The 45604-nt window shown below is 70.5% G+C and carries 43 protein-coding genes (1 of these 43 cut by a window edge); 22 read left to right on the forward strand and 21 right to left on the reverse strand.

Annotated elements, in window-relative coordinates; all coding sequences use genetic code 11:
• A protein-coding gene (locus ABZ027_RS10445; protein ID WP_356766426.1) for a hypothetical protein crosses the window boundary here: on the forward strand, positions 1 to 142 show its 3' end. Its footprint begins 863 nt before the window's first position; the window shows 142 of its 1005 coding nt (coding positions 864-1005); the start codon falls outside the window, past its left edge; the stop codon is at positions 140 to 142.
• A gap of 40 nt (positions 143 to 182) precedes the next feature.
• Here ABZ027_RS10445 and ABZ027_RS10450 read toward each other — a convergent pair whose 3' ends face one another.
• Positions 183 to 626, reverse strand: a complete 444-nt coding sequence (locus ABZ027_RS10450; protein WP_356766428.1) for a MarR family transcriptional regulator — start codon at positions 624 to 626, stop codon at positions 183 to 185.
• A 95-nt stretch (positions 627 to 721) separates the two neighbouring features.
• Between ABZ027_RS10450 and ABZ027_RS10455 the strand changes: the two genes are divergently transcribed.
• Positions 722 to 1744 carry an NADP-dependent oxidoreductase gene (locus tag ABZ027_RS10455; RefSeq protein ID WP_356766430.1) on the forward strand — a complete coding sequence of 341 codons (1023 nt, stop codon included), beginning with the start codon at positions 722 to 724 and terminating at the stop codon, positions 1742 to 1744.
• A gap of 112 nt (positions 1745 to 1856) precedes the next feature.
• Here the strand turns inward: ABZ027_RS10455 and ABZ027_RS10460 are convergent, their stop codons facing one another.
• Positions 1857 to 3008 (reverse strand): serine hydrolase domain-containing protein, encoded by a 1152-nt coding sequence (locus ABZ027_RS10460; RefSeq protein ID WP_356766432.1) that lies wholly within the window; start codon positions 3006 to 3008, stop codon positions 1857 to 1859.
• A 279-nt stretch (positions 3009 to 3287) separates the two neighbouring features.
• Here ABZ027_RS10460 and ABZ027_RS10465 point away from each other — a divergent pair, with 279 nt between their 5' ends.
• The gene (locus tag ABZ027_RS10465) at positions 3288 to 4115 is read left to right on the forward strand and encodes an EI24 domain-containing protein (RefSeq protein ID WP_356766434.1); all 828 of its coding nucleotides are present in this window, start codon (positions 3288 to 3290) and stop codon (positions 4113 to 4115) included.
• On the opposite strand, the gene ABZ027_RS10470 is transcribed toward ABZ027_RS10465, so the two are convergent.
• Positions 4066 to 5313, reverse strand: a complete 1248-nt coding sequence (locus tag ABZ027_RS10470) for a pyroglutamyl peptidase (RefSeq protein ID WP_356766436.1) — start codon at positions 5311 to 5313, stop codon at positions 4066 to 4068. The genes ABZ027_RS10465 and ABZ027_RS10470 overlap by 50 nt on opposite strands.
• Positions 5314 to 5435: 122 nt before the next feature.
• Between ABZ027_RS10470 and ABZ027_RS10475 the strand changes: the two genes are divergently transcribed.
• On the forward strand, positions 5436 to 5765 hold the full coding sequence (locus ABZ027_RS10475) for a YrdB family protein (RefSeq protein ID WP_356766438.1): 330 nt from the start codon (positions 5436 to 5438) through the stop codon (positions 5763 to 5765).
• 24 nt (positions 5766 to 5789) lie between these two features.
• Here ABZ027_RS10475 and ABZ027_RS10480 read toward each other — a convergent pair whose 3' ends face one another.
• Positions 5790 to 6365, reverse strand: coding sequence for a TetR family transcriptional regulator (locus ABZ027_RS10480; RefSeq protein WP_356766440.1), 576 nt, complete (start codon positions 6363 to 6365; stop codon positions 5790 to 5792).
• 104 nt (positions 6366 to 6469) lie between these two features.
• Here ABZ027_RS10480 and ABZ027_RS10485 point away from each other — a divergent pair, with 104 nt between their 5' ends.
• The gene (locus ABZ027_RS10485; protein WP_356766442.1) at positions 6470 to 8899 is read left to right on the forward strand and encodes a glycoside hydrolase family 3 C-terminal domain-containing protein; all 2430 of its coding nucleotides are present in this window, start codon (positions 6470 to 6472) and stop codon (positions 8897 to 8899) included.
• A 98-nt stretch (positions 8900 to 8997) separates the two neighbouring features.
• Here the strand turns inward: ABZ027_RS10485 and ABZ027_RS10490 are convergent, their stop codons facing one another.
• Positions 8998 to 9969: an aldose epimerase family protein gene (locus tag ABZ027_RS10490; RefSeq protein WP_356766444.1), complete on the reverse strand. Its 972-nt coding sequence runs from the start codon at positions 9967 to 9969 to the stop codon at positions 8998 to 9000.
• 38 nt (positions 9970 to 10007) lie between these two features.
• Positions 10008 to 10895 (reverse strand): SGNH/GDSL hydrolase family protein, encoded by an 888-nt coding sequence (locus ABZ027_RS10495; protein WP_356766445.1) that lies wholly within the window; start codon positions 10893 to 10895, stop codon positions 10008 to 10010.
• Positions 10896 to 11297: 402 nt separating this feature from the next.
• Between ABZ027_RS10495 and ABZ027_RS10500 the strand changes: the two genes are divergently transcribed.
• Positions 11298 to 11792, forward strand: coding sequence for a DUF3145 domain-containing protein (locus ABZ027_RS10500; protein WP_356766447.1), 495 nt, complete (start codon positions 11298 to 11300; stop codon positions 11790 to 11792).
• A gap of 333 nt (positions 11793 to 12125) precedes the next feature.
• Here the strand turns inward: ABZ027_RS10500 and fabF are convergent, their stop codons facing one another.
• The 5 genes from fabF to fasR form a co-directional block, all read right to left on the reverse strand.
• Positions 12126 to 13406: a beta-ketoacyl-ACP synthase II gene (gene fabF / locus ABZ027_RS10505; protein WP_356766449.1), complete on the reverse strand. Its 1281-nt coding sequence runs from the start codon at positions 13404 to 13406 to the stop codon at positions 12126 to 12128.
• A 98-nt stretch (positions 13407 to 13504) separates the two neighbouring features.
• Positions 13505 to 13753, reverse strand: a complete 249-nt coding sequence (locus tag ABZ027_RS10510) for an acyl carrier protein (protein WP_200715295.1) — start codon at positions 13751 to 13753, stop codon at positions 13505 to 13507.
• Between the two features lie 81 nt (positions 13754 to 13834).
• On the reverse strand, positions 13835 to 14866 hold the full coding sequence (locus ABZ027_RS10515; RefSeq protein WP_356766451.1) for a ketoacyl-ACP synthase III: 1032 nt from the start codon (positions 14864 to 14866) through the stop codon (positions 13835 to 13837).
• Positions 14867 to 14883: 17 nt separating this feature from the next.
• A complete protein-coding gene (locus tag ABZ027_RS10520; RefSeq protein ID WP_356766453.1) occupies positions 14884 to 15840 on the reverse strand; it encodes an ACP S-malonyltransferase in 957 nt (318 codons plus the stop codon).
• Positions 15841 to 15929: 89 nt separating this feature from the next.
• Positions 15930 to 17132, reverse strand: a complete 1203-nt coding sequence (gene fasR, locus ABZ027_RS10525; RefSeq protein ID WP_356766455.1) for a fatty acid biosynthesis transcriptional regulator FasR — start codon at positions 17130 to 17132, stop codon at positions 15930 to 15932.
• Positions 17133 to 17323: 191 nt separating this feature from the next.
• Here fasR and ABZ027_RS10530 point away from each other — a divergent pair, with 191 nt between their 5' ends.
• Entirely contained in the window at positions 17324 to 17974 is a 651-nt protein-coding gene (locus tag ABZ027_RS10530; protein WP_356766457.1) for a pirin family protein, read from the forward strand.
• 32 nt (positions 17975 to 18006) lie between these two features.
• Here ABZ027_RS10530 and ABZ027_RS10535 read toward each other — a convergent pair whose 3' ends face one another.
• Positions 18007 to 18822, reverse strand: coding sequence for a serine hydrolase domain-containing protein (locus tag ABZ027_RS10535; RefSeq protein ID WP_356766459.1), 816 nt, complete (start codon positions 18820 to 18822; stop codon positions 18007 to 18009).
• 19 nt (positions 18823 to 18841) lie between these two features.
• Entirely contained in the window at positions 18842 to 19315 is a 474-nt protein-coding gene (locus tag ABZ027_RS10540; protein ID WP_356766461.1) for a GNAT family N-acetyltransferase, read from the reverse strand.
• 98 nt (positions 19316 to 19413) lie between these two features.
• On the opposite strand from ABZ027_RS10540, the gene ABZ027_RS10545 reads away from it, so the two are divergent.
• Together ABZ027_RS10545 and ABZ027_RS10550 are read left to right on the forward strand one after the other, a co-directional pair.
• Positions 19414 to 19875 (forward strand): MerR family transcriptional regulator, encoded by a 462-nt coding sequence (locus ABZ027_RS10545; RefSeq protein ID WP_356766463.1) that lies wholly within the window; start codon positions 19414 to 19416, stop codon positions 19873 to 19875.
• Positions 19875 to 20891 carry an aldo/keto reductase gene (locus ABZ027_RS10550; RefSeq protein WP_356766465.1) on the forward strand — a complete coding sequence of 339 codons (1017 nt, stop codon included), beginning with the start codon at positions 19875 to 19877 and terminating at the stop codon, positions 20889 to 20891. Before ABZ027_RS10545 ends, ABZ027_RS10550 begins: the two co-directional genes overlap by 1 nt.
• Positions 20892 to 20951: 60 nt before the next feature.
• Here ABZ027_RS10550 and ABZ027_RS10555 read toward each other — a convergent pair whose 3' ends face one another.
• The 3 genes from ABZ027_RS10555 to ABZ027_RS10565 form a co-directional block, all read right to left on the reverse strand.
• Positions 20952 to 21812, reverse strand: a complete 861-nt coding sequence (locus ABZ027_RS10555) for a DUF4429 domain-containing protein (RefSeq protein ID WP_356766525.1) — start codon at positions 21810 to 21812, stop codon at positions 20952 to 20954.
• A gap of 57 nt (positions 21813 to 21869) precedes the next feature.
• Entirely contained in the window at positions 21870 to 23087 is a 1218-nt protein-coding gene (locus ABZ027_RS10560) for an alpha/beta hydrolase (protein WP_356766467.1), read from the reverse strand.
• Positions 23088 to 23176: 89 nt separating this feature from the next.
• On the reverse strand, positions 23177 to 23818 hold the full coding sequence (locus tag ABZ027_RS10565) for a TetR family transcriptional regulator (protein ID WP_356766469.1): 642 nt from the start codon (positions 23816 to 23818) through the stop codon (positions 23177 to 23179).
• Between the two features lie 145 nt (positions 23819 to 23963).
• On the opposite strand from ABZ027_RS10565, the gene ABZ027_RS10570 reads away from it, so the two are divergent.
• Positions 23964 to 25583 carry an MFS transporter gene (locus tag ABZ027_RS10570; RefSeq protein ID WP_356766471.1) on the forward strand — a complete coding sequence of 540 codons (1620 nt, stop codon included), beginning with the start codon at positions 23964 to 23966 and terminating at the stop codon, positions 25581 to 25583.
• 317 nt (positions 25584 to 25900) lie between these two features.
• The gene (locus tag ABZ027_RS10575; RefSeq protein WP_356766473.1) at positions 25901 to 26206 is read left to right on the forward strand and encodes a small hydrophobic protein; all 306 of its coding nucleotides are present in this window, start codon (positions 25901 to 25903) and stop codon (positions 26204 to 26206) included.
• Positions 26207 to 26314: 108 nt separating this feature from the next.
• Here ABZ027_RS10575 and ABZ027_RS10580 read toward each other — a convergent pair whose 3' ends face one another.
• Entirely contained in the window at positions 26315 to 27121 is an 807-nt protein-coding gene (locus tag ABZ027_RS10580) for an ion channel (RefSeq protein WP_356766475.1), read from the reverse strand.
• A gap of 103 nt (positions 27122 to 27224) precedes the next feature.
• Positions 27225 to 29972, reverse strand: a complete 2748-nt coding sequence (gene aceE / locus ABZ027_RS10585; RefSeq protein WP_356766477.1) for a pyruvate dehydrogenase (acetyl-transferring), homodimeric type — start codon at positions 29970 to 29972, stop codon at positions 27225 to 27227.
• Between the two features lie 432 nt (positions 29973 to 30404).
• On the opposite strand from aceE, the gene ABZ027_RS10590 reads away from it, so the two are divergent.
• The 6 genes from ABZ027_RS10590 (at position 30405) to ABZ027_RS10615 (ending at position 34938) form a co-directional block, all read left to right on the forward strand.
• A complete protein-coding gene (locus ABZ027_RS10590; protein WP_356766479.1) occupies positions 30405 to 30842 on the forward strand; it encodes a DUF3052 domain-containing protein in 438 nt (145 codons plus the stop codon).
• A 206-nt stretch (positions 30843 to 31048) separates the two neighbouring features.
• Complete coding sequence (locus ABZ027_RS10595) at positions 31049 to 31507, forward strand: peroxiredoxin (RefSeq protein ID WP_356766481.1); 459 nt, start codon at positions 31049 to 31051, stop codon at positions 31505 to 31507.
• Between the two features lie 113 nt (positions 31508 to 31620).
• Complete coding sequence (locus ABZ027_RS10600; RefSeq protein ID WP_356766483.1) at positions 31621 to 32196, forward strand: calcium homeostasis/redox stress adaptation protein; 576 nt, start codon at positions 31621 to 31623, stop codon at positions 32194 to 32196.
• A 99-nt stretch (positions 32197 to 32295) separates the two neighbouring features.
• Positions 32296 to 32871, forward strand: a complete 576-nt coding sequence (locus ABZ027_RS10605; protein WP_356766485.1) for a TerD family protein — start codon at positions 32296 to 32298, stop codon at positions 32869 to 32871.
• 49 nt (positions 32872 to 32920) lie between these two features.
• Positions 32921 to 34069, forward strand: a complete 1149-nt coding sequence (locus ABZ027_RS10610; RefSeq protein ID WP_356766487.1) for a DUF475 domain-containing protein — start codon at positions 32921 to 32923, stop codon at positions 34067 to 34069.
• A 131-nt stretch (positions 34070 to 34200) separates the two neighbouring features.
• Positions 34201 to 34938, forward strand: coding sequence for a Tellurium resistance (locus ABZ027_RS10615; RefSeq protein ID WP_356766527.1), 738 nt, complete (start codon positions 34201 to 34203; stop codon positions 34936 to 34938).
• 51 nt (positions 34939 to 34989) lie between these two features.
• On the opposite strand, the gene ABZ027_RS10620 is transcribed toward ABZ027_RS10615, so the two are convergent.
• Positions 34990 to 35847 carry a TerD family protein gene (locus tag ABZ027_RS10620; RefSeq protein WP_356766489.1) on the reverse strand — a complete coding sequence of 286 codons (858 nt, stop codon included), beginning with the start codon at positions 35845 to 35847 and terminating at the stop codon, positions 34990 to 34992.
• A 208-nt stretch (positions 35848 to 36055) separates the two neighbouring features.
• Here ABZ027_RS10620 and ABZ027_RS10625 point away from each other — a divergent pair, with 208 nt between their 5' ends.
• From ABZ027_RS10625 to ABZ027_RS10635, 3 genes are read left to right on the forward strand one after another with little or no spacing between them, the layout of a single operon-like run.
• Positions 36056 to 37228, forward strand: a complete 1173-nt coding sequence (locus ABZ027_RS10625) for an HpcH/HpaI aldolase/citrate lyase family protein (protein ID WP_356766491.1) — start codon at positions 36056 to 36058, stop codon at positions 37226 to 37228.
• A gap of 52 nt (positions 37229 to 37280) precedes the next feature.
• On the forward strand, positions 37281 to 40031 hold the full coding sequence (locus tag ABZ027_RS10630; RefSeq protein ID WP_356766493.1) for a phosphoribosyltransferase domain-containing protein: 2751 nt from the start codon (positions 37281 to 37283) through the stop codon (positions 40029 to 40031).
• Positions 40031 to 40846, forward strand: a complete 816-nt coding sequence (locus ABZ027_RS10635; RefSeq protein WP_356766495.1) for an HAD family hydrolase — start codon at positions 40031 to 40033, stop codon at positions 40844 to 40846. The genes ABZ027_RS10630 and ABZ027_RS10635 overlap by 1 nt, the downstream gene beginning before the upstream one ends.
• A gap of 241 nt (positions 40847 to 41087) precedes the next feature.
• Here ABZ027_RS10635 and ABZ027_RS10640 read toward each other — a convergent pair whose 3' ends face one another.
• On the reverse strand, positions 41088 to 41762 hold the full coding sequence (locus tag ABZ027_RS10640; protein ID WP_356766497.1) for a DedA family protein: 675 nt from the start codon (positions 41760 to 41762) through the stop codon (positions 41088 to 41090).
• Between the two features lie 63 nt (positions 41763 to 41825).
• Positions 41826 to 42050, reverse strand: a complete 225-nt coding sequence (locus ABZ027_RS10645; RefSeq protein WP_356766499.1) for a zinc ribbon domain-containing protein — start codon at positions 42048 to 42050, stop codon at positions 41826 to 41828.
• A gap of 339 nt (positions 42051 to 42389) precedes the next feature.
• Here ABZ027_RS10645 and ABZ027_RS10650 point away from each other — a divergent pair, with 339 nt between their 5' ends.
• Together ABZ027_RS10650 and ABZ027_RS10655 are read left to right on the forward strand one after the other, a co-directional pair.
• Positions 42390 to 44210, forward strand: a complete 1821-nt coding sequence (locus ABZ027_RS10650) for a transglycosylase domain-containing protein (protein WP_356766501.1) — start codon at positions 42390 to 42392, stop codon at positions 44208 to 44210.
• Between the two features lie 58 nt (positions 44211 to 44268).
• Entirely contained in the window at positions 44269 to 45597 is a 1329-nt protein-coding gene (locus ABZ027_RS10655) for a hypothetical protein (RefSeq protein ID WP_356766529.1), read from the forward strand.
• Positions 45598 to 45604 lie beyond the last annotated feature (7 nt).

Raw genomic sequence — 45604 nt, forward strand, 5'->3', positions numbered from 1 at the left:
CCCGGGCGGCTCTCCCACGGCCCCGGCCGGATCGGACCCGACCAGGGCCCCCACGCCCACGGCCGCCCCGACCACCGCGGACCCGAACCCGGAACCGCGCCCGACGCAGACCTGCGACCGCTTCCTGTGGTGGTGCACATGAAACGTTCGCTTACGTAAATCTGACAGCATTGCCCCCGGCGTTACGCCTCCGTGTGGACCATCCGCCGCAGCAGGTCCCGCAGTGCCTCGCGCTCCGTGTCGGAGAGGCCGGCCAGCGGCTGCCGGGCGAAGCGCAGGCCCTCCCGGAGTTCACGGGCCACGCGGCTGCCCTCCTGCGTGGCCGCCGCCAGCTTCACCCGCCGGTCCTTGGGATCGGTACGCCGCTCCACCAGGCCCCGGGCCTCCAGCCGGTCCACGATGCCGGTCACGTTCGACGGCTCGCACCTCAGCTTCTGCGCCAGCTTCCGCATCGGCAGCGGCTCCAGTGACAGCAGGCTGAGCAGCCGCGCCTGCGCGCCGGTCAGGGCGTGCTCCGCCGCGGCGTCCTCGTAGTCCTCGTAGAACCGGGCCACGACGTCGCCGATGAGCTCGACGACCTCCATGGTCAGCGCATCGGGACGGCGGGTCTTCTCGGGTGTGGCCATGCGATCCAGGGTACCCCGTTACTTGACAGCCTGAAATATTCAGAGGCATGGTTGTTTCAGGTACTGAAGCATTCGCAGGAAAGGCGCTACCTCTCATGTCCGACACCCCCACGCTCCCCTCCGCCGGCCGCGAATGGCGTCTGCTCAGCCGTCCCGTCGGCTGGCCCAAGCCCGAGGACTTCGAGCTGGCCGAGGCGGAGATACGGCAGCCCGGCCCCGGCCAGGTCCTGGTGCGCAACGAGTACCTCTCCGTCGACCCTTACATGCGCGGCCGGATGAGCTCCGCGAAGTCGTACGTGGCCCCCTTCGAGCTGGGCAAGGCCATGCAGGGCGGCGCAGTCGGCGAGGTCGTCGCCTCCGAGGCCGAGGGCATCGCCGTCGGTGACCACGTACTGCACTTCGGCGGCTGGCGCGAGTACGCCACCTTCGACGCCAAGCAGGCCGTCAAGGTCGACGCCGACGCCGCGCCCCTGTCGACGTACCTCGGTGTGCTCGGCATGACCGGCCTCACCGCCTACGCCGGGCTCCTGCGCACCGCCTCCTTCAAGGAGGGCGACACGGTGTTCGTCTCCGGCGCCGCGGGCGCCGTCGGCAGCCAGGTCGGCCAGATCGCCAAGCTGAAGGGCGCCGCCCGGGTCATCGGCTCGGCCGGCTCGGACGAGAAGGTCAAGCTCCTCGTCGAGGAGTACGGCTTCGACGCCGCCTTCAACTACAAGGAGGGCCCGGTCTCCGAGCAGCTGCGCGCCGCCGCCCCGGACGGCATCGACGTCTACTTCGACAACGTCGGCGGCGACCACCTGGAGGCCGCCATCGGCTCCCTCAACCAGGGCGGTCGTATCGCGGTCTGCGGGATGATCTCGGTCTACAACAGCACCGAGCCCGCGCCCGGCCCGAAGAACCTCGCCCGCCTCATCGCCACCCGCGGCCGCATCGAGGGCTTCCTGGTCGGCGACCACTACGACCTCCAGCCGCAGTTCGTCCAGGAGGTCGGCCCCTGGGTCGCGTCGGGTGAGCTCAAGTACCGCGAGACCGTCGTCGAGGGCATCGAGAACAACCTGGAGGCCTTCCTCGGCGTCCTGCGCGGCGACAACACCGGGAAGATGATCGTCAAGCTGTAGTTCCCGGGCCCGGACACTACAGAGGCCGCACCCCACGTCCAGGGGTGCGGCCTCCGTCGTACCAACGAACGGGTGGGGGCGGCGTCACGGCCGCCCCTCGCCCGGTTCGCGTTCAGTTGGCCAGGGCCGCCGTGTGCGCCGCTCTGACCAGCCGTTCGTTCTCCGGTGCCGCCCCGCCCGGGAAGGCCATCCGGCGGCGTGTGTAGCCGTACGCCAGCCCGCTGCGCGGATCCGCGAAGGCCTGCGAGCCGGCCGCGCCGCTGTGCCCGAACGCCCCGGCGCCCAGGAACGGGTACCAGGCGTCCGCCATCGCCTGGAAGCCGAGGCCGTAGGACCTGTGCGCCCGCGCCACCAGGTCGTACCCGACCGAGTGGATCTGCCCGACCTCGGCGACGGTGTCCGACTTCAGCAGCGGCGTCCGCCCGTCCACCTCGCTGATCGCCGCCGCGTACATGCCGGCGAGCCCGCGCGCCGCGCCGACCCCGCCCGCGGACGCCGGGCCCTTCGCGCGTACGGCACGGGAGTTGGCGTAGTCCTCCAGGGTCCCGGACTCGGGCACATGGTTGTTGAACGCGATGGAGGCCAGCGTGTGCGGGCCTCTCGGCACCGCGTCCAGGACGGCCTGCTGCGGCGCCGTCGGTGCCATCGGCTGCACCGGGCGGTAGCGGGGCTCCAGCGCCTGGGGCAGCCCCAGGAAGAAGTCCAGGGCGTGCGGGACGCGGATCCGCTCCTCGTACACTTCCTGCAGGGTGCGGCCAGTGGCCCGGCGTACCACCTCACCGCTGAGCGCGCCGATGACCAGGGCGTGGTAGCCGAAGGCGGTGCCCGGTCGCCAGAACGGCCGCTGGTCCGCGAGGCGTTCGGCCATCACCCGGTCGTCCGCCAGCTCCTGCGCGGTGAACCCGGCGTCGAGCCCGATGAGGCCCGCCCGGTGCGTCAGCAGGTCCCGCAGGGTCAGCGCGCCCTTGCCCTCGGCGGCGAACTCCGGCCAGTAGTAGGTGACTCTGCGGTCCAGTTCGAGGGTGCCGTCCTGCACCAGGAGCGCGACCACCAGGTGAGCCGCCCCCTTCGTCGACGAGAACACCCCGAACAGCGACCCCCCGTCGACGCCGTCGCCGGCCCACAGGTCGACGACCTTGCGGCCGTGCACATACGCGCACAACTGGCCCTCGTAGTCCGGGAGTTCCCCCGCGACGAACGCCGCGAACTCCTCCCGTACCCCCTCGAAGCCGTCCGCGACGGTGCCGTGGATCTCCTGCGTCATTCGCTCTCCTCACCTGAAACGCCACCCGCGTGTCCCCCCAGGGGGTGTCCGCCGTCCGGCGGTCGGGACGGTTCTCGCAGGAACGTTTCTCGTCGTGCGCACGCGTACCTCCTCCGGGGCTTCCTGCGATCGGTACGGCGGGGCGTGCCTGTTCGACTCAACCGCATCACATGCCGAGGGCGGGGGAGCGTGCCCCGGCGGCCGGTGACACCCCGGCAGGGCGTGGCCCGGCGACGGCGTGGGTGCGGCCCGCGCAACCGGCCCCGATAGGGTTTTCCCATGCGCGATCTCGGGGCTGGATTCAAGTACCTTCTGAAGGGCCAACGCTGGATGGCCGGCCACGGCAGGCAGTACGGCTTCGGTCTGCTCCCGGGCCTGCTCACCCTCCTCCTGTACGCGGGGGCACTCGTCGCGCTGGCCCTGTGGGGCGAGGACTTCGTCGCCTGGGCGACACCGTTCGCCGACGACTGGTCGAGCCCTTGGCTCGGACTCTTCCGCGGCTTCCTCACCGTCGTCCTGTTCGCCCTCGGCCTGCTCCTGTCGGTCGTCACCTTCACCGCGGTCACGCTGCTCGTCGGTCAGCCCTTCTACGAGAACCTCTCCGAGAAGGTCGACCGGGACGTCTCCCCGGACGGCACCGCGCCCGAGTCCGGGCTGCCGCTCTGGCGTGAGCTGTGGATCTCGGCCCGCGACAGCCTCCGTATCGTGCTGCGCGCCGCCGTCTGGGGCGTCCTCCTCTTCGCGTGCGGCTTCGTGCCGGTCGTCGGCCAGACGGTCGTCCCGGTGATCGGCTTCTTCGTCACCGGGTTCTTCCTCACCGAGGAGCTCACCGCGGTCGCCCTCCAGCGCCGCCGGGTCGAACTGCGCGACCGCCTCGCCCTGCTGCGTGCCCGCAAGACCCTGGTGTGGGGCTTCGGCACCCCGCTCGCCGTGGCCTTCCTCGTGCCCTTCGTCGCGGTCTTCCTGATGCCGGGCGCGGTCGCGGGCGCCACCCTGATGGCCCGCGACCTGCTGGGCGAGGAGTCCGGCGACGCCGAGGAGGACGCCGACGGCGACGTCAGTCCGCTTCCGCCGCCACCGTCAGGATCGACCGCACCTGGACGATGATGTCCAGCCGGTTGCGCACGAACCCCGGGTCGGTCACGGTGCCGCTCGCCGGATCGGTGTTCCCGGCCCCGAACTCCAGCACGGGCGTGTGCACATGCCCGCCCGGCAGCACGTCGTGGAGCCCGAGCCGGTCCCGCAGCAGCGTGGCCCGGTAGGCGATCTCGTTGGACAGGTAGTCCCCGCCGCCGCCCTTTCGGGCGGCCGATCCGGGCGTCGGCCCGTCCGGCCGTACGACGGGGCCGGTGCCGCCCGCCGGGACCTCGGTGACCTCGGTGTTGTCGTACACCGGGAACCGTCCGGTGCCGGCGGCCACGATCTTCGCGTACGGCAGGGTCGTCGTCGTCCACTGCGGCTGCGAGGCCGGGTCGGTGACCGGGACCGGCCCGGTCACGCCGATGCCGTCGTTGTCCGCGAAGCCGCCCCGCCAGGCCCCGTTGGTCCGCTCCACGTCGAAACGGCCCACGCGGCCCTGGCTCACGGTGGTGAAGAGGTCCACCTTCCTCAGGTACGGCCGCAGCGTCCGCTCCACCGTCTGGTCCGTGAAGTCCTGCCAGCGCACCGGGAACACCACGGTCTCGATCCGCGCGGGCCCGTCCGCCGTCTCGATCACCGTGCCGTCGAGCGCGAGTGCGGTGGCCCCCGACGGGTTGGAGATGCGGATGTCCCGGTCCAGCGTGAACGGATCGAACCCGGTGACCAGGATCCGCTTGGTCTTCTTCCCGCCCTGCGGAAGCCGCACGCTGGTCTGCCCACGCGAGGTCCGCTCCAACTCGTCCCTCAGCGCGTCCCGTTGAGCGTCGGACAGGCCGAACCCGGGCTCCCAGGTGCGCACTTCGCGGGTCATCGCCAGTCGCGCCCAGTACAACGGCCGGTCGTCGTCCCGGCTGAGATCCCCGCCCGCCGGCCCCCGCCCCTGCGCCCGGTCCACGGCCCGCCGCCACAGCGCAGACCCCTCGCGTACGACGATCTGCCGGGCCCGCGGGTACGACCGCGCGCCGCTCAGCGCACGCGCGAGCGCCGGTGCCACGGCGTCGAACCCGGAACGCCGAAGGATCTCCCGGGGCACGGCACGGTCGAGCCGCTGCTCCTCGACGCTCGGCGCGGGCGCTGTCTCCACGGCGCTCGCGGTCGTCGGGGCGGCGAGGCCGGCCATCAGGGCGAGGCCGAGAACGCCGGCCCGAACTCGTAGGGAATGCACGGAGGTTGTGTCCTTCCGTCGCGGTGGGGGGACTGGCGCAGTATCGCCCGACGGACGTGGATCACGCCATGGTGGAGCGCGGTGCTGGCCGTGGTCGCGGCAGCCGGGTGATACTGCCGCCCATGAAGCCGGCCAACCTGGGCGTTCTCTTCCTGATCGAGCTGGGCGCCCTCGTGGCCGCCGCCTGCTGGGGGTTCACGCTCGACGCGTCCGCGCCGGTGACGTGGCTGGTGGGCCTCGGCGCTCCGGCCGCACTGATCGTGCTGTGGGCGCTGTTCGGGTCACCGAGGGCCCGGTTCAAGACGCGCGGTGCGGGCCGGGCCCTGTTCGAGACGGCGTGGTTCGGGGCGGGTGTCGCCGCGCTGTTCGCCGCCGGGGCATGGCAGTGGGCGGTCGCCTTCGCCGCGCTGTGCGGGGTGAGCAAGACACTGGCGGTCGTCTGGGGCCAGTAGGGCTGCCGTCCTCCTGGGGCCGCCTCACTCCTCGCCGAGCAACCGCAGGAAGTCCCGGAACGCCCCCGGCATGTCCACCGCGTCCGGGTCCAGCAGCCACTGGTACTGCAGACCGTCCATCACCGCGACGATCAGCGGGGCCGTGCGCTCCGGCGTGAGCCCGTTCGGCAGCCGGTCGCCGTACTCGGAGCGCAGCACCTGCGTCATGTTCGCCCGCACCAGCGCGTACCGCTCGGTGAAGTAGCCGCGCGTCGGATGATCCTCCGTCACGCTCTCGCCGAGCAGGGCCGAGAAGGTCTGGACGATGCCGGGCCGCGTCGCGTTGTACTCCACCAGCGAGGCCAGCAGGTCCAGCCGCAGCGGCCTGGGCGGAACCGCGTCCCAGCGGTCCCGCTCCTTCAGCACGGCGACCAGCAGGGCGTCCTTCGTCGGGAAGTAGTGCAGCAGCCCCTGCTGGGTCAGCCCCACCCGCTCCGCCACCGCCGCGAGGCTCGCCCCCCGGTAACCGCGCTCCGCGATCACCTCCAGTGCGGCCGTGACGATCGCGGCCCGCCGCTCCTCGCTCCTGACTCTCGCCCTCATTCCGTCACCGTACGACACCGCACCACACCGAAAGTAACGTATCGATAACGAAACCTACCGATCTACAGGCAACCGATGCAGGATGAGGGGGACCGCACGGACTTCAACCAGGAGGCGCCGCCATGACGGGAACCCCGACATCCCCGGACATCGAGGAAGCCGTCGAGGCCGCCCTCGGCAAGCTCGACCTGGACACCAAGACCCGACTCCTGGCCGGTCAGGACATGTGGTCCCTGCCCGCCGTGCCGGAGATCGGCCTGGGGTCCCTCGTCATGTCGGACGGCCCCATCGGCGTCCGCGGCGTCCGCTGGACCGCCGGTGACCCGTCCGTCGCGCTGCCCTCCCCGACCGCGCTCGCGGCCACCTGGGACCCCGCCCTCGCCCGCCGGGCCGGCACCCTGCTCGCCCAGGAGGCCCGCCGCAAGGGCGTCCACGTGCTCCTCGCCCCGACGGTCAACCTGCACCGCTCCCCGCTCGGCGGCCGCCACTTCGAGGCCTACAGCGAGGACCCCCTCCTGACCGGGGAGATCGGCACCGGCTATGTGCAGGGCGTCCAGTCCGGCGGTGTCGGCACCACCGTCAAGCACTTCGTCGCCAACGACGCCGAGACCGACCGCTTCACCGTGAACAACCTGGTCGGCGAACGCGCCCTGCGCGAGCTGTACCTCGCCCCCTTCGAGGCGATCGTCGAGAACGCCCACCCCTGGGGCATCATGACCGCCTACAACTCGGTCAACGGCACGACGATGACCGAGCACCACCACCTCGTCAACGAGGTCCTACGCGGCGAATGGGGCTTCGACGGCGTCAACGTCTCCGACTGGACCGCCGCCCGCGCCACCGTCGGCGGCATCGAGGGCGGCCTCGACCTCGCCATGCCCGGCCCCGACACCGTCTACGGCGAAGCCCTCGCCCAAGCCGTGCGGGACGGCGGCGTCGAGGAGTCCACGGTCGACGAGGCCGTCCGCAACGTGCTGCGTCTCGCCGCCCGCGTCGGCCTCCTGGAGGGCACCGCCCCGGCCGTCACCGACCTCCCCGAGACCGTGGACGGCGAGGAACTCGTCCGCGAGATCGCCCGGCGCGCCTTCGTCCTGGCCCGCAACGAGGATGCGGCCCTGCCCCTGCGGCCCGGGACCACGGTCGCGCTGATCGGCGCCGCCGCCCGCGACGCCCGGGTCCTCGGCGGCGGCTCCGCGACGGTCTTCCCGGCCCGGGTCGTCTCCCCCCTCGACGGCCTCACCGCCGCCCTCCCCGACGGCACCCTCAGCTACTCCGTCGGCGCCGACCCGAACACCGAACTCGCCGTCGCGGACAAGGGGTTCGAGCTGCGCGCCGTCTGCCGTGACGAGGCGGGCACCGTCATCGGGACCGGCGCCGCACCCACCGGCGCGCTCACCTGGATGGGCACCGACCTCCCCGACGGCGTCACCCTCGACGCACTCCACAGCGTGGAACTGACCGGCACCTTCACCCCGCGGGAGAGCGGCCCGCACACCTTCGGCATCAAGGGCATGGGCGCCTTCACCCTCACCGTGGACGGCACGACCCACTTCGACGCCGTCCAGCGCCCCGCCGACGACGCCGACCCCTTCGCGACCTTCTTCGAGCCCCCGCAGCCCCAGGCCCAGGCCGAACTCACCGCGGGGCAGCCGGTCGAGGTCTCCCTCACTCACGTCGTCGCCCTCCCCGAAGGCCCCGGCTTCAAGTCCATCGTCTTCTCTCTCGCCCACCAGGGCCCCCAGCGCGACCCCGACGAGCTGATCGCGGAGGCGGTGGCCGCCGCCCGGGCCGCCGACACCGCCGTCGTCGTGGTCGCCACCACCGAACGCGTCGAGTCCGAGGGCTTCGACCGCAAGGACCTGCGCCTGCCCGGCCGTCAGGACGAGCTCGTGCACGCCGTCGCCGCCGCCAACCCCCGCACCGTCGTGATCGTCAACTCCGGCTCCCCGGTCGAGATGCCCTGGCGGGACGAGGTCGCCGCGGTCCTGCTGAGCTGGTTCCCCGGCCAGGAGGGCGGCGCCGCCCTCGCCGACGTGCTCACCGGCGCGTACGAGCCCGGCGGCCGACTGCCCACCACCTGGGGCGCCCTGGCCGACGCCCCGGTCACCCAGGTCGTCCCGGTGAACGGCGAACTCCCCTACAGCGAGGGCGTGTTCATCGGCTACACCGCCTGGGAGAAGGCGGGCAGGACACCGGCGTACCCCTTCGGACACGGCCTCGGCTACACCGACTGGACCTACGAGTCCGTCGAGGTCCACGGCACCACCGTGAAGGTCCGCGTCCGCAACTCCGGCGAGCGTGCGGGGCGTGAGGTCGTCCAGGTCTACCTGGCCCCCACCGAGCCGGGTCCGGACCGCCCCGCCCGACGACTGGCCGGCTTCGCGGGCGTCACGGCCGCCCCCGGCGAGACGGCCGAGGTCACCGTCCAACTCCCGCGCCGCGCCTTCGAGATCTGGGACGACGGAGCCTGGTCGTTTGTGAAGGGTTCGTACGAGATCCAGGTGGGCCGCTCGATCACGGACCGCCGGCTCACCGCGACCATTAACGTCTGATCCGGGACAAGTCTCCCCAAGAACAGCCCCGGCCCGGGACCTGACACCTGGGCCGGGGCTCACGACGTTCACCGGGGCCCACCGGGGAGCGGGCGACTCTAGCGCACCGAGAACCCGTACACCGTCTCCGACCGGAACGCCTCACCCGGCCGCAGCACCGTGCTCGGGAACTGCGGCCGGTTGGGGGAGTCGGCGAAGTGCTGGGTCTCCAGCGCGATGCCGTCGCCGGGCGCGAAGGGCTCGCCCAGGTGATCCGCGGTGTACAACTGGAGACCCGGCTCGGTGGTCGCGACGGACAGGACCCGTCCGGACGCGGGGTCGTACAACTCGGCCACCTCCACGGGGTCCGGCGTCACACCCTTGTCGAGCACGAAGTTCTGGTCGTACCCGGCGCCGGTTGGGCGCGCCTCGCGGAAGTCGAACCGGGTGCCCGCCACCTCCGCCAGGGCGCCGGTCGGGATCCGGTCCGCGTCGACGGGTGTGTACCGGGAGGCGGCGATCCGCAGCTCGTGCCCGCCCGCGTTCCCGGACCCGCCCAGGTTGAAGTAGCTGTGGTTGGTGGGGTTCACGACGGTCGGCGCGTCGGTGACCGCCTCGTAGACGATCCGCAGCGCCCCGGACCCGGTCAGGGTGTAGGTGGCCGAGATCTCCAGGCGCCCCGGGAAACCCTCCTCGCCGTCCGCGCTGACCCGGCTCAGACGCACACCGTGCTCGACGGGCCGCACGTCCCACACCCGCTTGTCGAAGCCCTTCTCGCCGCCGTGCAGGGTGTTGGGCGGCTCGTTCAGCGGGAGCGCGTACGTCCGGCCGTCCAGGGTGAAACGGCCGCCCGCGATCCGGTTCGCGTACCGTCCCACCAGCGCGCCGAAGTACGGCTCGGGGTGGGTCAGATAGCCGTCCAGGTCCGCGAACCCCAGCACGACGTTCACCACGCGCCCGTCCCGCCCCGGGACCTCCGCCGACTGCACGATCCCGCCGTACGACAGGATGCGTACCCGGACCCCCGCCCGCTCCAGGGTCCAGCGATGGACCGGAGTGCCGTCGGAAAGTGTGGCGAAGAGTTCGTTCATGTGCGGAACTTTAGGTCACCCCCGCGGGCCACACCGGGTCACGCCTTCTTCCCCGTGACCGCCCGGTAGGCGATCTCCGCCAGCCGCGCCTGTCCGTTCACACTGGGGTGGAACCAGTCCCACTGGCTCAGCTGGCCGGTGCCGAAGCGGTAGTCGTGCACCGCGCCCCCGTCGAAACGGCAGTGCCGGTCCTCGGCGCAGACCTTCGCCAGGACCTTGTTGTAGTCCTCGACCCGCCGCTCCACGGTGTCCCGCCGCTCGGTCGCCGCCGCGTCCACCGCGTCCGCGTCGCCCAGCATCGACGGGCAGATGCCCAGCTTCCAGACCTGCTTGCCCACCGGGTTGGTCCGCCCCTGGGACCACAGCCGCTTCAGGTTCGGGACACTCGCCACATACACCTGCGTCCTGGGCGCCGCCCGGCGCAGGGTGCGCATCGCGGCCTCGAAGTCGGCGCGGAAGTCCGCCACCGGCGTCATCGCCGAGGTGCTGGCCCGGCAGGCGTCGTTCGCCCCGACCATCACCGCCACCAGCCCCGGCTTCCTGGCCGCCGCCTGCCCCATCTGACCAGGCAGGTCCGCCATCCGCGCCCCCGTCACCGCGTAGTTCCAGCTCCGCTCGGCAGCCTTCGCCCTCCCCAGCAGCCGTACGGCGAGACTGTCGACCTTGGCGCTGCCGCCCGTCGCCCACGACACCTCGGGGCAGTCCGTCAGGACCGCGCACGCGTCGAAGCCGCGGGTGATGGAGTCGCCCACGGCCGCGACCGAGGCCGGGCTGCTGTCCCAGGCGGGCGTCGGCTTCGCCTTGTGCGCGCCGGTACCACTCGGCCCCGGCGTGTTGCCGCCGACGGCGTCACAGCCGGTGACGCCCAGAACGGTCGCCGCCAGCACGGCGAGAACGGCACGCGAGCGATGGCCCTGCTTCCGCATCCGGTTGGTCTCCTCGGTGGTCGGGGTGGAGCGTGTGGTCGCGTGCGGTGCCGTCGGTCGTTGTGCCGTCTGTCCTCGTTGTCGTGTGTCCCGTCTGCCGTCTGCCGTCTGCCGTCTGCCGTCTGCCGTCTGCCGTCTGTCGCCGTGTCGTCGGGGACGGCGGGGATGGTGGAAAACGTCGTCCGTCCATAACAACGCGTGGGAGTTCCCGAGGGGCGGCACGCAACGGTTCGCACCCGTACTAGCGTCCTGCCGGGTGAATGGCGGGCGTTTCCGGGCATCGGGACGGACAGTACGTCACACTCCTTGCGCCCCCGCACGGTAGCCTCGCCATCAACGTGGCTGCCCGCCACTGACTGCCGTCCGCCAGTTCGCAAGATCCCGCTCTGCCCGGAGGTCCCGGTGACGACACGTGGAGTTCTGTACGTGCACTCCGCGCCGCGCGCGCTGTGCCCGCACGTCGAGTGGGCTGTCGCCGGGGTGCTCGGCACACGCGTCAACCTCGACTGGATCCGGCAGCCCGCCGCGCCCGGCACCTGGCGCTCGGAGTTCTCCTGGCAGGCCGAGGTCGGCACGGCCTCCAAACTGGCGTCCGCGCTCAGAGGATGGCACCTGCTGCGCTTCGAGGTCACCGCGGAGCCCTGCGCCACCGCCGAGGGCGAGCGCTACAGCTGCACCCCCGAACTCGGCATCTTCCACGCCGTCACCGGCATCCACGGCGACATCCTGATCCCGGAGGACCGCCTGCGCGCCGCGCTGACACGGTCTCAGCACGGCGAGACGGATCTGGAGGCGGAGATCGCCAAGCTGCTGGGCAAGCCCTGGGACGACGAACTGGAGCCCTTCAGGTACGCAGGCGAGGGCGCCCCCGTGCGATGGCTCCACCAGGTCGTTTAAGGGGCGCGGGGAACTGCGCGAACACCCCCCACGGCCCGCACCCGGCATCCGACAGAACGCACCTAGGGGCGCGGGGAACTGCGCGAACACCCCCTACGGCCCGCACCCGGCATCCGACAGAACGCACCTAGGGGCGCGGGGAACTGCGCGAACACCCCCTACGGCCCGCACCCGGCATCCGACAGAACGCACCTAGGGGCGCGGGGAACTGCGCGAACACCCCCCACGGCCCGCACCCGGCATCCGACAGACACCAGAACGGCGAATGGCCCGATCTCCCCTGGGAGACCGGGCCATTCGCCGTTCACGGCACTGTCAGACCGAAGGGCACTGTCACACCGAACGGAACGCCAGCACCACGTTGTGCCCGCCGAACCCGAACGAATCGTTCAGCGCGGCGATACGGCCCTCCACCGGCAGCTTGCGAGCCTCACCGCGCACGATGTCCGCGCTGGCCTCCGCCTCCGGGTCGAGGTTCTCCACGTTGATGGTCGGCGGAGCCACCCGGTGGTACAGGGCGAGGACCGTCGCCACCGACTCCACACCGCCCGCGCCACCCAGCAGGTGACCGGTCATCGACTTGGTCGCGGAGACCGCAATGTGGTCCGCGTCGTCGCCGAACACCTTGCGCAGCGCCTTCAGCTCGGCCACGTCACCGGCCGGCGTGGAGGTCGCGTGCGCGTTGACGTGCACGATCTCCGCCGGGTTCAGGTCGGTGCGCTCCAGCAGGTTCTGCAGGGCCTTCGAGATGCCACGGCCCTCCGGCTCGGGCTGCACGATGTCGTGGGCGTCGGCGGAGATGCCCTGCCCGACCGCCTCGGCGTACACCCGGGCACCGCGCTTGGCGGCGTGCTCGGCGGACTCCAGGACGATCACACCGGCACCCTCGCCCATGACGAAGCCGTCACGGGCGGTGTCGTAGGGACGCGAGGCGCCCTCGGGGTCGTCGTTGTTCTTGGACATCGCCATCATGTTGCCGAACGCGGCGATCGGCAGCGGGTGGATCGCCGCCTCCGTGCCGCCCGCGACGACGACGTCGGCACGGCCGGTGCGGATCATCTCGATGGCATAGCCGATGGCCTCGGCACCCGAGGCGCAGGCGGAGACCGGCGTGTGCACGCCCGCCCGGGCGCCCACGAGCAGGCCCACGTTGGCCGAGGGGCTGTTCGGCATCAGCATGGGGACGGTGTGCGGGGAGACGCGGCGGACGCCCTTCTCCTTCAGCACGTCGTACTGGTCGAGCAGGGTCGTCACGCCACCGATGCCGGAGGCGATGACGGCGCCGAGCCGGTCGGCGTCGACCGCCCCGTCAGACCCGTCCTCACCTGCCTTGCCGGTGAAGCCGGCGTCCGCCCACGCCTCCTTGGCCGCGATCAGCGCGAACTGCGCCGAACGGTCCAGGCGGCGGGCCTGCGGCCGAGGGATGACCTCGGTCGGCTCGACGGCGATCTGCGCGGCGATGCGGACCGCCTGGTCGGCGGCCCACTCCTGCTCAAGGGGCTTGACGCCGGACTTGCCGGCGACCAACCCCTCCCACGTGGAAGCTGCGTCGCCACCCAGCGGTGTGGTTGCGCCGATACCGGTGACGACCACGGTGCGATTGGTCGGGCTCACGGGAATTCTTTCTCCAACGGATCGGGAGGACTACCCCCGACGATGCGGGGACATACGGCGCCACCGCCGGGTGGCGGGGCAGGCGACCGGCCTGAGGATCAGGCCTGGTTCTTGAGGATGTAGTCGGTCGCGTCACCGACGGTCTTGAGGTTCTTGACGTCCTCGTCGGGGATCTTGACGTCGAAGCGCTCCTCGGCGGCGACGACGACCTCGACCATGGACAGCGAGTCGACGTCCAGGTCGTCGGTGAAGGACTTGTCCAGCTGGACGTCCTCAACCGGGATGCCGGCGATCTCGTTCACGATGTCGGCGAGACCGGCGACGATCTCTTCCTGAGTGGCGGCCATGTCGGGCGCTCCTTCGTTGTTTTCCAGAGGGTGTTGGCTGTTCGGACTCCGTACCGGACCTGATGATCCGGCACGCAGTGCCTAGGGGAGGGTAACGACAGTGGCGGCGTAGACGAGACCCGCCCCGAATCCGATGACGAGTGCGGTGTCGCCGCTCTTCGCCTCGCCGGTCGCCAGGAGCCGCTCCATAGCGAGCGGAATCGAGGCGGCCGAGGTGTTGCCGGTGGTGCGCACGTCACGGGCGACCGTGACATGCTCCGGCAGCTTGAGAGTCTTCACCATCGAGTCGATGATGCGCTCGTTGGCCTGGTGCGGAATGAAGACGTCCAGCTCGCTCGGGCTGATCCCGGCCGCGTCCAGCGCCTGCTGGGCGACCTTCGCCATCTCGAACACGGCCCAGCGGAAGACCGCCTGGCCCTCCTGCGTGATCGCGGGGAACTTGACGTTGCCCTTGCTGTCCAGCGGGAGCTTGGAGACGTCGCCGATCTGGAACTCGTTCCACGGGATCGTCTGCTTGATCGTCTCGGACTTGTCGCCCTCGGAACCCCACACCGTCGGACCGATGTGCGGTTCGTCGGAGGGACCGACCACGACCGCGCCCGCGCCGTCGCCGAACAGGAAGGCCGTGGCACGGTCCTCCAGGTCGGTGAGGTCGCTGAGCCGCTCCACGCCGATGACGAGGACGTACTCCGCGGAACCCTCGACGACCATGCCCTTGGCGAGGGTCAGGCCGTAGCCGAAGCCCGCGCAGCCGGCCGAGATGTCGAAGGCGGCGGCCTTGTCGGTGCCGAGCTTGTCGGCGATCTCGGTGGCGACGGCCGGGGTCTGCTTGAAGTGCGAGACGGTCGATACGATCACGCCGCCGATCTGCTCGGCGGAGATCCCGGCGTCGGCGATCGCCTTGCCGGACGCCTCGATCGACATCGCGGCGACGGTCTCCTCGGCGTTCGCCCAGTGCCGCGTCTCGATGCCGGAGCGCGAGCGGATCCACTCGTCGGAGGAGTCGATCGTCTCGAGGATCACCTCGTTCGGCACGACCCGGACGGGACGGTAACCGCCCACTCCGAGGATGCGCGCGTACGGGGCGCCCTTGCTGGGCTTGATCTTCGACATGCTCTCCTGGCTCCTTGTCAGGCGCCCGCCGCGTCAGCGGCAGGTGCAGCAGTCGCCGCGATGAGCGCGCGAGCGGCGTCGAGGTCGTCGGGGGTCTTGAGCGCCAGCGTCTGGACACCGGGCAGCGCCCGCTTGGCGAGACCGGTCAGCGTGCCGCCGGGACACACCTCGATCAGCGCGGTCACGCCGAGTTCCTTGAAGGTCTCCATGCACAGGTCCCAGCGGACCGGGTTGGCGACCTGGCCGACCAGGCGCGCCACGACCTCGGAGCCGGAGGTGACGGCCCGCCCGTCCTTGTTCGAGACGTACGTGACCTTCGGGTCGGCGGGCGTCAGGGACTCGGCGGCCTTCGCCAGCGCGTCGACGGCGGGAACCATGTGGTGCGTGTGGAAGGCGCCGGCCACCTTGAGCGGGACCACCTTGCGGACGCCCTCGGGCTTGTCCTCGTTCAGCGCGGCGAGCTGCTCCAGCGTGCCCGCGGCCACGATCTGGCCGGCGCCGTTGACGTTCGCCGGGGTCAGGCCCAGCTTCTCCAGGTGCGCGACGCTCACCTCGGGGTCGCCGCCGAGCAGCGCGGACATGCCGGTCTCGGTCACGGCGGCGGCCTCGGCCATGGCCAGGCCACGGGCGCGGACCAGACGGAGGGTCTCCTCGGCCGGGAGCACCTCGGCGAGGGCGGCCGCGGTCAGTTCGCCGACGCTGTGCCCGGCGATGGCGCCGAGCTTGCGGGGCAGGTCCGCCGGGTCGTCGAAGAGCATGGCCGCGGAGGCCAGCCCGGCCGCGACCAGCAGCGGCTGCGCCACCGCGGTGTCGCGGATCTCGTCCGCGTCGCCCTCGGTGCCGTAGCGGATCAGGTCGAGCTGCACGGCGTCGGACCACGCCTCGAGGGCGCCGCGGACACCGGGGAGTTCGAGCCAGGGAGTCAGGAAGCCGGGCGTCTGGGCGCCTTGGCCGGGAGCGACGAGTACGAGCACTCTCACACTCTCTCTTGTGGACGGCCACGACCGCCCGTGGGGACAGGGACGAAGAACACGAGGGGGTTTTGTGGGCCCCCGACAAAAGTCTAGAGCTGGGGATCACCGTCGGCGAGACGCCCCAGGATGAGCGCGATACGCAACGTGAACGCCGACCGTACATCGGAGGGTGACCATCCGGTGACGTCAGTCACACGTCGGAGCCGGTAGCGCACGGTATTGGGATGAACGAAGAGCATACGAGCGGCACCTTCGAGACTGCTCGCCTGTTCCAGATAGACGGAGAGCGTCTCCAGGAGCGCCGACCCCGCCTCCTCCAGTGGTCTGTAGATCTCCTCCACCAACTGCTCGCGCGCGCCCGGGTCTCCGGCCATCGCGCGTTCCGGAAGCAGATCGTCCGCCAGAACCGGCCGCGGGGCGTCCTGCCAGGCGGAACACGCCCTGAGCCCGGCGGCGGCGGCCTGCGCGGACCGGGTCGCGGCGAGCAGATCGGACACCACCGGCCCCGCCACGACCGGGCCCGGCGCATAAGGCCCGATCAGCGACTTGGCCACGGCGAGGGGGTTGTCGCTGCCGCCCGCGATCACCACCAGCCGGGCGCCGAGCACGCCGGTGAGGACCTGGAGCTTGGCATGCCGGGCGGCCCGCCGGATGGCCTCGACGGTCAGTTCGCTGTCACCGTCGGGCGCCGGGCCCAGCACCACGCACACGTGCTCGGGCGAGTTCCAGCCCAGTGCGGCGGCCCGGGACACCGCGCCCTCGTCGGCCTCGCCGCTCAGCACGGCGTTCACCACGAGCGACTCCAGCCGGGCGTCCCAGGCACCACGCGCCTCGGCGGCCTGCGCGTACACCTGGGCCGTCGCGAAGGCGATCTCGCGGGCGTACACCAGCAGCGCCTCACGCAGCACGGACTCGTCGCCCGGGGCCGCGACCTCGTCGATCGCGGTCTCCATGACCTCGATCGTGGTGCGTACCATCTCGACGGTCTGGCGCAGGGTGATGGCCCTGGTCAGCTCGCGCGGCGCGGTCCCGAAGACGTCGGTGGAGATGGCCTGCGGCGCGTCCGGGTGCCGGAACCACTCGGTGAACGCGGCGATACCGGCCTGGGCCACCAGCCCGATCCAGGAACGGTTCTCCGGGGGCATCGCCCGATACCAGGGCAGCGTCTCGTCCATGCGCGCGATCGCCTGCGCGGCGAGACTGCCGGACGACTTCTCCAGCCGCTTCAGGGTCGCGGGGTGCGAGTGGGCGGGTGGGGCGGCGTCGGGGCGGCGGGTCTCTGGTTCGGGCACGTGGACAAGACTGCCTTATCGGGACGGGAGTGTGCGTCGCCGGGTGCCGGTGAGGGCCATGAGGCCTCCTGCGCCGCGCCGCGTGCAGCGGTGAGCCGGCGAACGGATGTTCCCGGCGACCGTCGGTATGGCCGGTTCGTACGGCCGGAATCCCGGCTTCGGCCCGGGGAGCATGTCAAGGTGGTGCGGTGATGGACGTACGGCACGCGACGGAGCGTTATCGAGGCGGCGATCCCGGGGCCGGCATCGAGTCGCTGCACGCCTTCTCCTTCGGCCCGCACTACGACCCCGACAACCTCCGCTTCGGCGCGCTGATCGCCTGCAACGAGGAGCGCCTCGCCCCCGGCGCCGGCTTCGACGAGCACCCGCACAGCCACACCGAGATCGTCACCTGGGTGGTCGGCGGTGAGCTGACCCACCGGGACTCGGCCGGCCACGAGACGGTCGTGCGTCCCGGCGACGTCCAGCGCCTCAGCTCCGCCGGCGGCGTCCGGCACGTCGAACGCAACGACGGCCCGGCTCCCCTGACCTTCGTCCAGATGTGGCTGGCCCCACTGAAGCCGGGCGGCGACCCGGCCTACGAGATCGTCCACGGCATCGCGGACTCCACCCCGTACGCCGTCCCGGAAGCGGGCGCGATGCTGCACGTACGGCGCCTGGGCGCGGGGGAGCGGACGGCGGTGCCGGACGGGGCGTATGTCTACGTGCATGTGGTGCACGGCGAAGTGAGCCTGGACGGCGCGGAGTTGGGCCCGGGCGACGCTGCGCGGATCACGGACGCGAAGGATCTGGAGGCGGTGGCGATCAGCGGCGCGGAGCTGCTGCTGTGGGAGATGTCCTAGGGCGGTTCCTGGGCCGGGCCTGGGCCCGGCGCTCACAGCTCGGCGAGCACCGCGTCCGTGAACGCCGGCCACGCCTCGACCGCCCACGGCCCGAATGCGCGGTCGGTCAGCGCGACGCACGCCGCCCCCGCGTCCGGGTCGATCCACAGGAACGTTCCCGACTGGCCGAAGTGCCCGAAGGTGCGCGGGGAGGACGAGGACCCCGTCCAGTGCGGCGACTTGCCGTCGCGGATCTCGAAGCCGAGCCCCCAGTCGTTCGGGTTCTGGTGTCCGTACCCCGGCAGTACACCCTTCGTGCCCGGGTACTGGACGGTCATCGCCTCGGCGACGGTGCGCGGATCGAGCAGCCGGGGTGCCTGCACCTCCGCCGCGAACCGTGCGAGGTCCTCCACCGTGGACACGCCGTCCTTGGCCGGAGAGCCCTCCAGTGACGTGGACGTCATCCCCAGAGGCTCCAGCACCGCCTGCCGCAGATACTCGGCGAACGGGATGTCGGTGGCCTTCGCGATGTGCTCCCCGAGTTGCTCGAACCCGGCGTTGGAGTACAGCCGCCGCTCCCCGGGCGGGGCCGTCACCCGGTGCTCGTCGAAGGCCAGCCCCGAGGCGTGCGCGAGCAGATGCCGCACCGTGGCCCCGGGCGGCCCGGCCGGCTCCTCGAACTCGACGGCCCCTTCCTCGTACGCGACGAGGGCGGCGTAGGCCGCGAGCGGCTTGGTGACCGAGGCCAGCGGGAAGCGGTGCCCGGCCGGGCCGTGGGAGCCCAGCAGCGTCCCGTCGGCGCGGACGACGGCCGCCGCGGCGGTGGGAACCGGCCAGTTCTCGATCAACGCGAGGCTCTGCAAGGACATGCGGACGACACTAAACGGCTCAGAGCCGCAGACCCATCGCGGGGTCCGGCTTGCGCACGAAGCCGAGGGCGGCGTACAACGGCTCGGCCTCCTTGGACGCGGTCAGCAGCACCTGCCCGGCGCCGCGCTCGCGGAACCAGGCGAGCAACTCCTCCATGCAGGCGCGCGCGTACCCCCGACGGCGCGCGTCCGGGTCGGTGGCGACGCTGAAGACGTATCCGCCGACCCCGCGCGGGTTGCCCGGCTTGCCGATCCGGTAGTCGAGGGTCCCGGCGACCAGCGCCGCCAGCGCCCCCGGCCGCTCCGGGTGGTCGACGACGAAGGCCGCGAAGTCCCCCTCGGGCTCCGCCAGTCGCACGCGCAGGGCCGGCAGGCCCTCCGCGTGCCACCCGGTGTCCCCGGCGTCCGGACCGGACATCGAATCGATCATCACCTGACGCAGGCGCAGCACTTCCCCGGCGTCCTCGGCCGTGGCACGACGTACGAGACTCATGTCCGGCACGCTAGTCACCGCGGCCCCGCCGCGTCCTGCCGATTTTCTTACCGGTTCCGCTTGCTTGGAGTGCACTCCAAGGCCATAGCGTTGAGGCCATGACGGTGATGGAGACCACGGGTACCACGACCGAGAGCTGCGCCGCCCCGCCACACTCCCGCAGGCGTCCGGCAGGCCAGGACAGCTACACGATCAGCGAGGTCGTCGCGATCACCGGCCTGACCGCGCACACCCTGCGCTGGTACGAGCGGATCGGCCTGATGCCGCACATCGACCGTTCGCACACCGGTCAGCGCCGCTACAGCAACCGCGACCTCGACTGGCTCGACCTCGTCGGCAAGCTGCGGTTGACCGGCATGCCGGTGGCGGACATGGTGCGCTACGCCGAGCTGGTGCGCGAGGGTGACCACACCTATGGGGACCGCTTCGAGCTGCTGAAGGCGACCCGCGAGGACGTCCTCGCCCGGATCGCGGAACTTCAGGACACGCTCGCGGTCCTCGACCGGAAGATCGGTTTCTACGCGGACGCCGGGCGGGCCCTGGCGTCGGAGAGGTCCTGATGACCAACGGCAAGATCCCCGCGGCACGGCTCGGCGACGACGGCCCCGAGGTGGGCGTGCAGGGCCTGGGCTGCATGGGCATGAGCTTCGGGTACGGCCCCACGGACGCGGGGGAGGCCCGGGCCACCCTGGAGCGGGCCCTGGAACTCGGTGTGACCCTGTACGACACGGCGGACGCCTACGGCGCGGGCGAGAACGAACGATTCCTCTCCCCGTTCTTCAAGGCGCACCGCGACGAGGTCGTGATAGCCACCAAGTTCGCCCTGGCGATCCCCCCGGACGACCCGACCCGCCGCATCATCCGCAACGACGCGCCCTACATCCGCCAGGCCGTCGAGGCGAGCCTGCAGCGCCTGGACGTCGATGTCATCGACCTCTACTACATGCACCGGCGCGATGTGAACGTGCCGATCGAGGAGACCGTCGGTGTCATGGCGGAGCTGGTGCGCGAGGGCAAGGTCAAGCACCTGGGCCTGAGCGAGGTCACGGCCGTGGAGCTGCGGACCGCGCACGCCGTCCACCCGATCGCCGCGCTGCAGTCGGAGTGGTCGCTGTTCAGCCGGGACATCGAGGCGCAGGTCGTGCCGGCCACCCGGGAGCTGGGCGTGGCCCTGGTGCCGTACTCCCCGCTGGGCCGCGGTTTCCTCACGGGGTCCTTCGCCAACGCCGACCAGGACCTCACCACCGGCGACTTCCGTCGCCAGCAGCCCCGCTTCACCGGTGAGAACGCGGCCGCCAACCAGGCCCTCCTGGAGCCGCTGCGCGCCGTCGCCGAGGCCCGGGGCGCCTCCCTCGGCCAGATCGCCCTGGCCTGGGTCCAGCAGCAGGCGGCGGTGCACGACCTGCCGGTGATCCCGATCCCGGGCACCCGCAAGGTCAGCCGGATCGAGGAGAACGTGACGGCGGTGGACATCAGGCTCACCGAGGAGGAGTTGGCGCTCCTGGAGCCGATCGCGGCCAAGGTGGCGGGCAACCGCTACGCGGACATGTCGTTCACTTCCGCGGGCCGGGAGTAGCCATCCCCTGAAGGGGGCGGAGCTGTCCGTGGGCGCCCGGCGTGGTGCGAACCACCGGGCCTAAAGCTCCGCCAGCAGTTCCGCCTTCTTCACGGAGAACTCCTCGTCCGTCACCAGACCCGCCTGGTGCAGTTCCCCGAGGTGACGAATCCGCTCGGCGATGTCGGCGGGGTCCTTGCGCGGCGCGGCCACGGCCGGGACCGCCACCCCCGCCGAGCGGTTGCGCACGGCCGCCAGCACCGCCGCGGCGAACGGCAACGACTCGTGCACCGGCCCGTATCCGAGCCCGAAGACCACGGCCGCCGGGTCCTGGTCGGCCTGCGTCGGCGACGCCTCACCGCGCAGCAGCCGGAGGTGCCCTTCGAGCACCTCGGGGGAGCGCCACTCGACGTCCGTCAGCTCGGCGACCGGGAAACTCTGGTCCCCGGCCTTCCACTTGGCCGACGACGCGCCCGTCCAGAACCAGCGGAAGCGCACGGTCCGGCCGTCGAAGGACGCCTTCGCGTCGTACGCCTTGAACTGCAAGGGCGCCTCGGGCGCCGGCACCAGGAACCGCTCGGTCGGCCCGTCGTCCGCTCCGGTCAGCCGCGCCCGCAACTCGTCGGCGTAGTACTCGGCGAGCGTCTCGCGCTGGATGGGCAGCACCAGCCGGTACGGATCGCAGCTGTCCTTGAGCTGTCCCGCGGCCGCCTCCATCAACGGGTCGGCGCCGGGGCGTGGTTCGGCCCGCAGGACGACCGTGCCGCGTCTGCCGGGGGTGAGCGTCACCCCGGCGAGCGCCGCCAGCGGGATCCGCCGTTCCCCCAACGCCTGGAACAACTTGGGTGTTCGTATCCCCCGTTCGTAACGGATGAGCACGGAGTCGGACTCGAACTCCCAGGCGGCATGAAATCCGGCCAGTACGTCACCCATGCGGCTCATCGTATGCGGCACGAGCTCTTCCGTCCCCTCTCCGCGCAGACCGCGATTCCTGCGCCGCTACGCGCGTCCGGCCGTCGTCGTACCGGACAAACCCGTCCGGCATGCTTCCGTATCGCCCGCGCAGTGCACCGTGCGGTACGCGCCAATGCCGATCTCGGCGAAGTTCGCGAGGCTCTCCGTGCCGGGCACGAAGTACCCGCTGTGCCCGTCCGCGCCGCGCGCCGACAGCACCCGGGCGCCGAACGCGGAGGACATCGGGTCGGCACCGTGGCCGAACCCGCCGACCTCCATGTACGGCACGTCCTGGACCCAGTCGTCGGCGTCCCGCATCGCCCACACCTGTGCGGAGGTGCGCAGGTGGGAGGCGTTCGCGACGCGCATCCCGGGGCTGCCCGCCACCGCGATGTCGGCCACCCGGTCCGGCAGGGCGCGCGCGGCCAGACCGCACACCACCGAGCCGTAGCTGTGGCAGAACAGGGAGACGGGGGAGCTGCCGGGCAGGCCTCGCACCAGCGCGTTCAGCCGGACCGCCCCGTCCGCCGCGCGCATCGCGGTGGCGGAGTCGATGCCGATCCCGGCGGGCGCGGTGTAGTCGGCCCAGGCGATGACCGCCGTACGCGTCGACGGGCTCGCCGTGCGCTCGGCCTTGTAAAGGGCCTTGGCCATGCCGACGGGCGCGGAGTACCGGCGGCTGGTGCGCTGGAAGGTCAGCAGGTCGGTGTCGACGCCGGGGACGACGACGGAGACCCGCTCGGCCCTGGTCAGGTTCCCGAACACCTCGGCGACCCGGCCCGAGCCGCCGGGGTCGAAGGCCAGGATGTGGCGGTCCGTGGTCATCAACGACTCGTAGCGATGCATGCGCCGACCGGCGTCCTGCTGCCCGTTCGGGGTCAGCCGGGGGTCGTGCATGCGTTTACGCTCGACCTTGCGGGCCTGACCGAGCGCGATCCGGTTGGCGCGGTAGCGCAGCTCGACCGGCGCGCCGTTCATGTTGCCGACCGCGAGCGGGTAGCGGCCGGCGAGGGTGCCGCGCTCCTGGGCGGTCAGGGAGGCGAAGAACCGGGCGAGGCGTCCGGGGGCGGTGTCCGGGTCGGGCAGCGGGTGTCCGCGCAGGCGGCCGTGCTCCCACTCGGAGAGTGAAGCCTGGAGGGCGGTGCTGCCCCGCTGGGTGCGCAGAGCGGTCCAGCCGGTGGTCGCCAGCATCACGAACACCACGGCCAACGCGAGCAGTGCGCGCCAGACGTTCAGTTGCGGGGAGGTGTCGAAGGAAGTCACTGAAAGGACACACTAGGAGAACGAGACGGTATCGCGTTAACCAAGTGGCGTGAATCACGTTTGCCCAAAAGGGGTGTTATCGGGGCAGGTCACCCCGTCCGCCAGTTTCCCGTCAGCGCCGGTCCCACGTGCTCGAGGTAACGCACCGTCAGTTCCCTGATCGCCTCCAGGCTGAAGTCCTCGCCGGTGCTCCACTGTCGTCCCGTGACGCGCATCACGCCACTGAACACGGCCACCGCGAGGCGCGGGCGTGGATCCGCCTCGACATCGAGGCCCTCGCGCGCGGCGAGCACCCGCGCGATCTCCTCCTCTGCCTCGTCGGAGCGGCGCAGATAGGCGGCGAGCAGGACGGGCGTCGACTCGATCACCCGGTACATCCGCAGGTAGAGCTCGACGGGGACGACCTCGGCCACGATGTCGTTGAGGGTGTCCCACCCCTCCAGGACGGCCTGGCGCAGCGCCTGCACCGGGGCCTCGTGCGGCGGGCGCGCGCGCACCGACTCGATCAACTGCGCCACCGTCATCTCGGTCAGGGCGAGGGCGGCCTCCTCCTTGCCGGCGAAGTAGCGGAAGAAGGTGCGCTGCGAGACCTCGACGGCGTCGGCGATGTCGTCGACGGTGGTGCCGTCGTACCCCCGGGTCGTGAACAGCTCCAGGGCGGCCCGCACGAGTGCGTCCCGAGTGCGCTGCTTCTTGCGCTCGCGCAAACCCGGCCGTGACGCCGTCTTCATGAGCCTCTCCTTCCCGGCGTTTCCAACCCCGCCGCATGGTCCGTCGAACCGTCTGCCCAGTTCAGACTATGTGCGGGTGTCCTGACAGTTACCGACTTATGAATCAGTTTGTCAATTGTCAGTGGCTGTCATTAATCTCGAACGCATGACTAGTCAGACCACCATCGACAAGACGGGGCCGGGGGACGAGTCATCGACGTCCCCGTCGGGCGGGGCCCCCGCCACCGGGTTGCGTGGACATCCCTGGTTCACCCTCATAACCGTCGCGGTCGGGGTCATGATGGTGGCCCTCGACGGCACCATCGTCGCCATCGCCAACCCCGCCATCCAGAGCGACCTCAAGGCGAGCTTCGCCGACGTCCAGTGGATCACCAACGGCTACTTCCTCGCCCTCGCGGTCTCCCTGATCACCGCGGGCAAGCTCGGTGACCGCTTCGGCCACCGGCAGACCTTCCTGATCGGCGTGGTGGGCTTCGCGGCCGCCTCCGGCGCCATCGGGCTGTCCAGCAGCATCGCGCTGGTCGTCACCTTCCGCGTCCTGCAGGGCCTGTTCGGCGCGCTGCTGATGCCGGCCGCGCTCGGTCTGCTGCGGGCGACCTTCCCGGCCGAGAAGCTCAACATGGCCATCGGCATCTGGGGCATGGTCATCGGCGCCTCCACCGCCGGCGGCCCGATCCTCGGCGGTGTGCTGGTCGAGCACGTCAACTGGCAGTCGGTGTTCTTCATCAACGTGCCGGTCGGCCTCCTCGCCGTGGTCCTCGGCGTGATGATCCTGCTCGACCACCGCGCGGAGAACGCGCCCCGCTCCTTCGACCTGCTCGGCATCGGGCTGCTGTCCGGCGCGATGTTCTGCCTCGTCTGGGCCCTCATCAAGGCCCCGGCCTGGGGCTGGGGGGACGGCAAGACCTGGGCCTTCATCGCGGTGTCCGTGGTCGGCTTCGCCCTGTTCGCCTTCTGGGAGACGAAGGTCAAGGAGCCGCTGATCCCGCTGGCGCTGTTCCGCTCGGTCCCGCTGTCGGCGGGTGTCGTGCTGATGGTGCTGATGGCGATCGCCTTCATGGGCGGCCTGTTCTTCGTGACGTTCTACCTGCAGAACGTGCACGGGATGAGCCCCATCGACGCCGGGCTCCATCTGCTCCCGCTCACCGGGATGATGATCGTCGGCTCCCCGCTGGCCGGCGCGATGATCACCAAGCTGGGCCCGCGGGTCCCGCTGGCCGGCGGCATGGCGGCCACCGCCATCGCCATGTACGGCATGTCCACGCTGGAGACGGACACCGGCAGCGCCGTGATGTCCCTCTGGTTCGCCCTGCTGGGCCTCGGCCTCGCGCCCGTCATGGTCGGCGCCACCGAGGTCATCGTCGGCAACGCCCCGATGGAGCTGTCCGGCGTCGCCGGTGGTCTCCAGCAGGCCGCGATGCAGATCGGCGGCAGCCTCGGTACCGCCGTCCTCGGTGCCGTGATGGCCTCCAAGGTCGACAGCGACCTCGCGGGCAACTGGAAGGACGCGGGTCTTCCGCCGCTCGCCCCGGCCCAGTTGGACCAGGCCAAGGAGGCGGTCCAGGTCGGTGTGGCACCGGTCGCACCGAACACGCCGGAGGCCGTCGCCGCGAAGATCGCCGACGTCGCGCACGACACCTTCATCTCCGGCATGAGCCTGGCGTCCCTGGTCGCCGCCGGGGTCGCGGTGGTCGCCGTCCTGGTCGCGCTGCTCACCAAGCGCGGCGCGAACGCGGAGGCGGGCGCGGGCGTCGGACACATCTGACGCGGGGCGCCGACCCCGCCGAAGGGGGAGGCGAACGGGGGGAGGAACAGGCGGAGTTCCCCTATCAGGGTGACAACGCTAAAGATTCCTCCCACCCGATACGCACCACACGTCACAGTGGTCAAGCCCTCGCTTACGGCAAGTTCCCCCGGCAAGTCCGGGGAGTTCGTACGGCGAGGAGGGGGACCGGTGCTGCGGCGCGCTGCCGGAGGGGGGCGGCGCGCCGCAAGACCGGAGGATTGGGAAGCACAGCGTGGGTACTCGCGTCCTGGAACCCGGAACGACCCGAATCAACCAAGAGGTTCAGGGAGTTGACGATGGCGGGCTTCGGACAAGGAACGCGCAGGTACCCCCGCTCACATGGCCGCATCAGGTCACGGAGCGGGCCGGATCGCGCGACGCTCGGAATCATCGGAGTCATCTGCGCCGTCGCCGGTTTCTTCACGCTGGGGATCATCCTCGGCCCTGTGGCGCTGGTCTGCGGTTGGCTCGCGATGGGACGTACCTGGACGGGTACGCACTCGTTGCCGGCCCTGACAGCCGTGGTCCTGGGCGCCATTGACACGCTCCTGGCCGTCATCTGGCTCGCCGGAGCGGCCACCCCCGGCACGGGCCTGTTATGACCCAAGGGCGGTGAGGGCAGGGCTCCCGGTGGGACGACCGGGGGCCCTGCCCTCATGCCGTACGCCGTCGTCACCCGCGAGCGGACCCGCCCGGCGTGCACCCGCCGCTCAACCCCCGTCAGCTCGCCGTTCCGTCAGGAGCGGGACGCCGCTCTGCCGGGCCCCGGGCGACGCCGTGTCAGGTCGCGATGGGGGCTCCCGTAGCGCCGCGACCTCGGCGCGCAGGGCCCGTACCTCGGCCGTCAGGGCGCGGATCGCCTCCGTCTGGCGCTGTTCCTCCACGTCGTCCTTCTCGAACCGCTCGATGAACCACGCGGCGATGTTCGCGGTCACCACACCCAGCAGCGCGATCCCGGACAGCATCAGCCCGACGGCGATGATCCGGCCCAGTCCGGTGGTCGGCGCGTGATCGCCGTACCCGACGGTCGTCATCGTCGTGAAGGACCACCACACGGCATCACCCAGCGTGCGGATGTTCCCGTCCGGTGAATCCCGTTCCACCGACAGCACGGCCAGCGACCCGAACATCAGCAACCCGACGACGGCTCCCGCGACATACGTCGTCACCCGGATCTGCGACGCCATCCGCGCCCGCCGCCCCACCAGCATCAGCGTCGAGACCAGCCGCAGCAGCCGCAGCGGCTGGAGCAACGGCAGCACCACCGCGCCCAGGTCCAGCCAGTGCGTACGGACGAACTCACGCCGGTGCGGGGTGAGCGCCAGCCGCACCAGATAGTCCGCCGCGAACGCCCCCCACACCACCCACTCGACCACCGTGCAGGCCATGGTCAGCGGCCGCCCGGCCGAGATGTCCACGATCGGCACCGCGTAGGCCACGGCGAACAGCACGGCGAGGGCCAGCAGCGGCCGCTGCGTCAGGTGCTCCCACCGGTCCTGCGCCGACGATTCCTTCATGTCCGCATCGTAAAGAACGAGTAAGGGGAGCGGACCCGTCAGGCCCCGCTCCCCTCACCCGAGCTTCACCGCCCGAGCCTCACCCGCTCCGGCGAGCGTGACGCTACGCGTCGCCGCCCGCGGCGCCCGGATCGGCGGCCGACACGTCGAGCAGCTGGTACCGGTCGATGGCCTGCTTCAGCACCGAACGGTCGACCTTGCCCTCCCTGGCCAGCTCGGTCAGCACGCCCACCACGATCGACTGGGCGTCGATGTGGAAGAACCGCCGGGCCGCGCCACGGGTGTCCGCGAACCCGAAACCGTCGGCGCCCAGCGACTGGTACGTCCCCGGTACCCACCGCGCGATCTGGTCCGGAACCGACCGCATCCAGTCGGAGACGGCCACGAACGGACCCTGGGCGCCGGTCAGCTTCCGCGTCACGTACGGCACCCGCTGCTCCTCCTCGGGGTGCAGCATGTTGTGCTCCTCGCAGGCCACGGCCTCGCGCCGCAGTTCGTTCCAGGAGGTCGCCGACCAGACGTCCGCCTTGACGTCCCACTCCTCGGCGAGGATCTTCTGCGCCTCGATCGCCCACGGAACCGCCACGCCCGACGCCATGATCTGCGCCGGAATCGATCCCGAGGTGCCCTCGCTGAAGCGGTGGATGCCCTTGACGATGCCCTCGACGTCCACGTTCGCGGGCTCGGCCGGGTGCTGGATCGGCTCGTTGTAGACGGTGAGGTAGTAGAAGACGTCCTCGCCGTGCGGGTGCTCCTCGGAGCCGCCGTACATCCGGCGCAGACCGTCCTGCACGATGTGCGCGATCTCGAAACCGTAGGCCGGGTCGTACGCGACACAGCCCGGGTTGGTCGAGGCGAGCAGCTGCGAGTGGCCGTCCGCGTGCTGGAGGCCCTCTCCGGTCAGGGTCGTACGACCGGCGGTCGCGCCCAGCACGAAACCGCGCGCCAACTGGTCCGACATCTGCCAGAACTGGTCGCCGGTGCGCTGGAAACCGAACATCGAGTAGAAGACGTACACCGGGATGAGCGGTTCGCCGTGCGTGGCGTACGCCGAGCCCGCCGCGATCAGCGAGGCCGTGCAGCCCGCCTCCGAGATGCCGTCGTGCAGCATCTGCCCCTGCGGGGACTCCTTGTAGGCGAGCAGCAGATCCCGGTCCACGGCCTCGTACTGCTGGCCGAGCGGGTTGTAGATCTTCGCACTCGGGAAGAACGAGTCCATGCCGAACGTGCGGTACTCGTCCGGCGCGATCAGCACGAACCGCTTGCCGATCTCCTTGTCCCGCATGAGGTCCTTGAGCAGTCGTACGAACGCCATGGTGGTGGCGATGGACTGCTGTCCGGACCCCTTCTTCACGGTCGCGTACGCCTTGTCGTCCGGCAGCGCGAGGGGCTTCGAGCGCACCACACGCGTCGGGACGTATCCGCCGCAGCCCTGGCGGCGGTCGTGCATGTACTGGATCTCCTCCGAGTCCCGGCCCGGGTGGTAGTACGGCGGCGCACCGGACTCCAGTTCCTTGTCGGAGATCGGCAGGTGCAGGCGGTCGCGGAAGCGCTTGAGGTCGTCGACCGTCAGCTTCTTCATCTGGTGGGTGGCGTTGCGGCCCTCGAAGTTCGGGCCCAGCGTCCAGCCCTTGATGGTCTTCGCGAGGATGACCGTCGGCTGTCCCTTGTGCTCCACGGCCGCCTTGTACGCCGCGAAGATCTTCCGGTGGTCGTGACCGCCGCGGCCCAGGTGCAGGATCTGGTCGTCGGTCATGTTCTCGACCATCGCGCGCAGCCGGTGGTCGTCGCCGAAGAAGTGGTCGCGGATGTACGAGCCGGTCTCGGTGGCGTAGGTCTGGAACTGGCCGTCCGGCGTGGTGTTCATCCTGTTGACCAGCACGCCGTCGCGGTCCTGCGCCAGCAGCGGGTCCCAGGTGCGGTCCCAGACCAGCTTGATCACGTTCCAGCCGGCGCCCCGGAAGACCGACTCCAGCTCCTGGATGATCTTGCCGTTGCCGCGCACCGGGCCGTCGAGCCGCTGCAGGTTGCAGTTGACGACGAAGGTGAGGTTGTCCAGGCCCTCACGGGCGGCGATGGACAGCTGGCCGAGCGACTCGGGCTCGTCCATCTCGCCGTCCCCGAGGAACGCCCAGACGTGCGACTTCGAGGTGTCCGCGATCCCGCGCGCGTGCATGTAGCGGTTCATCCGCGCCTGGAAGATCGCGCCGATCGGGCCGAGGCCCATCGACACCGTCGGGAACTCCCAGAAGTCCGGCATCAGCCGTGGGTGCGGATAGCTGGACAGGCCGTGCGGGGCCTTCGACTTCTCCTGCCGGAACGCGTCGAGGTTGCCCTCGCTGAGGCGGTCGAGCAGGAACGCGCGGGCGTAGATGCCCGGTGAGGCGTGGCCCTGGAAGAAGACCTGGTCGCCGCCGTCGCCCTCGTCCTTGCCGCGGAAGAAGTGGTTGAAGCCGACGTCGTAGAGCGAGGCGGAGGAGGCGAAGGTGGCGATGTGGCCGCCGACGCCGATGCCGGGCCGCTGGGCGCGCGAGACCATCACCGCGGCGTTCCAGCGGGTGGCGTTGAGGATCCTGCGCTCGATCTCCTCGTTGCCGGGGAAGAACGGCTCGCTCTTGGTCGGGATCGTGTTGACGTAGTCCGTGCTGCGCATCTCGGGCACGGCCACGCGCTTCTCGCGGGCTCGCTCGATCAGCCGCAGCATCAGATAGCGGGCACGTTCCCGGCCCCGCTCGTCGACGGCGGCATCGAGGGAGTCGAGCCACTCCTGGGTTTCCTCGGGGTCGAAGTCAGGAACCTGACTCGGAAGGCCGCCAATGATGATCGGATTGCGATCGGATCCGGAAGCCACGCTGATCCTTACCTGTCAGAGGGCTGCATTTCCCTGTTGTTCGCTGCGTTTTCGGTATGCCTGCACCGTTCCCCATCGTGTACCTCGGGGCGGCAAACGTCACCTCTACTGTGGGGTAACCCGATCCTGGTCCAGCACGTGGTCCAGGACTTTGTCTCCGGCTTGGTCCTCATGGACGGTTCCCAAACGCCCAAACAGGGCAGAAAGGTGTGTGCTGTGTCACCCCAGGGTCGGGATGGTGTGCCGTAAGTTGCGGCGACACCGCCCGGAAAGTCACCGTTTCGGCGGTCTCGACGGCCGGGTACTTGCGCGATCCGTCCCGCCCGTGTGGACTACGGCCAACGCTTCGCGCACGCGCGAGGCCGAGACTCCCCCAAGCCCGGAGCGGGCCCGGGGGGACCCCCATTCCAAAACATGATCAGGAGGCAACCCGTGAGCGCGACCGCGGACCACGCGGAGGAGCGGACGAACCCTGCCGTCAGGCTGGGGTTCCAGCCCGAGCAGGTGGTCCAGGAGATCGGCTACGACGACGACGTAGACCAGGAACTCCGCGAGGCCATTGAGGAAGTCATCGGCAGCGACCTGGTGGATGAGGACTACGACGATGTAGCCGATGCCGTGGTGCTGTGGTTCCGCGACGAGGACGGCGACCTGACGGATGTGCTGGTGGACGCCATCACGTACATCGAGGAGGGCGGCTCGATCCTGCTGCTGACGCCGAAGACCGGCCGGGACGGCTACGTGGAGCCGAGCGACATCTCCGAAGCCGCGACGACCGCCGGGCTCTCCGCGTCGAAGAGCGTCAGCGTCGGCAAGGACTGGAGCGGCAGCCGGCTGGTGACGCCGAAGGCCGCGAAGACGAAGAAGTAACCCCGACCGCCGCACGTCCCGGACGGGCCGACATCCTCGGCCCGTCCGGTGGCGTGCCGTGATCGGCGCGCGGGTCGTGTCTTTCGGATCGGCCCCCCTCGCAGCCGCGGCGTCCGTCGGCGCCACGGCCCCGGGGGGATCCGGAAGGCGCGGCCTAAGGTGGGTGCCACCCGAACAGCCCCACCCATCGAAGGGACATCCAGGAGATGGCGATCCAGGTAGGCGACAAGGCCCCCGACTTCGAGCTCAAGGACAACCACGGTGCCACCGTGAAGCTGTCCGACTTCCGCGGCGCCAAGAATGTCGTACTGCTGTTCTACCCCTTCGCCTTCACCGGTGTGTGCACCGGCGAGCTGTGCGAGCTGCGTGACAACCTTCCGCAGTTCTCCGAACGTGACACCCAGCTGCTCGCGGTGTCGAACGACTCCATCCACACCCTGCGGGTCTTCGCCGAGCAGGAGGGCCTTGAATACCCGCTGCTCAGCGACTTCTGGCCGCACGGCGAGGTCTCCCGGGCCTACGGCGTCTTCGCCGAGGACAAGGGCTGCGCGGTGCGCGGCACCTTCGTCATCGACAAGGAGGGCCTCGTCCACTGGACCGTCGTCAACGCCCTGCCGGACGCGCGTGACCTGAACGAGTACGTCAAGGCGCTCGACACCCTGTGATTGTTCGGGTCCAGGGACTGCGGGGTGCGGGAACCCGTCACTAGGATCGAGTCGTTGATCCGACATCAGACGCATTACGGGGCTCCCTGCCCCCGGACACCAATGGAGGACTCGTGGGAGTCAGCCTCAGCAAGGGCGGCAACGTATCGCTGACCAAGGAGGCCCCGGGCCTGACCGCGGTCATCGTCGGTCTGGGGTGGGACGTCCGCACCACGACCGGCACCGACTTCGACCTGGACGCCAGCGCGCTGCTGGTGAACTCGGCCGGCAAGGTCGCCAGCGACGCGAACTTCGTCTTCTTCAACAACCTCAAGAGCCCGGACGGCTCGGTCGAGCACACCGGCGACAACATCACCGGTGAGGGCGAGGGCGACGACGAGCAGATCAAGGTCAACCTCGCCTCGGTCCCGGCCGACGTCGACAAGATCGTGTTCCCGGTCTCGATCTACGACGCCGAGAACCGCCAGCAGTCGTTCGGCCAGGTCCGCAACGCGTTCATCCGCGTCGTGAACCAGGCCGGCGAGGCGGAGATCGCGCGCTACGACCTCTCCGAGGACGCCTCCACCGAGACCGCCATGGTCTTCGGTGAGCTGTACCGGCACGGCGCGGAGTGGAAGTTCCGCGCCATCGGCCAGGGCTACGCCTCGGGTCTGCGTGGCATCGCGCAGGACTTCGGCGTGAACGTCTGACCTGCGAGAGGTCTCATTGTCCGGCGTCGCCCTGTTTGGGGGCGGCGCCGGACGTGCAGGACAAGCAGAGAAGTACCGTCTCGGGGAGGGACCAGCAACATGGGCGTCACGCTCGCCAAGGGAGGCAATGTCTCCCTGTCCAAGGCCGCACCGAACCTCACCCAGGTGATGGTCGGGCTCGGCTGGGACGCGCGCTCCACCACCGGAGCCGATTTCGACCTCGACGCCAGCGCTCTGATGTGCAACAGCGGCCGGGTGCTCGGCGACGAGTGGTTCGTCTTCTACAACCAGCTCAAGAGCCCGGACGGCTCGGTCGAGCACACCGGCGACAACCTCACCGGCGAGGGCGAGGGCGACGACGAGTCGATCCTGATCGACCTCTCCATGGTGCCGCCCCAGTGCGACAAGATCGTCTTCCCGGTCTCCATCCACCAGGCCGACGAGCGGGGCCAGACCTTCGGGCAGGTCCAGAACGCCTTCATCCGCGTGGTCAACCAGGCCGACGGCCAGGAGCTCGCCCGCTACGACCTCAGCGAGGACGCCTCCACGGAAACCGCGATGATCTTCGGTGAGGTCTATCGCCACCAGGGCGAATGGAAGTTCCGGGCGGTGGGGCAGGGGTACGCGTCGGGGCTTCGGGGCATCGCTCTAGACTTCGGAGTCAATGTTTCGTAAAGCCGAGTACGGCGCGGGGGAGACCCGTACACATACGATTGGGTAGCCAGTGCTTCTGAAAACCTTCGGCTGGTCGTTCGCGGTCACCGCGCTCGGCCTGGTGGCGGCGGTCTTCTACGGGGGGTGGACCGCCTTCGGAATCGTGGCGATCCTCACCGTCCTCGAGATCTCCCTGTCCTTCGACAACGCGGTGGTCAACGCCGGGATCCTGAAGAAGATGAATGCCTTCTGGCAGAAGATCTTCCTCACGATCGGCGTCCTCATCGCCGTCTTCGGCATGCGACTGGTGTTCCCCGTCGTCATCGTCGCCATCAGCGCCAAGATCGGTCCCATAGACGCGGTCGACCTCGCGCTCAACGACAAGGACCAGTACCAGCAACTGGTCACCGACGCCCACCCGTCGATCGCCGCCTTCGGCGGTATGTTCCTGCTGATGATCTTCCTCGACTTTATCTTCGAGGACCGCGACATCAAGTGGCTCGCCTGGCTGGAGCGCCCGCTCGCGAAGCTCGGCAAGGTCGACATGCTGTCGGTCTGCATCGCCCTGATCGTGCTGCTGATCTCCTCGATGACCTTCGCGGCCCACGCCCACCAGCACGGCGGCGCGCACGCCGACAAGGCACAGACGGTCCTGATCTCCGGAATCGCGGGCCTGATCACCTACATGATCGTGGGGGGTCTGTCCGGTTACTTCGAGGACAAGCTCGAAGAGGAGGAGGAACGCGAGCACGAGGCGGAGGAAGAGGCGGAGCGCAGCGGCAAGAAGAAGCCGGCCGTCGTCCTGGCCGGCCAGGCCGCGTTCTTCATGTTCCTCTACCTGGAGGTCCTGGACGCGTCCTTCTCCTTCGACGGTGTGATCGGCGCCTTCGCCATCACCAACGACATCGTGCTGATGGCCCTCGGCCTCGGTATCGGCGCCATGTACGTCCGGTCGCTCACGGTCTACCTGGTCCGCCAGGGCACCCTCGACGACTACGTCTACCTGGAGCACGGCGCGCACTACGCGATCGGTGCCCTCGCCGTGCTCCTCCTGGTCACCATCCAGTACCAGATCCACGAGATCATCACCGGCCTGGTCGGTGTCCTCCTCATCGGCTGGTCCTTCTGGTCCTCCGTGCGCCGCAACAAGGCCCTGGCAGCGGCCGAGGGAAAAGCGGCGGGCTCGGACGAGAAGACTGAGGTCTCGTCCGGGGTGTGATCACCTTCTCAGTGAGGAACGCTCTGTGCGGGGCGGTGTCGGGGACGACTCCCCGGTGCCGCCCCGTCGGTCGTCAAGGACGGCGGGCGCACACGGCCTGCGGTTCCTTCCAATGGAACGTGGGGGCGGGAATGGGCTTCTTCGACGGACTGCGGCGCGGGCGGGAGACCGACTTCGACTCGGGCAACGCCGCAACCAACTCGATCGAACTGACCAAACGGCACAGTCAGGTCTCCCTCACCAAGCAGGGCGCGGCCAACGGCCATCTGCGCGTCAACCTGGCCTGGCGGATGCGGACCTCCGACATGGGCGGCTCCCCGAGGGAGAGCCTGCTGAGGCATCCCTTCCAGGCGCTCAAACCGCCGGAGGTCCTCGGGCACAGTCAGAGCATGGTCAACGTCGACCTCGACCTGGGCTGCCTCTACGAGCTCCAGGACGGCACCAAGGGCGTCGTGCAGCCCCTGGGCGGCTACCTCGGCGACGTCAACGCGGCGCCGTACGTGAAACTCAGCGGCGACGACCGGTTCGGATCGGCGTCCGGCGAGACGATGTACGTCAATCTCGACCACCGGGACGCCATCAAACGGCTGCTGGTCTTCGTCTACATCTACGACCAGACGCCGGCCTTCGACCGTACCCACGCGATCGTCACGCTGTACCCGAGCAACGGGCCGCGGATCGAGATCCATCTCGACGAGCGGCACCCCCAGGCCCGGTCCTGCGCGGTGGTGACGATAGAGAACGTCAAGGGCGAGATGGTGGTCCGGCGCGAGGTGAAGTTCGTGTACGGCTTCCAGGCGGAGCTGGACCGGCTGTACGGGTGGGGACTGCAGTGGGGCAGGGGCTACAAGACGAAGGTCGAGAAGTGAGTTCCGCGCCCGCCTCCGCGGGGACGGGCGCCGCCCCCGCGGACGGGTCCCTCACCGTCCGATGAACTGCGGCCCCTGCGGAGGCAGACGGAATTCCGGGTCCGGCGCGGTGGCCGTCGCCTGCGGATAGCCGTAGGCGGGTTGGCCGGCCGGCTGCGGGTAGCCGTAGGCCGGCTGGACCGTGGCCGCGGCGGCGGGCTGCTGGGGGTAGCCGTAGGCCGGCTGGGTGGGGACGCCGGTCGGCTGTTCCGGGGGCAGGGGCTGGGAGGAGAGTTCGGAGGCATGCTGGGTCGGTGCGGGCGGGGCCGGGACGAGCGTGGTCGCCGCCATCTCCGGCGCCTCCTCCGGTCCTTCCGCGAGGCCGTCCGACTCGTCCACCGAGATGCCGTAGTCGGTCGCCAGGCCCTGCAGGCCGTTGGAGTAACCCTCGCCCAGCGCGCGGAACTTCCAGCTGTCGCCTCGCCGGTACAGCTCACCGCAGATCAGGGCGGTCTCCTCGCCCGTCGTCGGCTGGATGTCGAAGTAGGCCAGCGGTTCACCGTCGGCGACCGTGGCGTCGTACAGCAGGATGCGCAGGCTCTGTACGCGGTCGAAGGTGACGTCGTCCGCCGAAGCGACCAGGAAGATCTGACTGACATCGGGCTCGACACCGGCGAGGTCTGTCTGGATCGTGTCGGTGAGGCCCTCGGCGACTCGCTTCTTGCCGAGGCGCCAGACCTTGCCGGAGGGATGCCGTGGCTGGTTGTAGAAGACGAAGTCCTCGTCCGACCGCACCCGGCCGTCGGCGCCGACGAGCAGCGCCGAGGCGTCGACGTCCGGAACCCCCTGCCCAGGCGCCCAGCGCAGTACTGCGCGTACCGTGGTGGTGGCGAGCGGGACGTTCGACCCCTTCAGCATCGCGTGCGTCATGCGGTCATCCTGCCCTCTCGGTCCTGGTCACGACAACGCGGGGGTCCGGGACCGCCAGACATTCCCTCTGCCCCTCGACCCGGTTGTGTTCGCCCGCGTTACCAGAAATTCACGCCTGGCGGGAACCCTTGACATAGATCTCTACGTACTATTACCGGCCACCTGTGACGCGCTCGCAGGGGCCGCTCGACCACCACGGGGGAGTTCCATGCGTCATTTCGGGCACATCGCCCCTGAGGTGCGGCAGCGCCTCTTCCACCGGGAGCCCGGCGCGTTCACCGCCGACTCCCCGGCCCGGTTGCTCTCGGCGGCCCTGGGCGCCACCCTCTACAGCCCCGCCACCCGGCCACGGCTCGCCGACGACATCGTCAAGCAGACCGACCGCGGCGTGGTCTCGATGGTGCTGTGCCTGGAGGACTCCATCGGCGACGAGGATGTCGCGGACGCCGAGGAGAACCTGGTACGACAGTTCGCGGACCTCGCCGAACGCGGCCCGGCGGACATCCCGCTGCTGTTCATCCGGGTGCGGACGCCCGAGCAGATCCCCGACCTGGTGCGACGCCTCGGCCCGTCCGCCCGGCTGCTATCCGGATTCGTGATGCCGAAGTTCACCGAGGAAAGCGGCATCCCCTTCCTGGAGGCCCTGCAGAGCGCCGAGGCCGAGAGCGGACGGCGACTGTTCGCCATGCCGGTGCTGGAGTCGCCGGAGCTGCTGTACCGCGAGTCGCGGGTGCAGACCCTGGAGGGCATCGCCCGCACGGTCGACAAGTACCGCGAGCGCGTGCTGGCGCTGCGCCTGGGCGTGACCGACTTCTGCTCCTCGTACGGTCTGCGCAGGGCCCCCGACATGACCGCGTGGGACGTGCAGATCGTCGCCTCCGTGATCTCCGACGTGGTGAACATGCTGGGGCGGGCCGACGGCACCGGATTCACGGTGACCGGACCGGTGTGGGAGTACTTCCGCGTGCAGGAACGTATGTTCAAGCCGCAGCTGCGCCGCAGCCCCTTCCTGGAGGGCCAGGCCGAGGAACTGCGCGAGGCGCTCATCGAGCACTCCATGGACGGGCTGCTGCGCGAGATCACCCTCGACCAGGCCAACGGACTGCTCGGCAAGACCTGCATCCACCCCTCCCACGTGCTCCCCGTGCACGCACTGTCAGTGGTCAGTCACGAGGAGTTCAGTGACGCCCAGGACATCCTGCGGCCCGAGCGGGGCGGCGGCGGGGTGCTGAGGTCGGCGTACACGAACAAGATGAACGAGGTGAAGCCGCACCGCGCCTGGGCGGAGCGGACCATGCTGCGCGCCGAGGTCTTCGGGGTGGCGAACGAGGACGTCGGTTTCGTGGAGCTCCTCGCCGCCGGGATCCCGGCCCCGGCCTGACCGGCTTGCTTTCCACCGGCTTCCTGTCCACCGGCTTCTACTCAAGGGACGTATGAACAACGCAGTGAACGACGGGGTGTGGTCCGGCAGTTGGGTCGCCGAGCGGCTCGGCGTCGAACTCGTGGGCGACGACGGGCTGAAGGACCTGCTGGGGCTGGCGCTGCGCCGCAACCCCAAGCGGGCGCACCTGCTGGTCTCCCATGTGCTCGGCAAGCACGTACCGCAGTCGCCGTCCGTGGTGTACGGCTACGGCGTCGATCTCGGCAGGCGGGTGCGTGACCTGCTGGGCGCCGACGAGGCGGGCCGGGCGGTCGTCCTCGGGTACGCGGAGACCGCCACCGGGCTCGGCCACTCGGTCGCGGACGGCCTCGGCCTGGCCCCCTATCTGCACTCCACCCGCCGCCCCGTCCCGGGGGTGGCCACGGCGGGCGGATTCGAGGAGTCCCACTCGCACGCCACCTCGCATCTCCTGCTGCCCCAGGACCCGGCCCTGCTGGCGGGCGACGGGCCGCTGGTGCTGGTCGACGACGAGTTCTCCACCGGCAACACGGTGCTGAACACCGTCCGGGATCTGCACGCGCGGTATCCGCGGCCGCGGTACGTCGTGGTCGCACTGGTCGACATGCGGTCGGTGGCGGACGCGGGGCGGCTGGAGCAGTTCGCGCGGGAGATCGGGGCGAGGGTGGACCTGGTGGCCGCGGCCTCGGGGGCCGTGCGGCTGCCGGAAGGGGTGCTGGAGAAGGGGCAGGAGTTGGTCGCGCGGTACGAGTCCGAGGGTGCCGCGCAGGGTGTCCGGTCGCCTGCGGGCGCGTCGTGGCCGGTCGCGCAGTTCCCCGCGCCCCCAAAACAGGGCGTTGCGGATGCCGCCTCCCCAGAGGCGCGGGGCGCCGCACGCCCAGCCCCCAGCGCCACCCCAGGGGCGCGGGGCGCCGCATGCCCAGCCCCCAGCGCCACCCCAGGGGCGCGGGGCGCCGCATGCCCAGCCCCCAGCGCCACCCCAGAGGCGCGGGGAACCGCGGGATCAGCCCCCACCCCCCTAGGGGCGCGGGGAACTGCGCGACCAGCCCCCGCTCACCCGCACTCGGATGACAACCGCAACCACCCCATAGCCGCCCGCGTAGACCTCCGCTGGCCCCACGGCCTCCCCGACGGCGGACGGCACGGCTTCACCCCCGCGCACCGCACCCGACTGGAGAACGCACTCCCCGCGATGGCGGCGCGCCTTGCCGAGGCGCTCCCGGAGGACGCCCACCGCGTCCACGTCCTCGGCTTCGAGGAGCTGATGTACGCCCCGCTCAGACTCGCCCGCGAGCTCGAGCAGGTCACCCGCGCCGAGGTGCGCTACTCGACCACCACCCGCTCGCCCGTCCTCGCCGTCGACGACCCGGGCTACGCGATACGCAGCCGCCTGGTCTTCCCGGCACACGACGACCCGGCGGACGGCCCCGGCGAGCGCTACGCCTACAACGTGGCGGGCGCCGGCTTCGACGCCGTCGTCGCGGTCGTCGACTCGGCCGCCGACACCCCCGAACTGCACGCGCCGGGCGGCCTGTTGGACCAGCTCGCGGCGCACACGCCCCAGGTCCTGCTCGCGGTGGTCCCCTCGTACGTCCCCGAACCCCGGAACGTCCCCGAAAGGCCCGCCATGCTGCCCGAGCCCCTTCGCGGCCCCGACTTCTCCTCGTACCCGCCCGACGAGGTCGGCTGGCTGCTCCAGGACCTCTCGGACGTGTCGCTGGAGGCGCCGACCGAGGAGCGGGAGGAGGCCATCCAGAGCGGCGGGGCGCACTACGCCGAGTCGCTGCCGGTGGAGTACCAGCCCAGCGAGCAGTACCAGGAGCTGTTCCACACCGCCCTGGAGGAGTCGGCGGCGCGGCTGGCGCGGGCGGTGGGCGCGGTCACCGAGATCGTGCTCACCGAGAGGTCGTCGCGGCCCGTGCTGGTGTCGCTGGCCCGCGCGGGCACACCCGTCGGCGTGCTGATGCGCCGATGGGCCCGGTTCCGGTACGGGCTCGACCTGCCGCACTACGCCGTCTCCATCGTGCGCGGCCGCGGCATCGACGCCAACGCGCTGCGCTGGCTGGCCGCCCACCACGACCCCCGGGACGTCGTCTTCGTCGACGGCTGGACCGGCAAGGGCGCCATCACCCGTGAACTCGCCGACGCCATCAAGGAGTTCGAGGCCTCCGACGGCGTCACCGGCTTCGACCCGGAGATCGCGGTGCTGGCCGACCCCGGCTCGTGCGTACGGACGTACGGCACCCGGGAGGACTTCCTGATCCCCTCCGCCTGCCTCAACTCCACGGTGTCCGGCCTCATTTCCCGTACGGTGCTGCGCGCCGACCTGGTCGGGCCGAACGACTTCCACGGCGCGAAGTTCTACCGCGAACTCGCCGGCACCGATGTGTCCGTCGCCTTCCTGGACGCGGTGTCCGCCCGCTTCCCGGAGGTCCTGGACGCGGTGGACACGCAGGCCAAGGAGCTGCTGTCCGGCGACCGCGCCCCGACCTGGGAGGGCTGGGCGGCCGTCGAGCGGATCAGCGAGGAGTACGGCATCCACGACGTGAACCTCGTCAAGCCCGGCGTCGGCGAGACCACCCGGGTGCTGCTGCGCCGGGTGCCCTGGAAGATCCTTGCGCGAGCCGGAGCGGGGGCCGACCTGGACCACGTACGCCTTCTCGCCGAACAGAGAGGTGTCCCGGTGGAAGAGGTCGCCGAACTTCCGTACACCTGTGTGGGGTTGATCCACCCGAAGTACACGCGGGGCGCCACCGGCGCCGACGGCCGGGCGGTGACGGTCTGATGCCGGTGCTGGTGGCGAGTGACCTCGACCGTACGCTCATCTACTCCGCGGCGGCCCTCGCGCTGACCATGCCGGACGCGCGGGCGCCCCGGCTGCTCTGCGTCGAGGTGCACGAGAGCAAGCCGCTGTCGTACATGACGGAGACGTCGGCCGGACTGCTCGCCGAACTCGGCGACGCGGCGGTCTTCGTCCCGACGACGACCCGGACCCGTAAGCAGTACCAGCGCATCAACCTGCCCGGCCCCCCGCCCGCGTACGCGATCTGCGCCAACGGCGGGCACCTGCTGGTGGACGGGGTCACCGACATCGACTGGCACACGCGCGTCACGGCCCGGCTGGCCGACGAGTGCGCCTCGCTGGACGAGGTGCGCGAGCATCTCATGCGGACCGCCGACCCGCTGTGGGTGCGCAAGCACCGGATCGCCGAGGACCTCTTCGCCTACCTGGTCGTCGCACGCGAACTCCTGCCCGAGGAGTGGGTGAAGGAACTCGCGGTCTGGGCGGAGAACCGGGGCTGGACGGTCTCCCTCCAGGGCCGCAAGATCTACGCCGTCCCGAAGCCGCTCACCAAGAGCGCCGCACTGCACGAGGTCGCCCGCCGCACCGGGGCAGCGCTCACCCTGGCCGCCGGTGACTCCCTGCTCGACGCCGACCTCCTCCTCGCCGCGGACCGGGGCTGGCGTCCGGGCCACGGCGAACTGGCGGACGCCGACTGGACCGCCCCGGCGGTCACCGCCCTGCCCGAGCGGGGGGTGCTCGCGGGGGAGCGGATCCTGCGGGAGTTCCTGCGGGTGGCGCGGCAGGGGACGGTCTGAGGATCGGCCCTCGGCGGCCTTCGAGTGCCCCTCGACGGGTCCTCGACGGGTCCTCGACGGGTCCTCGACGGGTCCTCGACGGGTCCTCGACGGGCCCTCGACGGGCCCTCGACGGGCCCCCGACGGGCCCCCGGCGGGTCCTCGACGGGCGCGACGGGTCCTCGACGGGTCCTCGACGGGTCCCCGGCGGATCCTCAACGAGTGACGGTCCCCGGCGGGCGGTGCGGGCTTCGGGAGCGCTTCAGGCCGCCCGCCCCCGCCCCCGCCCGCCCCGGTCCGCCCCCGGTCGCCGCCGCAGCCGTACGCCGACGAACGCCAGGACCGCCACCACGGCCACGGCGAGGACGACCTTCGAGTACGCGGAGACGATCGAGGTGACCTGCGCCCAGTTGTCGCCCAGGGCGTACCCCGCGAGCACGAACGCGGTGTTCCAGATGGCGCTGCCCAGCGTGGTCAGGCCGAGGAACACCGGCACGGGCATGCGCTCGACGCCGGCCGGCACCGATATCAGGCTGCGGAAGATCGGGATCATCCGGCCGAAGAACACCGCCTTGGTGCCGTGCCGCAGGAACCACGCCTCGGTCTTCTCGATGTCCGCGACCTTCACCAGCGGCAGCCGGGCCGCGACGGCGACCGTGCGGTCACGCCCGAGCAGCGCGCCGACCCCGTAGAGCGCGAGCGCGCCGACCACCGAACCCGCCGTCGTCCACAGCAGGACGGCGAGCAGGCCCATCCGTCCGCTACTGGCCGCGAAACCCGCGAGCGGCAGGATGACCTCGCTGGGCAGCGGAGGGAAGAGGTTCTCCAGCGCGATGGCGATGCCCGCGCCGGGGGCGCCCAGCGTGTCCATGAGGTCGTTGACCCACTGCGGGGCCGCACCCCCGTCCGGGGCCGTCCCCGCTGCGATGGCTGTCATGCGGTCACGGTAGGGAGCCTGAGGAAGCCGGGCCGCAACGGCCGTCAGCCGCCGCAACGGCCGTCAGCCGCAGCAACCCCCGCCGCAGCAGCCGCCGCCCCCACCGCCACTCGCCCGGGGCGCCGCCGCCGGGGCGGAGGCCGAGCCGCCGACCGCCACGGTGGACAGGAGCTTCACGGTGTCGTCGTGGCCGGCGGGGCAGGCCGCAGGAGCGGAGGACTCGGCCATGGGCCGGCTCAGTTCGAAGGTGTCGCCGCAGGTCCGGCAGCGGTACTCGTAGCGAGGCATGCGCTCAGGGTAGCGGGGCGCCCCTAGCTGCGAGTGTGACCAACGTCTCAAGAACGCCATGTTCCCTACCGGTCGGTATGTGGTTGTTCAGGTCAACTTCTCATATGAAGAAACTGCGAAGATCATTGGTAACTTGCGGTCGTGACCGGGAGAGCACCACGCACGGGCCGGCCGACTGACCACCGCCGCCCGCGCCGTCGACGGACGGCACCGAAACGGTCCCCGTGGACGACATTCCGCCGCCTCCGCCCCGCCTATCCGCGGCCGGGCCGCGTCGGGTGGCGGAGTTGGGTCCCTTCCGCGCGCCAGTCGCTCGGCGTCGTCCTGGCTTCCGTCGGTATGACCGGGCTGTTCCTGGGCGTCGCCTACGCGGCCACGGACATACCGGAGAACCTGAACAGCTACGCCACCCAGCAGGACAACGTCTACTTCTGGTCCGACGGCACCCCCATGTCCCGCACCGGCTGGGTGCGCAGGCAGGCGATGCCGCTGAAGGACATACCCGAGGACGTGCGCTGGGCGGTGCTCGCGGCGGAGAACGAGAGCTTCTACTCCGACCCCGGCATCTCCTTCAAGGGCCTGACCCGCGCGCTGTGGCGCAGCGTCGGCGAGGGGGACACCCAGGGCGGCTCGACCATCACCCAGCAGTACGTCAAGAACGTCTACCTGACGCAGAACCGGACGGTCGGCCGCAAGTTCAGCGAGGCGATGATCGCCCTCAAGCTCGACAACAGGATGAGCAAGGACGAGATCCTGGAGGGCTACCTCAACACCAGCTGGTTCGGCCGCGGCACGTACGGCATCCAGCGCGCCTCCCAGGCCTACTACGGCAAGGACGTCACCAGCCTGAACGCCAGTCAGGCCGCCTTCCTCGCCTCCCTGTTGAAGGGAGCCGGACTGTACGACCCCACTCTCGGCAAGGCCAACCACCGGCGTGCCGTGGAGCGTTGGTCCTGGACCCTGGACCGGATGGTCGACATCGGCAAGCTGTCGCCGTCCGAGCGGGCCACATACAAGACGTTCCCCGAGCCGCTCAAGTCGGTCCGCGTCTACGACACCGGCAAACAGAGCGACTACCTGGTGGAGTTGGCGCAGCAGTACGCCAAGAAGTCCGCCCACATCTCGGACAAGCAGTTCGACCTCGGCGGCTACCAGATCTACACGACCTTCGACCGCAAACGTGAGGCCGCACTCACCGACGCCGTCACCAAGGCCCGCCGGCAGGCGAAGAAGGCCGACCCGCAAGCGGCGAAGACCGCGCACTACGGTGCCGCCTCCGTCGCCACCGACGGCCGGATCCTCGCCGTGTACGGCGGACCCGACCACCGTACGCAGGGCTACAACGAGTCCAACGCCAGTACCGTGCGGGCCGGTTCGGCGTTCCTGCCGTTCGTCTACGCGGCCGGACTCGAACACGGCATCCACAAGACACGAGGGGGTCCCGCCACGCCGGTCACCCCGCGGACGCCCTACGACGGCGACGACGACATTCCCGTCACCACTCCCGAGGGGCCGTACTGGGACCGCGGCGGCAAGACGGTCGCCGCCCGCAACGACGGCGGGAAGTCGTACGGGCCAATCGCCCTCGGCAAGGCGCTCGCCGCGTCCGTGAACACGCCGTTCATGCAGCTCGGCATGGACACCGGCCTGGACAAGGTGAGCGCGACCGCCGAGGCGGCCGGGCTGCTCGCCTCCAGCCTGGGGCCGCAGGTGCCGGCGCTGTCCGTGGGCAGCTCCACACCGAGCGCCATCCGGATGGCGAGCGGCTACGCGACCTTCGCCGCGGCGGGCAAGCACACCGAGCCGTACTCGGTGCGCCGTATCACCCGCAACGGCTCGACGGTCCGGCTGGACACCCCCGCCGCGCGCCGGGCGGTCGGCGCGCAGGTGGCCGCGGAGGTCTCCCAGGCGCTGACCGACTCCCTGCGTACCGCCCACCCCACCGTCCCCGCCCTGGACGCCGGCGGGAAGTCCGGCACCACCGAGGACGACACCGCCGCCTGGTACGCGGGCACCGCCGGGTCCGTGTCGACCGCGGTCGTCGTCTACCGCATGGACCTGGCCGAGTCCCTGGAGCCGCTGCCGCTCAAGGGGCTGGCCGGCAGCTCGTCCGACAGCGTCCCGTACGCCGTCTGGTCGAGCGCCATGGGCCTCGGCTGATCTCCGAGCCCCGCACCACTCCTCACCCCCTGCGCAGAATGAGTACCGCATGCCTCGCATGAAGACCTCCACCGGCAGGCGCCGCAAAGGGCGCCCCCGCCGCCGGGCCAGTCCGGAGTTCCTGACCCTCGCCGCCTTCCTCGTCGTGGCCACCCTGGTCGGGGGCTCCCTGGCCCTGACCCACCAGGACCACACCACTCCCACCGCCTCCGCCGAAACCGGCAAGACCCCCGAAGCCGCCCCCAAGGAGACCGCCGAACCGAAGTGGGACGGCAAGGTCAAGGTTCTCGGGGACGGCTCCACCTCCTACACCGGCCCGAAGAAAGGGCAGTTGAAGGCCGAGCCGCTCAAACCCGGTGAGAAGCCGCCCCAGTTCGTCGTCTTCTCCTGGGACGGCGCGCTGGAGGGCAGCGACCACCTCTTTTCGCACTACCGGGAGCTGGCGAAGACCTACGACGCCCATATGACGTTCTTCCTCACCGGTATCTACCTGCTCCCGAAGGACAAGGCGAAGCTCTACCGCCCGCCGCAGCACCCGGCGGGCGCCGCGGCCATCGACTACGCCACCGGCGAGCACATCCGCACCACGCTGGAACAGCTCCGCAGGACCTACCAGGACGGGAACGAGATCGGCACCCACTTCAACGGTCACTTCTGCGAGAAGAAGGGCGGCAAGGACTGGAGCGTCGCCGAGTGGAAGAGCGAGATCGACCAGTTCTACTCGATCGTCGAGAACTGGAAGACCAACACCGGCTACCGCGACATCGACCCGCTGCCCTTCGACTTCAAGAAGGAGATCGCCGGCGGCCGCGCCCCCTGCCTGGAGGGCCAGAAGAACCTGCTGAAGGCCGCCGAGAGCTACGGCTGGCGCTACGACGCCAGCTCCGCCGGTGACTTCCAGATATGGCCGGCCAAGAAGGACGGCGTCTGGAACTTCCCGCTCCAGATGCTCCCCTACGAGGGCGGCAAGTACCAGGGCCTCTCGATGGACTTCAACTTCCTCTACAACCAGTCCGACGGCGAGACCGACGGCGACCCGGCCGACTACCCGAAGTGGGAGCGGCAGACCGTCGAGTCCTACATGTCCGGCTTCAACCGCGTGTACTACGGCAGCCGGGCCCCGCTGTTCGTCGGCAACCACTTCGAGGACTGGAACGGCGGCATCTACATGAAGGCCGTCGACCAGGTCATCGAGACCGTCTGCACGAAGAAGGACGTCAAGTGCGTGTCCTTCAAGGAGCTGGCCGACTGGCTGGACGTGCAGAAGCCGCAGACCTTGGCGGGCCTGCTGGTCCCATCGGACAGAAACATGATCGAGTCGGCGCAGTTCGGAGTCGCGTTCGGGTGGAACCCGAATCCGGCATGGAAGCCGTCCGGCGACCCGTAGGAGTCCC

This window comes from Streptomyces sp. NPDC006332 (assembly GCF_040612855.1).
In the GTDB taxonomy this organism is placed as follows: domain Bacteria; phylum Actinomycetota; class Actinomycetes; order Streptomycetales; family Streptomycetaceae; genus Streptomyces.

Excerpts from the sequence above, each read along its gene's own strand:
- ABZ027_RS10550 (WP_356766465.1), top strand. The coding sequence starts at position 19,875 with ATGACCAACGGCAAGATCCCCGCGGCACGGCTCGGCGACGACGGCCCC.
- ABZ027_RS10565 (WP_356766469.1), bottom strand. The coding sequence starts at position 23,818 with ATGAAGACGGCGTCACGGCCGGGTTTGCGCGAGCGCAAGAAGCAGCGC.
- ABZ027_RS10645 (WP_356766499.1), bottom strand. The coding sequence starts at position 42,050 with ATGCCTCGCTACGAGTACCGCTGCCGGACCTGCGGCGACACCTTCGAA.
- ABZ027_RS10450 (WP_356766428.1), bottom strand. The coding sequence starts at position 626 with ATGGCCACACCCGAGAAGACCCGCCGTCCCGATGCGCTGACCATGGAG.
- ABZ027_RS10545 (WP_356766463.1), top strand. The coding sequence starts at position 19,414 with ATGACGGTGATGGAGACCACGGGTACCACGACCGAGAGCTGCGCCGCC.
- ABZ027_RS10465 (WP_356766434.1), top strand. The coding sequence starts at position 3,288 with ATGCGCGATCTCGGGGCTGGATTCAAGTACCTTCTGAAGGGCCAACGC.
- ABZ027_RS10535 (WP_356766459.1), bottom strand. The coding sequence starts at position 18,822 with ATGTCCTTGCAGAGCCTCGCGTTGATCGAGAACTGGCCGGTTCCCACC.
- ABZ027_RS10475 (WP_356766438.1), top strand. The coding sequence starts at position 5,436 with ATGAAGCCGGCCAACCTGGGCGTTCTCTTCCTGATCGAGCTGGGCGCC.
- ABZ027_RS10640 (WP_356766497.1), bottom strand. The coding sequence starts at position 41,762 with ATGACAGCCATCGCAGCGGGGACGGCCCCGGACGGGGGTGCGGCCCCG.
- ABZ027_RS10530 (WP_356766457.1), top strand. The coding sequence starts at position 17,324 with ATGGACGTACGGCACGCGACGGAGCGTTATCGAGGCGGCGATCCCGGG.
- ABZ027_RS10595 (WP_356766481.1), top strand. The coding sequence starts at position 31,049 with ATGGCGATCCAGGTAGGCGACAAGGCCCCCGACTTCGAGCTCAAGGAC.
- ABZ027_RS10555 (WP_356766525.1), bottom strand. The coding sequence starts at position 21,812 with ATGAGCCGCATGGGTGACGTACTGGCCGGATTTCATGCCGCCTGGGAG.
- ABZ027_RS10495 (WP_356766445.1), bottom strand. The coding sequence starts at position 10,895 with ATGCGGAAGCAGGGCCATCGCTCGCGTGCCGTTCTCGCCGTGCTGGCG.
- ABZ027_RS10615 (WP_356766527.1), top strand. The coding sequence starts at position 34,201 with ATGGGCTTCTTCGACGGACTGCGGCGCGGGCGGGAGACCGACTTCGAC.
- ABZ027_RS10620 (WP_356766489.1), bottom strand. The coding sequence starts at position 35,847 with ATGACGCACGCGATGCTGAAGGGGTCGAACGTCCCGCTCGCCACCACC.
- ABZ027_RS10580 (WP_356766475.1), bottom strand. The coding sequence starts at position 27,121 with ATGAAGGAATCGTCGGCGCAGGACCGGTGGGAGCACCTGACGCAGCGG.
- ABZ027_RS10655 (WP_356766529.1), top strand. The coding sequence starts at position 44,269 with ATGAAGACCTCCACCGGCAGGCGCCGCAAAGGGCGCCCCCGCCGCCGG.
- ABZ027_RS10575 (WP_356766473.1), top strand. The coding sequence starts at position 25,901 with ATGGCGGGCTTCGGACAAGGAACGCGCAGGTACCCCCGCTCACATGGC.
- ABZ027_RS10650 (WP_356766501.1), top strand. The coding sequence starts at position 42,390 with ATGACCGGGCTGTTCCTGGGCGTCGCCTACGCGGCCACGGACATACCG.
- ABZ027_RS10540 (WP_356766461.1), bottom strand. The coding sequence starts at position 19,315 with ATGAGTCTCGTACGTCGTGCCACGGCCGAGGACGCCGGGGAAGTGCTG.
- ABZ027_RS10570 (WP_356766471.1), top strand. The coding sequence starts at position 23,964 with ATGACTAGTCAGACCACCATCGACAAGACGGGGCCGGGGGACGAGTCA.
- ABZ027_RS10635 (WP_356766495.1), top strand. The coding sequence starts at position 40,031 with ATGCCGGTGCTGGTGGCGAGTGACCTCGACCGTACGCTCATCTACTCC.
- ABZ027_RS10625 (WP_356766491.1), top strand. The coding sequence starts at position 36,056 with ATGCGTCATTTCGGGCACATCGCCCCTGAGGTGCGGCAGCGCCTCTTC.
- ABZ027_RS10490 (WP_356766444.1), bottom strand. The coding sequence starts at position 9,969 with ATGAACGAACTCTTCGCCACACTTTCCGACGGCACTCCGGTCCATCGC.
- ABZ027_RS10510 (WP_200715295.1), bottom strand. The coding sequence starts at position 13,753 with ATGGCCGCCACTCAGGAAGAGATCGTCGCCGGTCTCGCCGACATCGTG.
- ABZ027_RS10630 (WP_356766493.1), top strand. The coding sequence starts at position 37,281 with ATGAACAACGCAGTGAACGACGGGGTGTGGTCCGGCAGTTGGGTCGCC.
- ABZ027_RS10485 (WP_356766442.1), top strand. The coding sequence starts at position 6,470 with ATGACGGGAACCCCGACATCCCCGGACATCGAGGAAGCCGTCGAGGCC.
- ABZ027_RS10455 (WP_356766430.1), top strand. The coding sequence starts at position 722 with ATGTCCGACACCCCCACGCTCCCCTCCGCCGGCCGCGAATGGCGTCTG.
- ABZ027_RS10605 (WP_356766485.1), top strand. The coding sequence starts at position 32,296 with ATGGGCGTCACGCTCGCCAAGGGAGGCAATGTCTCCCTGTCCAAGGCC.
- ABZ027_RS10515 (WP_356766451.1), bottom strand. The coding sequence starts at position 14,866 with ATGTCGAAGATCAAGCCCAGCAAGGGCGCCCCGTACGCGCGCATCCTC.
- ABZ027_RS10460 (WP_356766432.1), bottom strand. The coding sequence starts at position 3,008 with ATGACGCAGGAGATCCACGGCACCGTCGCGGACGGCTTCGAGGGGGTA.